66 protein-coding genes, 4 tRNA genes and 1 pseudogene (2 of these 71 cut by a window edge) are annotated in these 55,902 nt (G+C 42.6%); 47 read left to right on the top strand and 24 right to left on the bottom strand.

What is annotated here, in order from left to right:
• Positions 1-159, bottom strand: partial view of an ATP-dependent DNA helicase RecG gene (recG, locus tag LZP46_RS13250; protein WP_236094066.1) — the 5' end (the start) only. It extends 1,887 nt beyond the left edge of the window; 159 of the gene's 2,046 nt are visible here — the first part of the coding sequence; the start codon lies at positions 157-159; its stop codon lies beyond the left edge, outside the window.
• 36 nt (positions 160-195) lie between these two features.
• Between recG and LZP46_RS13245 the strand changes: the two genes are divergently transcribed.
• The 3 genes from LZP46_RS13245 to LZP46_RS13235 all read left to right on the top strand — a co-directional run bounded on the left by LZP46_RS13245 (position 196) and on the right by LZP46_RS13235 (position 2,624).
• Positions 196-975, top strand: a complete 780-nt coding sequence (locus LZP46_RS13245; protein ID WP_236094065.1) for an NAD-dependent epimerase/dehydratase family protein — start codon at positions 196-198, stop codon at positions 973-975.
• Positions 976-1,099: 124 nt separating this feature from the next.
• Positions 1,100-2,161 (top strand): RNA-guided endonuclease InsQ/TnpB family protein, encoded by a 1,062-nt coding sequence (locus LZP46_RS13240; protein WP_178318812.1) that lies wholly within the window; start codon positions 1,100-1,102, stop codon positions 2,159-2,161.
• 127 nt (positions 2,162-2,288) lie between these two features.
• A complete protein-coding gene (locus LZP46_RS13235) occupies positions 2,289-2,624 on the top strand; it encodes a type II toxin-antitoxin system HicB family antitoxin (protein ID WP_004974672.1) in 336 nt (111 codons plus the stop codon).
• A 90-nt stretch (positions 2,625-2,714) separates the two neighbouring features.
• Here LZP46_RS13235 and plsB read toward each other — a convergent pair whose 3' ends face one another.
• Positions 2,715-5,279: a glycerol-3-phosphate 1-O-acyltransferase PlsB gene (gene plsB, locus LZP46_RS13230; protein ID WP_236094064.1), complete on the bottom strand. Its 2,565-nt coding sequence runs from the start codon at positions 5,277-5,279 to the stop codon at positions 2,715-2,717.
• Between the two features lie 304 nt (positions 5,280-5,583).
• Here plsB and LZP46_RS13225 point away from each other — a divergent pair, with 304 nt between their 5' ends.
• Entirely contained in the window at positions 5,584-6,456 is an 873-nt protein-coding gene (locus LZP46_RS13225; RefSeq protein WP_236094063.1) for an acyl-CoA thioesterase, read from the top strand.
• 163 nt (positions 6,457-6,619) lie between these two features.
• Positions 6,620-7,861, top strand: coding sequence for a dicarboxylate/amino acid:cation symporter (locus tag LZP46_RS13220; RefSeq protein ID WP_236094062.1), 1,242 nt, complete (start codon positions 6,620-6,622; stop codon positions 7,859-7,861).
• Positions 7,862-7,914: 53 nt separating this feature from the next.
• On the opposite strand, the gene LZP46_RS13215 is transcribed toward LZP46_RS13220, so the two are convergent.
• From LZP46_RS13215 to LZP46_RS13190, 6 genes are all read right to left on the bottom strand, one after another.
• Positions 7,915-8,328, bottom strand: a complete 414-nt coding sequence (locus LZP46_RS13215; RefSeq protein WP_236094061.1) for a VOC family protein — start codon at positions 8,326-8,328, stop codon at positions 7,915-7,917.
• Positions 8,329-8,521: 193 nt separating this feature from the next.
• On the bottom strand, positions 8,522-9,484 hold the full coding sequence (gene yihA, locus LZP46_RS13210; RefSeq protein WP_236094060.1) for a ribosome biogenesis GTP-binding protein YihA/YsxC: 963 nt from the start codon (positions 9,482-9,484) through the stop codon (positions 8,522-8,524).
• 123 nt (positions 9,485-9,607) lie between these two features.
• Positions 9,608-10,051 (bottom strand): RrF2 family transcriptional regulator, encoded by a 444-nt coding sequence (locus LZP46_RS13205; protein WP_168459975.1) that lies wholly within the window; start codon positions 10,049-10,051, stop codon positions 9,608-9,610.
• Between the two features lie 93 nt (positions 10,052-10,144).
• On the bottom strand, positions 10,145-11,356 hold the full coding sequence (gene hmpA, locus LZP46_RS13200) for an NO-inducible flavohemoprotein (RefSeq protein ID WP_236094059.1): 1,212 nt from the start codon (positions 11,354-11,356) through the stop codon (positions 10,145-10,147).
• A gap of 239 nt (positions 11,357-11,595) precedes the next feature.
• Entirely contained in the window at positions 11,596-13,179 is a 1,584-nt protein-coding gene (locus tag LZP46_RS13195; protein ID WP_236094058.1) for a helicase HerA-like domain-containing protein, read from the bottom strand.
• 51 nt (positions 13,180-13,230) lie between these two features.
• On the bottom strand, positions 13,231-14,421 hold the full coding sequence (locus LZP46_RS13190) for a PLP-dependent transferase (protein WP_236094057.1): 1,191 nt from the start codon (positions 14,419-14,421) through the stop codon (positions 13,231-13,233).
• Between the two features lie 148 nt (positions 14,422-14,569).
• On the opposite strand from LZP46_RS13190, the gene LZP46_RS13185 reads away from it, so the two are divergent.
• From LZP46_RS13185 to LZP46_RS13040, 30 genes and pseudogenes are all read left to right on the top strand, one after another.
• A complete protein-coding gene (locus LZP46_RS13185) occupies positions 14,570-15,313 on the top strand; it encodes a type 1 glutamine amidotransferase (protein ID WP_236094056.1) in 744 nt (247 codons plus the stop codon).
• A 426-nt stretch (positions 15,314-15,739) separates the two neighbouring features.
• A complete protein-coding gene (rpsJ, locus tag LZP46_RS13180; RefSeq protein ID WP_000070912.1) occupies positions 15,740-16,051 on the top strand; it encodes a 30S ribosomal protein S10 in 312 nt (103 codons plus the stop codon).
• A 59-nt stretch (positions 16,052-16,110) separates the two neighbouring features.
• Positions 16,111-16,749, top strand: a complete 639-nt coding sequence (gene rplC / locus LZP46_RS13175) for a 50S ribosomal protein L3 (protein ID WP_236094055.1) — start codon at positions 16,111-16,113, stop codon at positions 16,747-16,749.
• Between the two features lie 11 nt (positions 16,750-16,760).
• Complete coding sequence (gene rplD, locus LZP46_RS13170) at positions 16,761-17,363, top strand: 50S ribosomal protein L4 (protein ID WP_070153323.1); 603 nt, start codon at positions 16,761-16,763, stop codon at positions 17,361-17,363.
• Entirely contained in the window at positions 17,360-17,680 is a 321-nt protein-coding gene (rplW, locus tag LZP46_RS13165; protein WP_004974703.1) for a 50S ribosomal protein L23, read from the top strand. Before rplD ends, rplW begins: the two co-directional genes overlap by 4 nt.
• Positions 17,681-17,691: 11 nt before the next feature.
• Complete coding sequence (gene rplB / locus LZP46_RS13160; protein WP_004974706.1) at positions 17,692-18,516, top strand: 50S ribosomal protein L2; 825 nt, start codon at positions 17,692-17,694, stop codon at positions 18,514-18,516.
• Between the two features lie 19 nt (positions 18,517-18,535).
• Complete coding sequence (rpsS, locus tag LZP46_RS13155) at positions 18,536-18,811, top strand: 30S ribosomal protein S19 (protein ID WP_004673001.1); 276 nt, start codon at positions 18,536-18,538, stop codon at positions 18,809-18,811.
• An 11-nt stretch (positions 18,812-18,822) separates the two neighbouring features.
• Positions 18,823-19,152: a 50S ribosomal protein L22 gene (gene rplV, locus LZP46_RS13150; protein ID WP_001982638.1), complete on the top strand. Its 330-nt coding sequence runs from the start codon at positions 18,823-18,825 to the stop codon at positions 19,150-19,152.
• A gap of 1 nt (position 19,153) precedes the next feature.
• Positions 19,154-19,970: pseudogene (gene rpsC / locus LZP46_RS13145) on the top strand (30S ribosomal protein S3).
• Complete coding sequence (gene rplP / locus LZP46_RS13140; RefSeq protein ID WP_004691317.1) at positions 19,910-20,323, top strand: 50S ribosomal protein L16; 414 nt, start codon at positions 19,910-19,912, stop codon at positions 20,321-20,323. Before rpsC ends, rplP begins: the two are co-directional and overlap by 61 nt.
• Positions 20,323-20,520: a 50S ribosomal protein L29 gene (gene rpmC / locus LZP46_RS13135; protein ID WP_004650482.1), complete on the top strand. Its 198-nt coding sequence runs from the start codon at positions 20,323-20,325 to the stop codon at positions 20,518-20,520. Before rplP ends, rpmC begins: the two co-directional genes overlap by 1 nt.
• A complete protein-coding gene (gene rpsQ / locus LZP46_RS13130) occupies positions 20,517-20,774 on the top strand; it encodes a 30S ribosomal protein S17 (RefSeq protein WP_019836860.1) in 258 nt (85 codons plus the stop codon). Before rpmC ends, rpsQ begins: the two co-directional genes overlap by 4 nt.
• Before the next feature lie 91 nt (positions 20,775-20,865).
• The gene (gene rplN, locus LZP46_RS13125) at positions 20,866-21,234 is read left to right on the top strand and encodes a 50S ribosomal protein L14 (protein ID WP_001982634.1); all 369 of its coding nucleotides are present in this window, start codon (positions 20,866-20,868) and stop codon (positions 21,232-21,234) included.
• Between the two features lie 9 nt (positions 21,235-21,243).
• Positions 21,244-21,561, top strand: a complete 318-nt coding sequence (gene rplX, locus LZP46_RS13120; protein WP_004974717.1) for a 50S ribosomal protein L24 — start codon at positions 21,244-21,246, stop codon at positions 21,559-21,561.
• 16 nt (positions 21,562-21,577) lie between these two features.
• On the top strand, positions 21,578-22,114 hold the full coding sequence (gene rplE, locus LZP46_RS13115; protein WP_004974719.1) for a 50S ribosomal protein L5: 537 nt from the start codon (positions 21,578-21,580) through the stop codon (positions 22,112-22,114).
• 9 nt (positions 22,115-22,123) lie between these two features.
• Positions 22,124-22,429, top strand: coding sequence for a 30S ribosomal protein S14 (rpsN, locus tag LZP46_RS13110; RefSeq protein WP_004825185.1), 306 nt, complete (start codon positions 22,124-22,126; stop codon positions 22,427-22,429).
• Positions 22,430-22,441: 12 nt separating this feature from the next.
• The gene (gene rpsH, locus LZP46_RS13105; protein ID WP_004974720.1) at positions 22,442-22,837 is read left to right on the top strand and encodes a 30S ribosomal protein S8; all 396 of its coding nucleotides are present in this window, start codon (positions 22,442-22,444) and stop codon (positions 22,835-22,837) included.
• Between the two features lie 16 nt (positions 22,838-22,853).
• Positions 22,854-23,387 carry a 50S ribosomal protein L6 gene (gene rplF, locus LZP46_RS13100; protein WP_004974722.1) on the top strand — a complete coding sequence of 178 codons (534 nt, stop codon included), beginning with the start codon at positions 22,854-22,856 and terminating at the stop codon, positions 23,385-23,387.
• 14 nt (positions 23,388-23,401) lie between these two features.
• Positions 23,402-23,752 (top strand): 50S ribosomal protein L18, encoded by a 351-nt coding sequence (gene rplR / locus LZP46_RS13095; RefSeq protein WP_004281497.1) that lies wholly within the window; start codon positions 23,402-23,404, stop codon positions 23,750-23,752.
• A gap of 2 nt (positions 23,753-23,754) precedes the next feature.
• A complete protein-coding gene (gene rpsE / locus LZP46_RS13090; protein WP_004974725.1) occupies positions 23,755-24,252 on the top strand; it encodes a 30S ribosomal protein S5 in 498 nt (165 codons plus the stop codon).
• 6 nt (positions 24,253-24,258) lie between these two features.
• On the top strand, positions 24,259-24,435 hold the full coding sequence (gene rpmD, locus LZP46_RS13085) for a 50S ribosomal protein L30 (protein ID WP_004786899.1): 177 nt from the start codon (positions 24,259-24,261) through the stop codon (positions 24,433-24,435).
• Positions 24,436-24,438: 3 nt separating this feature from the next.
• Positions 24,439-24,879, top strand: a complete 441-nt coding sequence (gene rplO, locus LZP46_RS13080) for a 50S ribosomal protein L15 (RefSeq protein ID WP_004974728.1) — start codon at positions 24,439-24,441, stop codon at positions 24,877-24,879.
• Positions 24,880-24,924: 45 nt separating this feature from the next.
• Positions 24,925-26,244, top strand: a complete 1,320-nt coding sequence (gene secY / locus LZP46_RS13075) for a preprotein translocase subunit SecY (RefSeq protein ID WP_171257418.1) — start codon at positions 24,925-24,927, stop codon at positions 26,242-26,244.
• 20 nt (positions 26,245-26,264) lie between these two features.
• Positions 26,265-26,381, top strand: a complete 117-nt coding sequence (rpmJ, locus tag LZP46_RS13070; RefSeq protein WP_000867907.1) for a 50S ribosomal protein L36 — start codon at positions 26,265-26,267, stop codon at positions 26,379-26,381.
• Positions 26,382-26,488: 107 nt separating this feature from the next.
• Positions 26,489-26,845, top strand: coding sequence for a 30S ribosomal protein S13 (gene rpsM, locus LZP46_RS13065; protein WP_004974734.1), 357 nt, complete (start codon positions 26,489-26,491; stop codon positions 26,843-26,845).
• A 19-nt stretch (positions 26,846-26,864) separates the two neighbouring features.
• Complete coding sequence (gene rpsK, locus LZP46_RS13060; RefSeq protein WP_001040166.1) at positions 26,865-27,251, top strand: 30S ribosomal protein S11; 387 nt, start codon at positions 26,865-26,867, stop codon at positions 27,249-27,251.
• Positions 27,252-27,263: 12 nt separating this feature from the next.
• Positions 27,264-27,890, top strand: a complete 627-nt coding sequence (gene rpsD, locus LZP46_RS13055; protein ID WP_004786890.1) for a 30S ribosomal protein S4 — start codon at positions 27,264-27,266, stop codon at positions 27,888-27,890.
• Between the two features lie 17 nt (positions 27,891-27,907).
• Complete coding sequence (locus LZP46_RS13050; protein ID WP_004974745.1) at positions 27,908-28,915, top strand: DNA-directed RNA polymerase subunit alpha; 1,008 nt, start codon at positions 27,908-27,910, stop codon at positions 28,913-28,915.
• A gap of 18 nt (positions 28,916-28,933) precedes the next feature.
• Positions 28,934-29,299, top strand: a complete 366-nt coding sequence (rplQ, locus tag LZP46_RS13045) for a 50S ribosomal protein L17 (RefSeq protein ID WP_004974746.1) — start codon at positions 28,934-28,936, stop codon at positions 29,297-29,299.
• A 200-nt stretch (positions 29,300-29,499) separates the two neighbouring features.
• The gene (locus LZP46_RS13040; protein ID WP_236094054.1) at positions 29,500-30,990 is read left to right on the top strand and encodes a flavin-containing monooxygenase; all 1,491 of its coding nucleotides are present in this window, start codon (positions 29,500-29,502) and stop codon (positions 30,988-30,990) included.
• Between the two features lie 75 nt (positions 30,991-31,065).
• Here LZP46_RS13040 and LZP46_RS13035 read toward each other — a convergent pair whose 3' ends face one another.
• Positions 31,066-32,238, bottom strand: coding sequence for an acyl-CoA dehydrogenase family protein (locus LZP46_RS13035; protein WP_236094053.1), 1,173 nt, complete (start codon positions 32,236-32,238; stop codon positions 31,066-31,068).
• A gap of 185 nt (positions 32,239-32,423) precedes the next feature.
• On the opposite strand from LZP46_RS13035, the gene LZP46_RS13030 reads away from it, so the two are divergent.
• The 5 genes from LZP46_RS13030 to LZP46_RS13010 all read left to right on the top strand — a co-directional run bounded on the left by LZP46_RS13030 (position 32,424) and on the right by LZP46_RS13010 (position 37,701).
• Positions 32,424-32,681, top strand: coding sequence for an FAD assembly factor SdhE (locus LZP46_RS13030; protein ID WP_004974752.1), 258 nt, complete (start codon positions 32,424-32,426; stop codon positions 32,679-32,681).
• On the top strand, positions 32,674-33,096 hold the full coding sequence (locus LZP46_RS13025) for a protein YgfX (protein WP_179997378.1): 423 nt from the start codon (positions 32,674-32,676) through the stop codon (positions 33,094-33,096). Before LZP46_RS13030 ends, LZP46_RS13025 begins: the two co-directional genes overlap by 8 nt.
• Positions 33,097-33,541: 445 nt before the next feature.
• Positions 33,542-34,588 carry a hypothetical protein gene (locus LZP46_RS13020; RefSeq protein ID WP_004974758.1) on the top strand — a complete coding sequence of 349 codons (1,047 nt, stop codon included), beginning with the start codon at positions 33,542-33,544 and terminating at the stop codon, positions 34,586-34,588.
• Between the two features lie 103 nt (positions 34,589-34,691).
• On the top strand, positions 34,692-35,273 hold the full coding sequence (gene rrtA, locus LZP46_RS13015) for a rhombosortase (RefSeq protein WP_104853260.1): 582 nt from the start codon (positions 34,692-34,694) through the stop codon (positions 35,271-35,273).
• A 220-nt stretch (positions 35,274-35,493) separates the two neighbouring features.
• Positions 35,494-37,701 carry a TRAP transporter large permease subunit gene (locus LZP46_RS13010; RefSeq protein ID WP_236094052.1) on the top strand — a complete coding sequence of 736 codons (2,208 nt, stop codon included), beginning with the start codon at positions 35,494-35,496 and terminating at the stop codon, positions 37,699-37,701.
• Positions 37,702-37,800: 99 nt separating this feature from the next.
• On the opposite strand, the gene LZP46_RS13005 is transcribed toward LZP46_RS13010, so the two are convergent.
• The 5 genes from LZP46_RS13005 to rnr form a co-directional block, all read right to left on the bottom strand.
• Positions 37,801-38,694, bottom strand: coding sequence for a DMT family transporter (locus LZP46_RS13005; protein ID WP_236094051.1), 894 nt, complete (start codon positions 38,692-38,694; stop codon positions 37,801-37,803).
• A gap of 101 nt (positions 38,695-38,795) precedes the next feature.
• Entirely contained in the window at positions 38,796-39,206 is a 411-nt protein-coding gene (locus tag LZP46_RS13000; RefSeq protein WP_236094050.1) for a hypothetical protein, read from the bottom strand.
• A gap of 21 nt (positions 39,207-39,227) precedes the next feature.
• A complete protein-coding gene (locus tag LZP46_RS12995; protein WP_394804451.1) occupies positions 39,228-39,437 on the bottom strand; it encodes a YheV family putative zinc ribbon protein in 210 nt (69 codons plus the stop codon).
• A gap of 40 nt (positions 39,438-39,477) precedes the next feature.
• Positions 39,478-41,517: a M3 family metallopeptidase gene (locus LZP46_RS12990; protein WP_236094048.1), complete on the bottom strand. Its 2,040-nt coding sequence runs from the start codon at positions 41,515-41,517 to the stop codon at positions 39,478-39,480.
• A 197-nt stretch (positions 41,518-41,714) separates the two neighbouring features.
• Complete coding sequence (gene rnr, locus LZP46_RS12985) at positions 41,715-44,138, bottom strand: ribonuclease R (protein WP_236094047.1); 2,424 nt, start codon at positions 44,136-44,138, stop codon at positions 41,715-41,717.
• 264 nt (positions 44,139-44,402) lie between these two features.
• Between rnr and LZP46_RS12980 the strand changes: the two genes are divergently transcribed.
• The 6 genes from LZP46_RS12980 to LZP46_RS12955 all read left to right on the top strand — a co-directional run bounded on the left by LZP46_RS12980 (position 44,403) and on the right by LZP46_RS12955 (position 46,368).
• A tRNA-Ser gene (locus LZP46_RS12980) sits at positions 44,403-44,492 on the top strand.
• A 14-nt stretch (positions 44,493-44,506) separates the two neighbouring features.
• A tRNA-Arg gene (locus LZP46_RS12975) sits at positions 44,507-44,583 on the top strand.
• Positions 44,584-44,632: 49 nt separating this feature from the next.
• A tRNA-Arg gene (locus LZP46_RS12970) sits at positions 44,633-44,709 on the top strand.
• A 212-nt stretch (positions 44,710-44,921) separates the two neighbouring features.
• Positions 44,922-44,998: transfer RNA gene (locus LZP46_RS12965), tRNA-Arg, on the top strand.
• Between the two features lie 193 nt (positions 44,999-45,191).
• Complete coding sequence (locus LZP46_RS12960; protein WP_236094046.1) at positions 45,192-45,689, top strand: YcxB family protein; 498 nt, start codon at positions 45,192-45,194, stop codon at positions 45,687-45,689.
• 40 nt (positions 45,690-45,729) lie between these two features.
• The gene (locus LZP46_RS12955; protein WP_236094045.1) at positions 45,730-46,368 is read left to right on the top strand and encodes a fumarylacetoacetate hydrolase family protein; all 639 of its coding nucleotides are present in this window, start codon (positions 45,730-45,732) and stop codon (positions 46,366-46,368) included.
• A gap of 70 nt (positions 46,369-46,438) precedes the next feature.
• Here the strand turns inward: LZP46_RS12955 and msrA are convergent, their stop codons facing one another.
• The 7 genes from msrA to lgt all read right to left on the bottom strand — a co-directional run bounded on the left by msrA (position 46,439) and on the right by lgt (position 51,615).
• Positions 46,439-46,960 (bottom strand): peptide-methionine (S)-S-oxide reductase MsrA, encoded by a 522-nt coding sequence (gene msrA / locus LZP46_RS12950; RefSeq protein ID WP_070153293.1) that lies wholly within the window; start codon positions 46,958-46,960, stop codon positions 46,439-46,441.
• A 62-nt stretch (positions 46,961-47,022) separates the two neighbouring features.
• On the bottom strand, positions 47,023-47,490 hold the full coding sequence (locus tag LZP46_RS12945; protein WP_236094044.1) for an META domain-containing protein: 468 nt from the start codon (positions 47,488-47,490) through the stop codon (positions 47,023-47,025).
• A gap of 152 nt (positions 47,491-47,642) precedes the next feature.
• Positions 47,643-48,698, bottom strand: coding sequence for an Lnb N-terminal periplasmic domain-containing protein (locus LZP46_RS12940; protein WP_236094043.1), 1,056 nt, complete (start codon positions 48,696-48,698; stop codon positions 47,643-47,645).
• Positions 48,699-48,767: 69 nt separating this feature from the next.
• Positions 48,768-49,280 carry a dihydrofolate reductase gene (locus tag LZP46_RS12935; protein ID WP_178318791.1) on the bottom strand — a complete coding sequence of 171 codons (513 nt, stop codon included), beginning with the start codon at positions 49,278-49,280 and terminating at the stop codon, positions 48,768-48,770.
• Between the two features lie 89 nt (positions 49,281-49,369).
• Positions 49,370-50,212 carry a thymidylate synthase gene (thyA, locus tag LZP46_RS12930; RefSeq protein WP_178318790.1) on the bottom strand — a complete coding sequence of 281 codons (843 nt, stop codon included), beginning with the start codon at positions 50,210-50,212 and terminating at the stop codon, positions 49,370-49,372.
• A gap of 98 nt (positions 50,213-50,310) precedes the next feature.
• Positions 50,311-50,694 carry an AzlD domain-containing protein gene (locus tag LZP46_RS12925; RefSeq protein ID WP_178318789.1) on the bottom strand — a complete coding sequence of 128 codons (384 nt, stop codon included), beginning with the start codon at positions 50,692-50,694 and terminating at the stop codon, positions 50,311-50,313.
• Between the two features lie 111 nt (positions 50,695-50,805).
• Positions 50,806-51,615, bottom strand: a complete 810-nt coding sequence (gene lgt / locus LZP46_RS12920; protein WP_236094042.1) for a prolipoprotein diacylglyceryl transferase — start codon at positions 51,613-51,615, stop codon at positions 50,806-50,808.
• 93 nt (positions 51,616-51,708) lie between these two features.
• Between lgt and LZP46_RS12915 the strand changes: the two genes are divergently transcribed.
• The gene (locus LZP46_RS12915) at positions 51,709-52,491 is read left to right on the top strand and encodes an NRDE family protein (protein WP_236094041.1); all 783 of its coding nucleotides are present in this window, start codon (positions 51,709-51,711) and stop codon (positions 52,489-52,491) included.
• Positions 52,492-52,531: 40 nt separating this feature from the next.
• Here the strand turns inward: LZP46_RS12915 and LZP46_RS12910 are convergent, their stop codons facing one another.
• The 3 genes from LZP46_RS12910 to tatB all read right to left on the bottom strand — a co-directional run.
• Positions 52,532-54,847 (bottom strand): PhoX family protein, encoded by a 2,316-nt coding sequence (locus LZP46_RS12910; RefSeq protein WP_178318788.1) that lies wholly within the window; start codon positions 54,845-54,847, stop codon positions 52,532-52,534.
• Between the two features lie 172 nt (positions 54,848-55,019).
• The gene (gene tatC, locus LZP46_RS12905) at positions 55,020-55,805 is read right to left on the bottom strand and encodes a twin-arginine translocase subunit TatC (RefSeq protein ID WP_004974811.1); all 786 of its coding nucleotides are present in this window, start codon (positions 55,803-55,805) and stop codon (positions 55,020-55,022) included.
• Positions 55,802-55,902, bottom strand: partial view of a Sec-independent protein translocase protein TatB gene (tatB, locus tag LZP46_RS12900; RefSeq protein WP_167846331.1) — the end only. The gene runs 370 nt beyond the window's last position; 101 of the gene's 471 nt are visible here — the last part of the coding sequence; the start codon falls outside the window, past its right edge; it ends in the stop codon at positions 55,802-55,804. Before tatB ends, tatC begins: the two co-directional genes overlap by 4 nt.

Below are 55,902 nucleotides of genomic sequence, written 5' to 3'. Positions count from 1 at the left end.
GCTTCCCACATTTAATTGGTTCATGGGGATGATCGTGCTACGATCTTCATAGTCACGCGGTAGATGAAACAACAAATCATCTGTAGTGAAAATATTTAATTTTTCGAGTAATGCAGCAGAGGCAGAGCCTACCCCTTGCAACTGATGGACTGCAGCCATGTCCCCTCAACTTTAAATGCTATGATTAGGTGCTGAATGCATATTCTATTTATTGGTTATGGTAAAACATCGCAGCGTGTTGCAAAACAACTATTTACGCTTGGTCATCAAATTACCACAATTAGCCGCAGTCCGAAAACAGATCCTGATATGACGCATCTGCTTCAGGATATTCAACAACTCGATTTATCACAGATTCAACCTGTAGATGCCGTTTATGTATTACTTGCACCGTCTCGGAATACCGCTTTAAGTTCTATAGAAGCCTATCAACAGACTTATGTAAATTCTGTGCCGCCAATCGTCGCTGCGTTAAAAGATCATCCTGTAAAACGAATTATTGTGGTGTCATCTACACGGGTGTATGGTGAAAATGCAGGTGAATGTATTGATGATGATACTGTGCCTAAGCCGAATGATGTGCAAGGGCAGTTGTTGTTGCAGATGGAACATTTGTGGCAACAGGCTTATCCTGAACAATGTGTGATTGTGCGTCCTTCGGGTATTTATGGTACTTCGACAGCACGCATGCTCAAACTTGCGGAAACCACACAAAGTTATCCGAATATACATTGGTCAAATCGAATTCATATTGATGATTTAGCGGGCTTTTTGGCACATTTGCTTCACGTGGAACATCCTGAACCATCATACATTTGTAGCAATAACCAAGCTCAGCCTTTGCACGAAATGATTTTAAAGATTCAGCGTGAATTCAATTTACCTGAGTTGGTGTTGGAAAGTGAGCGTGAAACAGGGAAAAGGATTTTTGCCCAGAGGATGGTGGCGAGTGGATTTGAATTATTCAATGTGTAATCATTTATCAAATGGAGCGTAAAACTCTGTCCTTCAGGTCAGAGATATAAGCGACACGACATGAAGTGTCGTTTGATTTAACTAAGGACTATTTTCCTTGAGTTTTGATTGTTAATATAAGTACATGAAAACCCTTAAATTACGTATAAAAGACAAACATTGCAAGGTGTTAGACCAACTAGCATCAGAAGTGAACTTCGTCTGGAATTATGTCAATGATTTAGGGTTTAGGCATTTGAAGCGGAAAGGTGAATTTCTCTCTGCTTTTGATATTGCCAAATATACGAAAGGCACATCCAAAGAATGTAATTTACATAGTCAAACCATTCAGGCTGTAACTGAAGAATTAGTCACCCGAAGAAAGCAATTTAAAAAGGCAAAGCTGAAATGGCGTATCAGCAATAAAAAATCAGCAAGGCGCTCTTTGGGATGGGTTCCCTTTAAAAAGGTGGCTATCAAATATGCCACTGGATATGTCCAGTATGGAAAACACCAATTTAAGCTTTGGGATAGCTACGGTTTAAGCAAATACACGTTAAAAACAGGTTCATTTGTAGAGGATAGCCGTGGGCGTTGGTATGTATGTCTTGTTGTTGAATCGCCTAAGCAAGATAAATCGACAGCAACCAAAGCGATTGGTATTGATCTAGGCTTAAAAGATATTGCCACCTGTTCTGATGGCACTGTAATTTCAAATCCAAAATTCTATCGAAAATATGAGCAGACATTAGGTATTGCTCAGAGAGCCAGGAATAAGAAGCGTGTTCGTGCATTACACGCCAAGATTGCAAATAGTCGAAAAGATCATTTGCATAAAGCAAGCACCAAGCTTGTGAATGAAAATGCATTGATTATTGTAGGTGACTTGAGTGCTAAAAAATTAGTAAAAACCAAAATGGCAAAATCTGTTTTGGATACAGGATTTTCGGCACTAAAAACAATGCTCAAGTATAAATGCGAGAACGCAGGCGTATTGTTTGAAGAAGTCCAAGAAGCCTATACCACCCAAATCTGTTCGTGCTGCGGTGAGATCACCTCAAGTAGTCCCAAAGGTAGTACAGATCTTGGAATAAGAGAATGGGAGTGCATGAGCTGTGGTACAGCTCATGATCGAGATATAAACTCAGCTCTAAACATTCTTGCGCTTGGGCATAAGCGTCTAGCTGTAGGAATCACCCTCTTTTAAGGGGGGGAGGATGTCAAAACCTCAAAACCGAGCACATGATTTTACTGCATCGACCTCACCCTGAAAATGAAATCAAAGGTGGGGCATTGAAAGCTGTAAAGCAGGCACTCAAGCAGGAGGGTTTTTTATGAGTTATTTTAAATACAAAGGTTATCTCGGGACGATTGAACCAGACCTTGAAACAGGTGAGTTGTTTGGAAAATTGGCGTTCATTCGAGATCTTATTACTTATGAGGCTGAAACCTTAAAAACACTTGAGCAAGCTTTTCAGGAATCGGTAGATGGATATTTAGATTCTTGTGCAGAATTAGGGAAGAAACCTGATCAGCCATTCAAGGGAACATTTAATGTTCGTATCAGTCCTGAATTACATCGCAAAGCTGTTTTAGCTTCGGAGGAGAGTTCTTTGAATGCATTTGTGAGTGATGCAATTCAAGAGAAATTAATGCGCTTAGGTGTATGATTTTATCAATGCTATAAACTTTATTCTATATTCAATTTAAAGCATAGCGACCTATTGCTATACAGATCGCTATGTTTTTTTGTGTGAAAATTACTTCTTCTTACGTTTCAAACGTTTCTTCGCCTGTTGTGCAGCAAGTGCTTCTAACGCCTCACTCAATTCTTCATCGCTAAAGGTGGTGATGTGTTGTAGCATCTGCAAAGTCACATCGTCCAACACTAAATTGGCATATTGTGCGACGTTTTTAAAGTTGTCATCAAACACGATCGCATTGTCACTGTTGGTGCTGATATAACCTTGCTGGGTCAAGACTTTAATAAAGCTCTGGAACAAGGCTTTGTCAAAGAATTCAGGTGAGTTGAATTCATACAGCACTGATAAACGCTGACCGACCAAATGGCTCAATTCTTCGACCTGACGTGCCGAAATATTGCCTGAGCCGCGTTGTGTAATCAGCGCCAGCGTCATGTAATAGCGCTCTAAACTTTGCATTACAGGTGCAGCCAAGACCACCAATTGGTTGTGATCTTCACTGTTTGGAGCAGGAGAAATCAAATTGCCTTCTGTATCTTCAGAAATCAATTTGGCCTGAATTAAAGCTTCTACATAAGCACAAATCCGTTCTTTGAGTTCCTGATCTTGCCATTTTAAGAATAGCTCAGCTTTCAGGAACGGATACAAGGTGCGAATGACATTGATGAGATCGCCACGACGAATAGAACCATTGTGTTTCACTAACGCAGCAATTAATGATGGCAAGACAAAGGCATGCAAAATATTGTTGCGGAAGTAGGTGAGTAACACTGCCTGATTGTCTTCAATCGCGATAATATCGCCCAGAACATGTTGCACGCGTTTAATCAGTTTGAGTTTTAAGCCGTAGGCAATAATTTCTTTGCCTGACAATGGCGTGACTTGAGTGCGCTCATCATAAGGCAGGGCAGTGAGCAGATTACGGTAAGTGTCTAACTGCTTCACACAAATTTCTTCATCCAAGGTATGTTTTGGTGTTGCCAGTAAAATCAGTGATAACAAGGATACCGGGTTAATCACTGCAGCACGGTTAATGTTTTCCAAAATCGCATGTGCAGATGTGTTTACTGCATCTGACACTTGTGGCGGAATTGGATCATCATTTTTTTCAATGCTGATATGTTCTGCATCGTGTTGTTTCAGAATATCATCTAAAAATACAGGTTCGCCAAAGTTGACATGCACCTTGCCAAAAATCCGTTCAATCTTGCGCATGGTTTTTAAAATGCCGATGAGCGATTCAGATTCTTTTGGCTTGCCTTGCATTTCACCCACATAGGTTGAGCCTTCCATCAGGCGCTCATAGCCAATATATGTTGGTACAAAAGCAATCGGTTTAGCACGACCACGTAAGTGACTGTGAATGGTCATGGCCAACATGCCCGTTTTAGGGGGTAACAAACGGCCTGTACGTGAACGTCCACCTTCAATAAAGTATTCAAGCGGTGTGTTACGCGACAAAATACTGAATAAATACTCTTTAAAGACGGTGGTGTATAAGCCATTGCCACGGAAAGTACGACGGATAAAAAACGCACCACCACCACGGAGCAATTGACCTACAAATGGCATGTTGAGGTTATCGCCCGCAGCAATGTACGGCACCATCATGCCGCGTTTGTAAATCACATAAGACAGCAACAAATAGTCGATATGACTGCGGTGACATGGGGTGTAGATAATTTCATAGTCTTTGGCCAGTTCGCGCACGGTACTGAAATTATGTACTTCCACGCCATCGTATAATTGTGTCCATAAGCGGGTCAGTGCCATATCGGCAAAGCGTACCGCTGCATGAGAATAGTCCGACACAATTTCATTTAAATAGCCAATCGCACGACGCTCGGCTTCAATCACGCTAATTTTACTGCGCAAACTTTCACGACGAATGGCATCTTGCACATCGGGAGATTTGATTAGACTGAGCATCACATTGCGGCGGTCAGACAAGTCTGGGCCAAGTACGACTTCACGCTGTCCATCTAAGTAATTATTTAGCGTGTTGACAATAAAGGTCGCAGGCGACAGGTTTGGATGCTCAGTTTTGGCATGTTCAATTAAAGCACGTAATGATTGCGGTTCGTGAAATTCCAAATAAGACTGACGACCATGCACCCCAATATTCATTAACTGCTTGACTGTACCAGGCGTTGCCCAAGTATCGGTAAACAGCAGTTTAAACCACGAATCTTCTTTGTCTGGAGAACGTCCCCACAATACGGTCACAGGGACCAGTTCAATATCAATTTCTGGGTGTTGTTCTAATTGTTCAATTAAACGTAACAAGCGTGGCGGAAAAGCATAAGGTGGTGGATTGAGTAGGTTGTTCTCATCGTGATGTTGTAAAAACAGAATCGAGGCTTTTTCCTTATGTGAGCCGATCACTAAAGGGTCAAGCGCAGGCGTGAGTTTTAAGCGACGTGTTTCGCCATCGACCACCAAAGCATTGCTGCGTGAGTGATTTTGCAAGACATAGCAGGTTATCTTGGTGCGAGTAGCGTCTGAGTCTGCATTTTGCGCATCCTTGACAGGGACTTCACCCAAAACATGCGGTGTCACCACAAGGTCAAGCAGCTTACCAGAAAGCTGACGATACATTTGACCAAAACCACGCTTGGACATACTCACTCCTATTTCATCACCTAAGTCCCTAGCCAGTAGGGAATTTATTTTGCGTCATTGTATCTAATAATGGCGCTGCATTTTTAGATAATTTGCATAAATATTGTTAGATTTTATCGTTAAAAATCGTATTTTTAGCAAAATTAATCGGCTAAGTTGTGACACAGTGGTCAGTCTTGGATGGATAAAAGACGCAGAATGTATGGCAAAATAGCAGGCTTGAAAGCGTCAGTTTATTTTGACGATTTATTTTTTCATCGACGTCGATCCTGCATCCCAAATTTCCGCCATACATAGGTTAGTTATGAACGCACTCACACAAGAGCTTGTTGAACTTCTTTGTTTAGAAAAGTTAGAAGAAAATATCTACCGAGGTATCAGTCGTAACTTGGTGGGTAAACGTGTTTTTGGTGGACAGGTTTTGGGACAGGCTTTACGTGCTGCATCCTATACCACTGACCGTCCTGCGCACTCATTGCATGCCTATTTCTTGTTTGGTGGCGATGTCAACGCACCTATTATTTATGAAGTTGACCGTTTGCGTGATGGTAAAAGTTTTTCTAGCCGTCAAGTGCGTGCGATTCAGCATGGACGTACCATTTTTACTGGGATGGTGTCCTTTGCACCGCTAGAAGAAGGTCTGAATTATCAAATTTCAGAGCCTAACTATCCTGCGGCAGAATCCTTAAAAAACGAAGCGGAACTCAAACAGCATATTGTCGAGTTTGTGCCTGAAAACGTGCGTGCCAGTTTTATGCGTGATCGCTTGGTGGAGATTCGTCCGATTAATCCGAGCAATCCGTTTATCCCACAGCCTGAAGCCCCTGCTTACGCACACTACATCCGCACTCATGACAGCATTTCGCCAGAGGTTGATGAAGTGTCTTTGCATCAGGCGATTGCTGCATTCTATTCAGACTTCACGTTAATGACCACAGCGCTGCGCCCGCATGGTTTGAGCTATTTATCGCCAAGTTTACAATGTGCCAGTATTGATCATGCCATGTATTTCCATAAACCGTTCCGTGTGGATGACTGGATGCTGTACGACATGGAAGCCACCATTAGCTCCAGTTCGCGAGGTTTGAACTTTGGTCGAATGTGGCAAAATGGTGAATTGGTGTGTAGCACCAGTCAGGAAGGCTTGATTCGTTTACGTGAAATCGAAACGCAATAAATATAGCCTTTAAAATCTAGAATCATCAGCCGACATTCATGTCGGCTTTTTTACATCCTGAAGCACGATCTGAACCTAATCAAAGTGCGCTAGAAAAAAATACTCGATTCAATTTCAGCCACATGGCATAGTCCATACATCACATTAAAAAATTCAATTGCGTATGAGCCTCAATACACAAATTCTAATTGCCGCAATTTTGGGCGTGGTGTTTGGTTTTGTTCTGAATCTATTTCCAGATAGCACTTTTTTTAGCGCCAGTTTGTATGGCGTTGGTTTGATGAGCAGTATTTTTATTGGTTTATTAAAAATGTTACTCATACCGCTGATTTTCAGCTCAATTGTGGTCGGCGTGTCGAACTTACAGGCTGTAGGGCAATTGAGTCGGGTCTGGAAAATTACGTTGGCATGCTGTGTCACCACCACGACGTTGGCTTTAATTTTAGGTTTGGCATGTGCCCATTTATTTGCAGTCGGTAAAGGCGTAGATATTTTGATGTTTCAAGATGCTATGGCACAACATCAAACCCCAGACACCCTAACCCCGTCATCGTTTTTTACCAATTTTATTCAAAACACCTTAATTAATCCGTTTAAAGCTTTTGCCGAGGGTAATGTTTTGGCGGTGGTGATTTTTGCTTTATTGGTGGGTGTGGCATTGGTCAAAGGCGGGGAGCACTTTAAAACGGTGCGTAAACTCAGTCAGCAATTTTTTGAAATCATGATGTTGATGATTGGCTGGGTAATGAAACTGGCGCCTTTGGGGATTTTTGCCTTATTGGCGAAGTTGGTTGCAACCGAAGATATTTCAGTCCTGAGTCGTTTGGCAGAATTTGCTGCGGTGGTCACAGGCACCACAATTTTTCATGGTGCGGTAGTCTTACCTTTGCTACTGTGGATATTTGGCAAAATGGATCCGATCACTTTTTTTAAAGGTACACGTGCTGCCTTAATTACGGCTTTTGCCACCAGTTCTAGTTCTGTCACTATGCCACTTTCGATGAAATGTGCACAGGAAAATTTAGGTGTGCGTCCGCAAACCGCAGGCTTTGTGATTCCGCTGGGTACGCAACTGAATATGGATGGTACGGCACTGTATGAAGCCGCAGCGGCGTTGTTTGTTGCCAATTTAATGGGGTTGGATTTAAGTTTAGGGCAGCAGTTAATTGTCTGTGCCACAGCCATGATCGCTTCTTTGGGTGCACCTGGTATTCCAAGCGCAGGTATGGTGACGATGATTATGGTATTGCAATCTGTGGGCTTGCCTGCAGAAGCGATTGCGATTTTATTGCCAATCGACCGTTTACTGGATACCGTGCGTACTGTGGTCAATGTACAGGGCGATATGATGATTAGTGTGGTGGTCGATCGGCATACTCGTGATGACCCTGCATTAAATTCTTAAATACTGTGCTTTACGCAATATTTCACTAAAGGAACGTATTTTTAGTAAAAGGTTTATTCCCAGCAAGGGCTATAAACGACTTCCCAAACATGACCATCTAAGTCCTGAAAATAACCTGCATAACCACCGTAAAAGGTGCTCTGTGCAGGTTTTAAAATTTTTGCACCTGCATTTTGTGCTTGCTTTAATACCTGATCGACCTCAAGTGGGCTATGCACATTATGGCCCAAAGTGATTTGTGCTGTGCCTTGTTCGGCAGGGGCGAAGCCAATATCCTGTTGTAAGCTGTGTTTAGACCATAACGCTAGTTTTAGACCCGCTTGCAGTTCAAAAAAGACCACCGCACCTTGTTCAAATTCTTGCCCAATAATGCCTTCAGTCGCAAGTCCTAGACCGTCACGGTAAAAATCGAGTGCACGTTGTAAATCTTCTACCGCAAGGGTAATCACTGAAAGATGTGCCTGCATGTTTGATCTCCTTATCTGCTGTAATTGTTATTACTTTGACAGTAGGGTATTTCTTTATGCGTTGTAAAGTGCAACTTTGGTGGTGTAAGAAATCGCACTGACAGGTGTGAGGAAAAGCACAAACAAAAAGTCCTATTCGAGATTGAACGAATAGGACTTTATTTGATAAAGCAATAGTCAGAGATTTAATGGATTATTTGGTTTCTGCATCAGATGTGGTTGGATCGTTAGTTTCTACAGCTACACACTGATCAACATCAACATCAACATCAACATCAACATCAACATCAACATCAACATCAACATCAACATCAACATCAACATCAACATCAACATCAACATCAACATCAACATCAACATCAACATCAACATCAACATCAACATCAACATCATGGCCAGTTGCTTCTGGAATGTTGTCTAAATCAAATTGATGCGCTTGTTCTAAGGTAAAGTTCAAACGTCCACCCATCACACTTGCCAGCTCTTCCAAGCCTTGCTTGTTGAGTGATGAAAATAATTGAATCGAGAAATCCAGTTTCATCTTTTTCAACTGCTGTTTGACTTCAAGCAATACTTTATTGGCAGGACCGCGGTTGAGTTTGTCCGATTTGGTGAGCAATACATGCACGAATAATTTACGCGAATACGCCCATTCCAGCATCATCACATCAAAATGTTGTAGAGGATGGCGAATATCCATTAGTAACACCAAGCCTTGTAAGCTTTTACGATGAATCAGATAATTTTCGAGTTCTTTTTGCCACACAATTTTCATGGCTTCAGGTACGGCTGCATAACCATAACCAGGTAAATCGACCAAACGCTGTTCAGGGTTGCCCAAACTAAAGAAGTTGATCATTTGGGTGCGACCTGGTTTTTTAGAAGCCCGCGCCAATTGTTTTTGATTGGTTAAGGCATTAATTGCACTGGATTTACCTGCATTAGAACGTCCTGCAAAGGCAACTTCGTAGCCAGTATCTTCCACGCAGAGGTTGAGTTTAGGCGCACTCATCAAAAACTCGGCTTTACGCAGCCAGTTTAAGGCGCGAACAGAGTATTCAGTAATGGCAGGGTCTACTTTTTTCTCGTAGCTAATTTTCTGCCGTGGCTGTGCTGCCGCCTTACTGTTTTTCGATTTTCCTCTGCTGTGGTGCATAACTTAACTTCAATTCATGGTCTACAAACAGGCATTATAAAGCAAGTCATACAGGCAAGCGACCTTTGCGAATTGAAAGCTCTAAAAAAGCGAGTAGGTTTGCTTAATATCAGTGATTACCTTTTAGAGGTGAATCAGCGGAATAGGGGATTGGGTGCTGAGTTGTATATTTTGAGTGGGTTGTAGTACTTCGCCTAGGCTGTATTGGTCTAGGCTTTGGTAAAACTGTTCCATTGCCCGATTCAATATGCCTTTGAGTCCACACTGTGAGCGGAGTACGCACGGTGGGGTGTTACATTCTACAATCTGATTTTCCCCTTGTAGAACTCTGACCACATAACCTAAACGTAACGGGATTGCATCGGGATGCAGGCGAATTCCACCGCCTTTGCCACGTGTGGTAATGAGCCATCCTTGCTTACCCATAAAGTGCACAATTTTAACCAGATGGTTCTGGGAAACATGCAAATCCTGTGCAATTTCCGCAATGGTATAGGGTACATCTCGTGGACGCGAGATATACATTAAAATACGCAGCGCATAGTCGGTGAATTTATTTAATTGCATGATCGCACAGATATTTTTTTAAAAAATGAAGAAATTAAGGCTAGTCTAGCATAACTAGATTAGCCTTACCTATCTGCTTTTTAACGCTTTGGATTAGTGGCGAACACCACCTGTACCAAACGCTTCGCTATGGATTTGTTCATCTTTGATGCCACGCGCAAGTAAAGCTTTGCGCTGTTCTGCCATGAATGGCATAGGACCACATAAGTAGTAATCTGCATCGGCTGGTAATAATGCTGCATCTACAGTGCTGAGGTCTAAACGGCCTGCAACATCGTAATCTTGACCCAGTACATCACCTTCGTTCGGGAACTCATACGCAGTCAACGTATGAATACGTGGACATTTCGCAGTTAAGTCTTGTAGATGCTGTTTCATGGCATGTACTTGTTTGCTACGACATGCGTGAATGAACGTCACAGGTTGTGGTACATCTAAAGTCACCAATTGGTTCAACATCGCAATCATTGGGGTTAAGCCAACGCCTCCACTAATGAAGACATTACGTTTGTTACTGTCGATGAGGAAGAAGTTACCTGTTGGTGCAGACACTTCAACTTCAGAACCTTCTGGTAAGCCATGAAGTGTGTTCGATACCCAACCTGCCACTTTATCTGCACCATTGCCTGGCTCACGTTTTACAGAAATACGTAAGTAATCTTGTTGTGGGCTAGTCGATAGTGTGTATTGACGTGGTTGCTTCAAGCCAAGTTCTTCTACAAATACGCGTACTGAAATATATTGACCTGCTTCATATTTTGGTAAATCGCCACCATCTACTGGCTCGAAGTAAATAGAGGTGATTTCGTCACTTTCTACCACTTTCTTGGCAATTTTAAAGTTGCGCCAGCCTAACCAGCTACCTTTAGTTTGTTGATGCTGTTCGTAGATTGCACGTTCCGCATTAATAAATACCTCAGCCAATTGACCGTAGGCTGCTGCCCAAGCATCAATCAGTGGATCTTCCATCGAAATATTCAACACTTCACTAATAGAATGCAGCAGGTTTTCGCCCACAATATTATAGTCAGGTGCTTGAATGTTTAAGCTCACGTGTTTGTGGGCAATCAGCTCAATGACAGGTGCAAGTACAGATGGATCTTCAATATTTTCAGCATAAGCCAATACAGCACCTGCAAGCGCTTGAGCCTGCGCACCACTACGTTGGTGACCCATGTTAAAGGTTTCTTTTAGATCAGGATTATTCCCCAACATGCGATTATAGAAATAACCTGTGAGTGCGACACCATTTTCACGCAGTACAGGAACAGTTGCTTTTACAAGGTCAATTTGCTGTGGAGTCATGTTCGATCTCTCATGGCTGTTATTTATAAGATGTATTTAAAATATATCTTATAAATAAGGATTGCAACCAATTTTTGGAAAAACCTTAAAAAAATTATGTATTATAAGAATATCCCATAATTTTTAAAGTTTTTATGGAGTTTGTAGATGTGACAGCGAGAGGTTTTTAAGTGTTCATTCAGGTTTTGGGTGGTGCATCCATGAATGAAATTTATACAAACCTCATCGTTTATAACATGCTATTTCTTACCAAATAATGACCCTAACAAACCTCGTACAATTTTCTGCCCAGTAGAACCGCCTAAGCTACGTGCTGCACTTTTGGCAAAGGTTCCCACAATATCCTGAGTCAGTTTTTCACGCTGTTTGGCAGCGCGTTCTACTTCTTTTTGCTGTTCACGGGCTAGACGCTCTTGCTCGCGCGCTTGTTGTTTGGCGAGTGCTTCGGCTTCTTTAGTCTCTTGCTTGGCGCGAGCTTCAGCTTCCTTGGCTTCAATTTTTGCTTGTTCTGCTGCTGCCGCTTGTTGCTGACGTTGCTCAACTTTTTGTTGCAGCATTTCATAAGCACTTTCACGATCTAGCTGCTGCTCATACACGCCTGCAATGACACTTTGGCTGATACAGGCTTGTCGTTCTTCTGTGCTGATTGGGCTAAACGATGAGTAGGGCGGCATTACCCAAGCACGTTCTACAATTTGCGGTGTGCCTTGTTCATCTAAGCAGCTAATTAAGGCTTCACCTACCGCAAGTTCGGTAATGGCTTGTTCAACTTTAAAATCTGGGTTAGCGCGGAATGTATCTGCGGCAGTTTTTACTGCTTTTTGGTCTTTGGGTGTAAAAGCACGTAAGGCATGCTGAACGCGGTTACCCAATTGTCCCAATACGCTTTCAGGCAAGTCCAGCGGGTTTTGGGTCACAAAATAAATCCCCACGCCTTTAGAGCGAATCAGGCGTACCACTTGCTCAATTTTTTCTTGCAGGGCTTTGCTGGCATTGTCAAATAACAAGTGTGCTTCATCAAAAAAGAACACCAGCTTTGGCTTGTCCATATCGCCCACTTCAGGCAATTGTTCAAACAGTTCCGATAACATCCATAATAAAAAGGTGGCGTACAGTTTTGGTGTGTTCATGAGTTTGTCTGCAGCCAAGACATTAATATTGCCGCGTCCCTGACTATCGGTCTGAATAAAATCCAAAATATCCAAACTCGGCTCACCAAAGAATTTGTCACCGCCCTGATCGGCTAAAGCCAGTAAATTACGCTGAATTGCACCTAAACTGGCTGGAGAAAGATTGCCATACTCGGCTTTAAATTCACTGGCATGTTCACTGACATAGGTCAGCATGGCTTTTAAATCTTTAAAATCGATCAGCAATAAACCCTGATCATCGGCAATACGGAATACCGCAGACAACACACCCTCTTGGGTGTCATTCAAGTTCAGCATTTGCGCCAATAATAATGGGCCAATTTCAGAAATGGTGGTGCGAATCGGGTGGCCTTGTTCGGCAAATAAGTCCCAAAACACTACAGGTGATGCAGCAAATGGAATACTTTCAATGCCTAAGCTCTTAATACGTGCTTCAAACTTAGGACTGCTGCTACCTGCTTTGGCAAGACTAGATACATCACCTTTAGCATCGGCCAAAAATACAGGTACACCAATGCGGGAAAAGTTTTCTGCTAAGACTTTTAAGGTGACAGTTTTACCTGTACCTGTTGCCCCTGCAATTAACCCATGGCGGTTGGCAAATTGAGAATGTAAAACCACATCTTGTTGAACATCGGCAGTTTTTTTAGCAATGACGATGGCTGTACTCATATTTTTATCCTGATTTATATAGCTATTGTTAAAATGATGATCTGTGCTGCATTAGTCGCTGAAGCGTTGTAAGGCATTTTGAATATCTTGAATTAAATCTGCAGGATGTTCTAGCCCAATACAAAAACGCACTAATAATCCCTCAGCCAAGTGAGAGTGCGCTAGGGTACGCATGGAATTGAGACCGTAAAGCATCACCAAGCTTACAGGGCCGCCCCAGCTAAAGCCGAGCTTAAATAAAGATAAAGCATCGCAGAATTGACGTACAGCGGCTAAATCATATTCAGGCTTAAAAATTACGCTAACCAAACCTGCACTGTGCCCATCGCGACAAATTTCTTTCCAATACACATGCCCTGCAGATGTGGCATCGGCAGGATGCAACACCTGAGCAAATTGCGGTTGTACTTTTAGCCAGTTGAGTAAATCAATCGTACTTTTTGCTTGGTGCTCATAACGTAGTTGCATAGATGCCAGACTGCGCTGAACTTGTGCAACATCATCGCCCGACACACAAATGCCTTGAATTGCATGCATACGGAATAATTGATGATGCAAATGCTGATCGCGTGTCACGACAGACCCCATTAAAATATCGCCACCACCACTTGGGTATTTGGTCAAGGCATGCACGCTGATATCGATACTTAAATGTTCATCACCAAAGTCGAAAGCATTAAACGCAAGTCCTGCACCCCAAGTATTATCTAATGCTGTGAGCATGTGATGTGATTTGGCTTTTTTGACTAATGCAGTTAGGTTTGGAAACTCTAGTGTGACCGAACCTGCCGCTTCTAGCCAAATCAGTTTGGCTTGGGCAGAAGGTTGAAAGCTATCGACATCAATTGGATTGTAGACTTGAACGGTGATGCCGTAACGCTGCTCTAAATTGCGTAAATGCTCCATGTTAGGGCCGTAAATATTGTCGGCCACCCAAACTTCATCGCCATAACTTAAAAAACAGGAATTGACCAAATTGATTGCTGATAGTCCGCTTGGTGCGAGTAAGCAGTATTCACCACCTTCTAATTGCGCAATCTGATCAGCGAGTGTGAATGTAGTCGGTGTGCCATGTGTGCCATAGCTATAATCATAAGCATCAGTCCAGTGTCGATTAAACAGTGCATCGGTGTTTTCAAAAATAATGGTCGATGCACGAAATAGGGGAGGTTGTACCGTTTGAATATATTGTGGGGCACGTCTTGGTGCATGAATTAAAGCAGTTTGAGCATTTTTTTTCACAGGTTCACTCAGAAAATAAGCAAATATTGAGTTTAGCTTAAGAGAAATACTGGCTTTAGGCTATAAAAAGCTGCACTACAAGACATGCCTTGAACTTGGCGCTATTTTTGCAGAAGCTGAAGTATAGAAAATACAAAGGATGATTAAGATGCAAGCGCCATTAAGAGTGCATTATTTTCAACATATTGCTGGAGAAGGTTTTGGGAGTTGCTATAGCTACCTGAAACAGATGCAGGCACAAATCAGTGCCACCGAATTTTTTGCCTTGCCGCCAGAACAAAATATCGAAATTGAAGCCTTGCCACGGGTAGAAGATGTCGATTTGTTGATAGTGATGGGTGGTGCCATGAGTGTCAATGATGAGGCGAACTATCCCTGGCTAAAAATTGAAAAGCGCTGGATTCGACGTTATTTGGCTTCAGGCAAGCCTGCTATTGGCTTGTGTTTGGGTGGGCAGTTAATTGCCAATGCGTTGGGTGCAGCGGTCAGTCGTAATCCAGAACAAGAGCGTGGTTGGCATCCAGTCTATAAAGTCGAAAATACACCAGAAACCTGCTTTCAAATACCTGATCAAATCACAGTGATGCAGTGGCATGGTGAAACTTTTGAATTACCAAAGGGCGCGGTAAGACTTGCCAGTAATGCCGCCTGCGCTAATCAACTCTATCAAATTGGGAAAAATGTACTAGGATTCCAATTCCATCCAGAAATTACCCCACAAGCTTTGCAGCTGTTTTTAGGCAATGCAGAAATGAAACCAGCATTTTCGGGCATGTATGCACAACCCGCGCATGAATTAAAACAGATGTCTGCGGCACAATTTCAGGCAGGCAACCAATTAATGAATCGTGCAATAGATTATGTTTTAGCACAAAGCAAACTTCGAGAATAAAGTCATGGATTGTGGCGCAAACACAGAAAAGAAAGTTAGGTCAGGGCGATTACGATTTCTGCTGTCAGGGATGGTTGGAATGGTCAAAATGCAGATTGTCTAAATTTACACTCAATAAATGGATAGGAATGCTGCCTAACTCATATATAAAGTGCTAATCGTATATTTTAAAAAGAGAAATCGGCAGAGCGTGAAAAATAAAGCAATAAAGGCTAAAAGGGATTTGCTTATGCATTAAACAATCGTTATAATGGGCGACCCTTTATGCAAGGGGGTTAACTGCGAAGAAAGTAGTTAACATCGTGACAGTCGTGGCATCGATCATGACCTTAGTGATAATTCACTGCCTTTGACACTTGCCTTAAATTAGTGGGGTGAGATGCGTCAAGGGTGATTCTTTATATATTTGGCTTGGAGTTAACTGGTATGTCTAACCAGAGAATTCGTATCCGTTTGAAGTCTTTTGATCATCGTCTGATCGATCAATCTGCTCAAGAAATCGTAGAAACCGCTAAGCGTACTGGCGCACAAGTTTGTGGTCCAATCCCGATGCCAACTCGCATCGAACGCTTCAACGTTTTAACATCACCACACGTAAACAAAGATGCGCGCGACCAGTATGAAATCCGTACTTACAAGCGTTTGATCGACATCGTTCAACCTACAGATAAAACTGTTGATGCGTTGATGAAATTAGATCTAGCAGCTGGTGTTGATGTTCAGATTGCATTGGGTTAAGGCTTTCGGTTAATTAACACTCTAAGTTAATTAGGCCGCTTTTTTAGAGGTTTATGCACATGGCTATTGGTTTAGTCGGTCGCAAGTGCGGTATGACCCGTATCTTTACAGATGCTGGTGTTTCTGTACCTGTTACAGTGATTGAGGTTGATCCTAACCGCATCACTCAAATCAAAACGCTTGAAACAGATGGTTATCAAGCAATTCAGGTTACTACTGGTGAACGTCGCGAATCTCGCGTAACTAACGCTCAGAAAGGTCACTTCGCTAAAGCGGGTGTTGCTGCTGGTCGTTTAGTTCAAGAATTTCGTGCTACAGAAGCTGACCTTGAAGGTCGTGAAGTTGGCGGAACTATCGGTGTAGATTTGTTCACAGTAGGTCAGATCGTTGACGTTACTGGTCAGTCTAAAGGTAAGGGTTTCCAAGGTGGTGTTAAGCGTTGGAACTTCCGTACTCAAGACGCTACTCACGGTAACTCTGTTTCTCACCGTGTTCTAGGTTCTACAGGTCAAAACCAGACTCCTGGTCGCGTATTCAAAGGCAAAAAAATGGCTGGCCATTTAGGTGCTGAACGCGTAACTGTACAGGGTCTTGAAATTGTTGCTATCGACACAGAGCGTTCAGTTCTTGTTGTTAAAGGTGCGATTCCTGGTGCGACTGGTGGTGACGTAACTGTACGTCCTACGATCAAGGCTTGAGGGGAAATAACGTGAATTTAAATACTGTTTCCGGCTCTGCTGTTGAGTTATCTGAAGTTGCGTTCGGTCGTGAATTCAATGAAGCACTTGTACACCAAGTTGTTACAGCTTACTTAGCTGGTGGTCGTCAAGGCTCTAAAGCTCAGAAATCACGTGCAGACGTTTCTGGCGGTGGTAAAAAACCATTCCGTCAAAAAGGTACTGGCCGCGCTCGTGCTGGTTCTATTCGTAGCCCAATCTGGGTTGGTGGTGGTAAAACTTTTGCTGCTCGTCCACAAGATTGGTCTCAAAAAGTTAACCGCAAAATGTACCGCGGTGCAATGCAATGTATCTTAGCTGAACTTGTTCGCCAAGATCGTCTTGTATTGGTTGAAGAGTTTGCTGTTGAAGCTCCTAAAACTAAAGAGTTGCTTGCAAAACTTAACGACTTGAATGCAACTCGCGCATTGATCGTAACTGAAGCTGTAGATGAGAATCTATATCTTGCAGCGCGTAACCTTCCACACGTTGATGTGGTTGATGCTACTGCAATCGATCCTGTTAGCTTGATCGCGTTCGACAAAGTTGTCATGTCTGTTGCTGCTGCTAAGAAAATTGAGGTAGAACTCGGATGAACAACGAACGTTTATATCAAGTCCTACAAGGACCTGTATTTTCAGAAAAAGCACAAGTTTTAGGTGAAACTGCTGGTGTTCAAGTATTCAAAGTTGCATTAAATGCAAACAAACTTGAAATCAAAAAAGCAGTTGAGCAATTATTTGGTGTGGAAGTTGTTAAAGTTAACACGACTATCACTAAAGGTAAGACTAAGCGCTTTGGTCGTACATTGGGACGCCGTTCTGATGTTAAAAAAGCATACGTCACCCTGAAAGCTGGCCAAGATGTTGAAATGGCTGACTTGGGCGATACCGCTGAAAGCGCAGCGGAATAAGGACGAAATTTATGCCGATTCAAAAATGTAAGCCAACGTCTCCAGGACGTCGCTTTGTAGAGAAAGTCGTTCACGACCATCTTCACAAAGGTGCGCCTTATGCGCCGTTGGTAGAAGCTAAAAAACGTACTGGTGGTCGTAACAACAACGGTCACATTACTACACGTCACGTTGGTGGTGGTCATAAGCAACACTACCGTATCGTAGACTTCAAACGTAACAAAGATGGCATTCCTGCTGTAGTTGAGCGTATTGAATACGATCCAAACCGTACTGCACACATCGCATTGTTGAAGTATGCTGACGGTGAGCGTCGTTATATCATTGCGCCTAAAGGTTTACGTGCTGGTGATCAAGTTCAATCTGGTAACGATGCTCCAATTCGTCCAGGTAACTGCTTACCACTTCGTAATATGCCAATCGGTGCTACTCTTCACAACATCGAACTTAAAATCGGTAAAGGTGCTCAATTAGCGCGTTCTGCTGGTACTTCGGTTCAATTGTTGGGTCGTGACGGTTCATACGCTATCGTTCGTCTACGTTCAGGCGAAATGCGTAAAGTGCACGTTGAGTGTCGCGCTGTGTTAGGTGAAGTATCTAACTCAGAAAGCAACCTTCGTTCACTTGGTAAAGCAGGTGCTTCGCGCTGGCGTGGTGTTCGTCCTACCGTTCGTGGTATGGCAATGAACCCGGTTGATCACCCGCACGGTGGTGGTGAAGGGCGTACTAAAGGTATCCAACCTGTAAGCCCATGGGGTCAAAAAGCTAAAGGGTACAAGACACGTACCAACAAGCGTACGACTAAGATGATTATTCGCGACCGTCGCGTTAAGTAACAAGTAAAGGAATCTGACAATGCCTCGTTCTCTGAAAAAAGGCCCATTCGTCGATGCGCACTTGTTCGCTAAGGTTGAAGCGGCAATCGCGGCTAATAACCGTAAGCCGATCAAAACTTGGTCGCGTCGTTCGATGATCCTCCCAGATTTTGTTGGTTTAACAATTTCTGTTCACAATGGTCGTAACCATGTTCCAGTGATTATCTCTGAACATATGGTTGGTCATAAACTCGGTGAATTCGCGCCAACTCGTACCTATCGTGGTCACGGTGTTGACAAGAAGTCTAAACGTTAATAGGTGCTATGATGGAAGTAACTGCTAAATTACGCGGTGCCGCTATCTCGGCACAAAAAGCACGTTTGGTTGCAGATCTTATCCGCGGCAAATCTGTTGCGCATGCACTTAACATTTTAAACTTCAGCAACAAAAAAGCTGCTGTTTTAGTTAAGAAAGCATTGGAATCTGCAATTGCAAATGCTGAACACAATAACAGTTTAGATGTAGACGACCTTAAAGTATCTACGATTTACGTTGATGAAGGCATGAGCCTGAAACGTATTATGCCACGTGCGAAAGGCCGTGCAGATCGTATTACTAAGCGTACTTGTCACATCACCGTTAAGGTAGGGGTTTGATATGGGTCAGAAGGTTCATCCAATCGGTATCCGCCTAGGTGTTGTGAAACGTCATAACGCTAACTGGTATGCGAATCCGAAACAATACGCTGAATATTTGCTTAAAGACCTTCAAGTTCGTGAGTTTTTAACTAAAAAACTTAAGAACGCAATGGTAAGCAATATTCTTATCGAACGTCCAACGGGTGCTGCTAAAGTAACAATTAGCACTGCACGTCCTGGTATCGTAATCGGTAAAAAAGGCGAAGACATTGAGAAATTACAACGCGAATTAACATCTATTATGGGTGTTCCTGCGCAAGTAAGCATCAACGAAATTGACCGTCCAGACTTAGATGCTCGTTTAGTTGCTGAAGCAATCGCTTCTCAATTAGAAAAGCGTGTAATGTTCCGTCGTGCTATGAAGCGTGCGGTACAGAACTCTATGCGTGCTGGTGCTAAAGGTATCAAAGTTGAAGTTTCTGGTCGTTTAGGTGGTGCAGAGATTGCACGTACTGAATGGTATCGTGAAGGTCGTGTACCTTTGCATACACTTCGTGCGGACATCGACTATGCAACTATGCGTGCTGAAACAACTTACGGTACGATTGGTGTTAAAGTTTGGGTATTCCGTGGTGAAATCTTGGGTGGTATGAAGCAAGTCATGAACCCAGCACCTGCTGAAGAACGTCCAGCTAAACGCGGTCGCGGTCGTGGTGAAGGTCAAGAGCGTCGTGGTCGTCGCAATGATCGTTCTGCTGAAAAAGGAGAATAATCCATGTTGCAACCTAAACGTACTAAATTCCGTAAGGTGCAAAAAGGCCGTAACACTGGCTTAGCGCACCGTGGTAGCTCAGTATCTTTCGGTACTATCGCTCTTAAATCAGTTGAACGTGGTCAAATGACTGCGCGTCAAATTGAAGCGGCACGTCGTACAATCAGCCGTCGTATTAAGCGTGGTGGTAAGATCTTTATCCGTGTATTCCCAGACAAACCAATTACTTCTAAGCCTCTTGAAGTGCGTATGGGTAAAGGTAAAGGTTCTGTGGAATATTGGGTTTGTCAAATCAAACCAGGTAAAGTCTTGTACGAAATTGATGGTGTGAACGAAGAATTGGCGCGTGAAGCATTTACGCTTGCTGCTGCTAAACTTCCGTTTAAAACCACTATCGTGACTCGGACGGTAATGTAATGAAAACTAAAGATCTACGTGAAAAGTCGGTAGAAGAGTTGACAGCTTTGCTTGATGAGCAACAGCTTAACCAATTCCGTCTTCGTATGGCGAAAGCAACTGGTCAATTGGGTAAATCGCATGAAGTTGCGCTTACTCGTAAAACTATTGCACGCATCAAGACCCTCCTTACCGAAAAACAGGGGAACGGGCAATGAGTCAAAATACAGTCCGCACGTTAACTGGCAAAGTTGTAAGCGACAAAATGGAAAAATCTATTGTTGTCCTTATTGAACGCCAAGTTCAACACCCGTTGTATGGCAAATTGATTCGCCGTTCAACTAAATTACACGCTCATGATGAGAACAATACTGCCAAGATTGGTGATGTTGTAACCATCAAAGAAAGCCGCCCAATTTCTAAAACTAAGTCATGGACTTTAGTTGAAGTTGTTGAAGCTGCTGCTGAGTAATTAACGTTCTTGTTGCATCATCGGTCAATTTCGAGTACTCTTTGAGCCTTTCGAAATTGTGACCGGTGATGCTCGGTTTTGGAGTAGGGCAATGATTCAAACCGAAACGATGCTTGACGTAGCTGACAACAGTGGTGCTCGCCGCGTACAATGTATTAAAGTACTAGGTGGTTCACATCGTCGTTATGCTTCTGTTGGCGACATTATTAAAGTTACTGTAAAAGAAGCTATTCCACGCGCACGTGTTAAAAAAGGTGACGTGATGAATGCTGTTGTTGTACGTACAAAGTTCGGTATTCGTCGTCCAGACGGTTCTGTGATCCGTTTTGATGATAACGCTGCTGTTATTTTGAATAACAACAAAGCACCGATTGCAACTCGTATTTTCGGACCAGTGACTCGTGAACTTCGTACTGAACAGTTCATGAAAATCATTTCATTGGCTCCTGAAGTTCTATAAGAGGCAATCATGGCTAAGATTAAAAAAGGCGATCAAGTAATTGTGATCGCAGGTAAAGAAAAAGGCAAACAGGGTACTGTTCTGTCAGTTTCTAATGACCGTGTTAAGGTCGAAGGTCTTAACTTGGTTAAGAAGCACCAGAAGCCAAACCGTGCTACGGGCGCTGAAGGCGGTATCGTAACGCAGGAAGCTTCGCTTCATATCTCAAACGTGGCAATTTTTAATGCTACAACCCAAAAGGCTGACCGTGTTGGTTACCAAACGATTGATGGCGTGAAAACTCGCGTTTATAAATCGAATGGTGAATCAGTGGCGGTGGCGAAGTAATAGGTTGAAATAGGCAATGGCCAGACTTAAAACACGTTACAACGACGAACTTAAGGCTCAATTACAAGAACAATTGGGCGTTAAGAATGTGATGGAGATCCCTCGCATCACTAAAATTACCATCAACATGGGTGTTGGTGCTGCAGCTGCTGACAAGAAATTGTTAGATGGCGCTCTTTCTGATATGCAAGCTATTGCTGGTCAAAAACCAGTTTTAACATTAGCTCGTAAATCAATCGCTGGTTTTAAAATCCGTGATGGTTGGCCGATTGGTTGTAAAGTTACTTTACGCGGCGAACGTATGTACGAATTCTTAGACCGTTTGATCTCTATCGCGATCCCTCGTATCCGTGACTTCCGTGGTTTCTCTTCGAAATCATTCGATGGTCGTGGTAACTATTCTATGGGTCTCAAGGAACAAATCATGTTCCCTGAAATCGATTTCGATAAGATTGATCAAATTCGTGGTATGGACATCACCATTACTACGACTGCTCGCACCGATGACGAAGGCCGTGCGCTTATGCGTGCATTCGGCTTCCCGTTCAAATAAGAGGTCGATATGGCTAAGAAAGGTATGATTAATCGCGAATTGAAACGCGAAGCTACTGTTGCGAAATACGCTGCAAAACGTGCTGAATTAAAAGCTACGATTGCAAACGTAAATGCAAGCGACGAAGAGCGTTTCGAAGCGATGATGAAGTTACAAGCATTACCACGTAATGCGTCTCCAGTACGTCTTCGTAACCGTTGTGGTTTAACTGGTCGTCCTCATGGTTACTTCCGTAAGTTCGGTTTAAGCCGTAACAAATTACGTGACACAGTAATGCAAGGTGATGTACCGGGCGTTGTTAAGGCAAGCTGGTAAGGAGCACTATAAATGAGTATGCAAGATACCGTTGCCGACATGCTAACGCGTGTTCGTAACGCTCAAATGGCAAAGAAACAAACTGTTTCTATGCCTAATTCTAAGTTGAAGGTTGCTATTGCAAACGTACTTCAACAAGAAGGTTATATCGCAAATGTAGAAGTGGCTGACAATGAAGGCAAACCTACATTAACGATTACTTTAAAATACTATGAAGGCAAACCAGTGATTGAAACTGTGAAACGCGTAAGCCGTCCAGGTCTACGTCAGTATCGCGGTAAAGATGCACTTCCAAGCGTTAAGCAAGGTTTAGGTATTGCAATCGTTTCTACAAGCAAAGGCATCATGACTGATCGCGCTGCACGTGCTGCAGGTATCGGTGGTGAAGTTATTGCTTTTGTTTCTTAATAATAGGTGATTCCTCATGTCTCGTGTGGCTAAAGCCCCAGTAACTGTACCTAACGGTGTTACAGTTACTCAGAACGGCCGGCAGGTCGAAGTGAAAGGCAGCAAAGGTACATTGTCTTTCAACCTGCATGCGCTGGTCGAGCTAAAACAGGAAGACGGTATTTTAGCTATTGCTCCTAAAGCTGAGTCGAAAGACGCTTGGATGCAAGCTGGTACTGCTCGCGCTGTGCTTAACAACCTTGTAAAAGGTGTGAGCGAAGGCTTCGAACGTAAGTTGCAATTGATTGGTGTTGGTTATAAAGCTGCGGTAAAAGGTAACGTTGTTAACCTTAACCTTGGTTTTTCACACCCAATCGATTACACCCTTCCTGAAGGTGTAACTGCAGAAACTCCAACTGCAACTGAAATTATCCTTAAATCTGCTGATAAAGCAGCTTTAGGTCAAGTTGCTGCGGATATCCGTGGATACCGTCCACCAGAGCCATATAAAGGTAAAGGTGTTCGTTATTCGGATGAAGTTGTTCTTCGTAAAGAAGCTAAGAAGAAATAAGGCGCGAGGTTCTTATGAACGAAAAGAAACAATCCCGTTTGCGTCGTGCGAAAAGCACACGCTTGCACATCCGTGCATTGGGTGCGACTCGTTTGTGTGTAAACCGCACGCCGCGTCACATCTATGCTCAAGTTATTTCAGCAGATGGTGGCAAAGTTTTAGCGCAAGCTTCAACTTTAGATGCTACTTTACGTGCTGGTACAACTGGTAACGTTGAAGCAGCTCAGAAAGTAGGTGCTTTAATCGCAGAACGCGCGAAAGCAGCTGGCGTAACTAAAGTTGCGTTTGACCGTTCTGGTTTTAAATATCATGGTCGTATCAAAGCCTTGGCTGATGCTGCTCGTGAAAACGGCTTGGAGTTCTAATCATGGCTAAAGTTGAACAAAACGAAGGTCTTGTTGAAAAGCTGGTTGCCGTTGATCGCGTAGCCAAAGTTGTTAAAGGTGGTCGTATCTTCTCTTTCACAGCATTAACTGTTGTGGGTGATGGTAATGGTCGCGTAGGTTTTGGTCGTGGTAAAGCACGTGAAGTTCCAGCTGCTATTTCTAAAGCACTTGAAGCTGCACGTCGTAACATGATCACTATCGAATTGGCAGATGGTACTTTACAACACCCGATTCATGCACGTCATGGCGCAAGCCGTGTTTACATGCAACCAGCATCTGAAGGTACTGGTGTAATTGCGGGTGGTTCTATGCGTGCAGTTTTAGAAGCTGCAGGTGTACGTAACGTATTGACTAAATGCCGTGGTTCTACTAACGCTGCAAACGTAGTCAACGCAACTTTCAATGGTTTGCGTGACATGACAACTCCTGAAAAGGTTGCTGCGAAACGTGGTCTTTCAGTAGAACAAATTCAAGGGTAATCAATCATGAAAACGATTAAAGTTACCCAGACTAAATCTGCATCGCACCGCTTGAAAAATCACAAGCTTAGCCTTAAAGGTTTAGGTCTGCGTCGTATTGGTCATACTGTAGAAGTGCAAGATACGCCTTCTAACCGTGGTATGATCAACCAAGTCTACTATATGGTTAGTGTAGAGGAATAAGCCATGACTCTGCGTTTAAATGAACTTGCACCTGCAGAAGGTGCTAAGCGTGAAGCCCGTCGTCTAGGCCGTGGTATCGGTTCTGGCGTTGGTAAGACTGGTGGTCGTGGTATCAAAGGTCAAAACTCACGTAAGAGCGGTGGTACACGTCCTGGATTCGAAGGTGGTCAAACTGCGTTATATCGTCGTTTACCTAAATTCGGTTTCACTAGCCAAATCGCTTTGAAAACTGCTGAAGTACGTTTATCTGAGCTTGCTAAAGTGGAAGGCGACATTGTTAGCCTTGAAACTTTAAAAGCAGCGAATGTTGTACGTAAAGATATGGCTCGTGCTCGTATCGTACTTTCTGGTGAAATTACTCGTGCATTCACTATTCAAGGTGTTGCTGTGACTAAAGGCGCTAAAGCTGCTGTTGAAGCGGCTGGCGGTAAAGTCGAGGAGTAATCCCCAGTGTCTATGTCTCCTAGTTCTTCAGGTCATGTTCACATGATGAAAGGCCAACCATTTCACGTGAAATACCGTGAAATTATACGCCGAATGATGTTTCTCATTGGCGCGTTATTGGTATTTCGACTAGGAGCGCATATTCCAGTACCAGGTATTAATAATGCCGCACTTGAACAATTGTTTAATGCAAACCAAGGTACAATCCTTGGTTTGTTTAACATGTTTTCGGGTGGTGCATTAGAGCGGATGTCGATTCTTGCTTTAGGGATCATGCCATACATTTCTGCTTCGATTATCGTACAGTTAATGTCTACAGTGGTTCCTTCGCTTGAAGCCTTGAAAAAAGAAGGCGAGCAAGGCAAACGCAAAATTAATCAATATACGCGCCAAGGTACGTTGTTCCTTGCACTTGTGCAAGCGATCGGGATGTGTGCAGGTTTGATTGGTCAAGGTATTACCTTAACGTCAGGTCTGGCTTTTTACGTTCCGGCTGTTACCTCTTTGGTTGCAGGCACAATGTTCCTAATGTGGTTGGGTGAACAAATTACCGAACGCGGAGTGGGTAATGGTATTTCCATGATCATTTTCGCAGGTATTGTTGCGGGCTTGCCTAATTTAATTATGCAATCCTTCACATCTATTGACAGTGGTCAGTCAAGCCTGATTGGTTTGGCAATTTTTGGTTTATTGTCTTTAGGTGTACTTGCAGCAATTGTGTTTATTGAGAAGGCGCAGCGTCGTATTCCAGTAAACTATGCTCAAAAACAACAAGGTCGTCGTGTATTTACTGCTCAGCAAACGCATTTGCCATTAAAAATTAATATGGCAGGTGTGATTCCAGCAATTTTTGCCAGTTCATTGCTTTTATTCCCAGCGAGCTTAGGTCAATGGGTCGGCAGTGCTGATCCAAATGCTGGGTTAATCAAGCGTAGTCTACAAGACTTGGCATTGGTATTGTCGCCTGGACAACCGTTGTATTTGGTGCTCTTTGGTGCGTTAATTATCTTTTTCTGTTACTTCTATACTGCGCTAGTTTTTAGCCCTAAAGAAGTTTCGGAAAACTTGAAACGCAGCGGAGCTTATGTGCCTGGTATTCGCCCAGGTGAGCAAACTGCTCGTTACTTAGATCATATTCTCAGTCGTTTGACCTTTATTGGCGCGATTTACATCACTGTAGTCTGCTTAATGCCGATGATTCTACAAAGCTCATTTGGAATTCCATTTAGCTTAGGTGGTACATCATTATTAATCGTTGTAGTGGTTGTGATGGACTTTATGGCTCAGCTTCAAGCACATCTCACCTCGCACCAGTACGATAATCAAACGTTAATGAGAAAAACGACTGCTCATCCTAAGGGATAAGCGCACTTAGAGGTTTCATCATGAAAGTACAAGCTTCTGTAAAGAAAATTTGTGGTAGCTGCAAAGTTATCCGTCGTAATGGGGTTATTCGCGTAATTTGCAGCGCAGAACCTCGTCATAAGCAGCGTCAAGGTTAATTTGATTAAGACCTGTTGATTTCAGTAGGCTAATTAGGTTATTATCCGCCCCTCAAGATTTTTGTGGGGCGGTTGATTATCTTAACTGCCTTTTTGGAGAAAATTGAATGGCTCGTATTGCCGGTGTAAACATTCCGGATAACAAGCACGCTGTTATCTCTCTCACTTATATCTTTGGTATTGGTCGTCACACTGCTAAGACTATCTTAGCTGCTGCTGGTATCGCGCCAACGACAAAGATCCGTGAATTAGATGACGCTCAGCTTGATGCGATTCGTGCAGAAGTTGCTAAGGTTCCGACCGAAGGTGACTTACGTCGCGAAATTTCCATGAACATTAAACGTTTAATGGATTTAGGCTGCTACCGCGGTCTTCGTCATCGTCGCAGCTTGCCTGTCCGTGGTCAACGCACCAAAACTAACGCACGTACCCGTAAAGGTCCGCGCAAACCGATTAAGAAATAAGATTTCTGGAAGCTAAAAGATGGCTAAAGATACTCGCACACGCAAGAAGGTCACTCGTACCGTCTCTGAAGGTGTTGCACACATTCACGCTTCTTTTAATAACACCATTGTGACCATTACCGATCGTCAAGGTAATGCACTGGCTTGGGCTACCTCAGGTGGACAAGGCTTCCGTGGATCACGTAAATCAACTCCGTTCGCTGCTCAGGTAGCTGCTGAAGTTGCTGGTAAAGCAGCTTTAGATTACGGTTTGAAAAACTTGGACGTCCTTGTTAAAGGTCCTGGTCCAGGTCGTGAGTCTGCGGTTCGTGCATTAGGTGCAGTGGGTTATAAAATTAACAGCATTACCGATGTGACTCCAATCCCTCACAACGGTTGCCGTCCACCTAAAAAACGTCGCGTGTAAGGAGAAACATTCATGGCTCGTTATATTGGTCCAAAATGCAAACTCTCTCGCCGCGAAGGGACAGACCTGCAACTTAAATCTGGCGTTAAACCTTTTGACGTCAAAACTAAAAAACACGCTAAAGCACCTGGCCAACATGGCGGGGCTCGTGGTGGTAAGCAATCTGAGTACTCACTACAATTACGTGAAAAACAAAAAGTACGTCGTATGTACGGTGTTTTAGAGCGTCAATTTAGTAACTACTATAAAGAAGCTGCTCGTGTGAAAGGCGCAACAGGTGAAAACTTGTTGAAATTGCTCGAAAGCCGTCTTGATAACGTTGTTTATCGCATGGGTTTTGGTTCTACACGTGCAGAAGCTCGTCAGCTTGTATCTCACCGTAGCATTACTTTAAATGGTCGTCGTGTTAACATTGCGTCTATTCAAGTTAAAGCTGGTGATGTAATTGCAGTTCACGAAGGTGCAAAACAACAATTACGTATTAAAAACGCAATTGAATTGGCTGCTCAACGTGGTATCCCTTCATGGATGGAAGTTGACCATTCTAAGCTTGAAGGTACGTTCAAAGCTGCACCAGATCGTTCTGATTTACCTGCTGAAATCAACGAAAGCTTGATTGTAGAATTGTATTCTAAATAATCCTTGAGGTAGCAATAATGACGCGTACTGCAAATGAGTTTCTAACTCCGCAAGCGATCAAGGTCGAAGCGGCAAGCGGGACCTCGGCAAAAGTTATTCTAGAACCATTAGAGCGTGGCTTTGGTCATACTCTTGGTAATGCTTTACGTCGCATCCTTCTTTCTTCTTTACCTGGCGCAGCTGTGGTAGAAGTTGAAATTGAAGGTGTCGAGCACGAGTACAGTACTTTGGAAGGCTTGCAGCAGGACATCGTCGAGCTCTTGCTGAACCTGAAAGGATTGTCTATTAAGCTGTTCGATCAAAATGAAGCTTATTTGACATTGGAAAAACAAGGTCCAGGCGATGTTACTGCTGCAGACCTTCGTTTACCTCATAATGTTGAAGTGGTTAACCCTGAACACTTGATCGGCACTTTAAGTGCTACAGGCAATTTAAAAATGCGCCTGAAAGTTGCTCAAGGTCGTGGTTATGAAACATCTGACTCACGTTTCCCAGAAGGCGAAACTCGCCCTGTAGGTCGTTTGCAGTTAGATGCTTCTTATAGCCCAATCAAACGTGTGTCTTACATCGTAGAAAATGCGCGTGTAGAACAACGTACTGACCTTGACAAGTTGATCATTGATCTTGAAACCAATGGTACAGTTGATCCAGAAGAAGCGATCCGCAAAGCGGCAACAATCTTGCAACAACAAATTGCAATTTTTGTTGATCTTCAGAAAGATCAAGCTCCTGTTGCTCAAGAGCCTCGTGAAGAAGTTGACCCTATCTTGCTTCGTCCAGTAGATGATCTAGAGCTTACTGTTCGTTCTGCTAACTGTTTGAAAGCAGAAAATATTTACTACATTGGTGATCTTGTACAGCGTACCGAAGTTGAGCTACTTAAAACGCCTAACTTGGGTAAAAAATCGCTTACAGAGATCAAAGATGTTCTGGCTTCTAAAGGCTTACAGCTCGGCATGCGTTTAGAGAACTGGCCACCGGCTAGTCTCCGTATGGACGATCGTTTCGCCTATCGTAGCCGTTAATTAAGTAGGACTATCACCATGCGTCATCGTAATAGTGGTGTGAAATTAGGCCGTACAAGCAGCCATCGCAAAGCGATGTTCCAAAACTTGGCTAATTCTTTGTTCGAACACGAGTTAATCAAAACAACTGTTCCTAAAGCAAAAGAATTACGTCGTGTTGCTGAGCCTTTAATCACTTTAGCTAAAAACGATACAGTAGCAAACCGTCGTTTAGCGTTTGCTCGTACTCGTTCAGCAGCAACTGTTGGTAAATTATTTACCGTTCTTGGCCCTCGTTACAAAGAGCGTAACGGCGGTTATCTACGTGTTCTTAAAGCGGGCTTCCGTGCGGGTGATGCTGCACCGATGGCTTACGTTGAGCTTGTAGATCGCGAAGTTAAATAATTTCGTCAAGAATAACGCACGTTGTTCAGAAAAAGGCCGGTTTTACCGGTCTTTTTTTATGAAAAAAATATATTGAATATCAATAAATGATGAAATTGTCCCGAATTGATATAAATTTTAGTAACTTTTGTTGAACTTGACATTGTGTATTGTCAAATCTGTGCTTTAATAAAAAACATCATTCAAGCTGGACAATAAACATGGATAAGCAGGTTGATGTATTAATTATTGGGGCTGGGATTTCGGGCATTGGTGTAGCTGCACATTTGAGTCAAAAGTGCCCACAGCGTTCTTTTGAAATTATTGAGCGTCGTCAAAGTTTTGGAGGTACCTGGGATTTATTTCAATATCCGGGCATTCGTTCCGATTCGGATATGTCGACCTTTGGTTATAATTTTAAACCTTGGAAAAAAACCAATGTACTTGCCGATGGTGCATCTATTAAAGACTATTTAGCGGAAGTCATTCAAGAAAAAGCCTTGCATTCAAAAATTCATTTTCAGCATCGTGTGCTATCAGCTAATTATGATTCTCAAAAACGTAAGTGGACGTTACGCATAGAAAATGCAGTGCAACAGATTGAAAATTGGGTGGCTAATTTTGTTATAGGCTGTACAGGATATTACAATTACGATCATGGTTTTCAGCCAGACTTTCCGAATCAACATGCGTTTAAAGGCACATTTATCCACCCACAGCACTGGCCTGAGAATTTAGACTATCGTGGTAAAAAGGTGTTAATTATAGGCAGTGGTGCAACAGCCATTACCTTGGTACCTGCTATGTCGAAAGGTGGTGCAGCGCATGTCACCATGCTACAACGCTCACCGACTTATATAGCTTCTGTGCCTGCAATGGACTTCGTTTATCAGCAAATGCGTAAAGTTTTTCCTGAAGATGTTGCATACAAAATCACCCGTGCACGTAACATTGGCATGCAACGCGCCATTTATGCTTTGGCGCAAAAGCAGCCGAAATTACTGCGTACTTTGTTGTTGAAATCCATCCAAATGCAGCTCAAAGGCAAGGTGGATATGAAACATTTCACACCACATTATAATCCGTGGGATCAACGTTTATGTGTCGTGCCTGATGGTGATTTATTTAAGATTTTGCGCGAAGGCCATGCCTCGATTGAAACCAATCAAATTGCAAGATTTACCGAAACTGGTGTGCAATTAAAATCAGGTAAGCATTTGGATGCTGATATTATTGTGTCTGCTACTGGTTTGAATATTCAAATTCTAGGCGGTATTCAGGCCACAATTGATGGTGTGCCTTTGGACACATCGAAGCACATGCTGTATCAAGGTGTGATGATCAGTGATGTGCCAAATATGGCAATGATTATTGGCTATATTAATGCGTCTTGGACACTGAAAGTGGATGTGGCTGCTGATTATATTTGTCGTTTGCTCAATTATATGGATCGACAAGGTTATGACGAGGTAATTCCTCAAGGTGATCAAACTGAGTTATTGGAAGATACGGTAATGGGCAGTTTGAGTTCGGGCTATATCGCACGTGCTGCTGATGTGATGCCGAAGCAAGGCAAACATGCACCATGGCGAGTGACAAATAATTACTTAGAAGATCGCAAAACCTTAAAACAGGCAAGTTTTGAAGATGGTATTTTAAAGTTCAAACAAGCTGTGCCTGTACAGCTGCGTAAACCTAAATTAGTATCTTAAATTGTCGGGTGCAAAAATAATATGGCACAAGAAATTTAAAATTGCTTGCGCCATTTTCATGTTGAGGTGGATATTTTATAAAGAACGTGAAATCAGCTCTTTCATAATTTCATTGGTACCTGCATAAATACGATTGGCCCGATTGTCTAAGTAAGCACGTGCAATTGGATACTCAAGCATATAACCATAGCCACCATGCAGTTGTAGACATTCATCTACCACTTTGGAATACATCTCTGAAATTTTATATTTGGCAGCTGCAGCAGCTTCGACACTGAGTTGATCTCGAAGTTGTGACAGCATACATTGATCTAAAAAAGCACGACAAAAATCAATTTCGGTGCGTAATTCTGCCAGTTTAAAGCGTGTATTTTGAAAGCTTTGGATACTTTTACCAAAGGCTTGTCGTTGCTGAGTATATTGCAGTGTATGCGCAAAAGCAGCTTCCGCACCTGCTTGACAAATTATCGCGACAATCAAGCGTTCCCAAGCCAGTTCTTTCATCAACATGATAAAGCCCATGCCTTCTGTGCCCAATAAATTGCTGCGAGGCACGCGGACATTATCAAAAAATAATTCGCAAGTGTCCTGACCTTTCATGCCAATTTTATTCAGTGGTTTGCCTTTGCTAAATCCCGCACGGTCCGCTTCTACCAGTATTAAAGACAGGTTGGCTGAACCTTTTTCTGTGTTCGCGGTTTTGCACACCACAATCGCCATATCGCACAAATAGCCGTTGGTAATAAAAATTTTAGAACCATTAATCACGTATTCATCACCTTCCAATACCGCAGAGGTGCGTACAGCTTGTAGGTCTGAACCTGTACCGGGTTCAGTCATCGCAATCGCGGTGATCACTTCGCCAGTTGCCATACGAGGTAACCAGTGTTGTTTTTGTTCAGTCGTGCCAAAGTTATTTATGTAATTGGCGACAATATCTGAATGCAGTGAAAAAGCTGTGGCACTGTCGCCTGCATAAGCTTGTTCTTCAATCAAAATCATGCTGTATAAGCGGTCTACCCCTGAACCTGCATATTCTTCAGGCATGGTGCTACACAGCAAACCCAAAGCACCTGCTTTACGCCAAAGCTCACGATCTACATGCTGCTGCGTTTCAAATTTTTCAGTATGGGGGGTGACTTCTTGCAAATAGAATTTTCGTACCAAATCACGAAAACTGTCGTGTTCAGCACTGAATAAGGTGCGCGGTAACATATTGGCAATGGGGCGAATTGCGGCAGATTGCATGGTTTTATCTTCCTGATGTTGTTATTTTGAATTCACCTTAGAAGAATTTATAGGGGGCAACAAGGTGCAAAAGTTTCAATTGCAAATGAAAGATGATGCTTTTGGTCAATGCTGCATAAAAGTCATCGAAACTTTAAAAGGGGTCGGTTAAACTAGCCTGAGTTTAATTTTAATGGGGAAACCGCATGAGTGATGACATCAGCTTAGAAGAACGCAAAGTGATTTACCGTGCCCGTCGTGGTTTAAAGGAAATTGATGTCTATTTTGACCCGTATGTGAAAAATCATTATTTGACTGCCAGTGCGGAAGAAAAACAAATGTTTGCCGATTTGGTTGAGCAGGAAGACCCAGATTTATTGGATTGGTTTATGGAAGTGTCTGAGCCACCACGTCCTGAGTTGAAAGATTTTATCCGTAAACTAAAGCATTATGTGCATGGCTAAGCAGCAGTTTCAGCTGAAACCTAGTGTCATCGCAATAGTGTTTCAGCTGATGATCGCTCTACTCATCGTTTGGCTTTTACTACAAGTGTTAAAGCCATGGCTTAGCGTTGTATGTATTGTCATTATGGGCTGGACATATTTTAAATTTGTTCGTGCAAACCGAATTGTTGGTTTAGATCAATTAGATGACCGTGAATGGTCAATTTCCTATCTCGCGCCTCGTGTAGTATCACAACAGATTAAAAGCACAGCTCGCCAAATTGAAATTCAGCGTGTGCAACTGCGTCAAGTGATAGATCATCAAATTTATATCGTCATGGAATTTCAGCAAGCCTTTAAACCTCTGGTGATTTGGTGTGATCAGGTTTCCAAGGCGGAATGGAAGGCTCTAAAAATATTGGCGAAAATGCTCTAATTTACAGACAGCTGTATATTTTTATAATAATAAAAAACTATAAGTATCATAAAGATAAAATTATCATCTATTTTTCGTGTCCTGATCAGTCATTTTATATTGGCATAAAAGATTACACATATCCCTATTTTTAGTTATATTCATTCCAGACAAGTGTAGATCAATACAAATCAGATTCCTGAAATGTGCAGATTTAAATTTAGTCGAAAGATTTTTTAAGATAAGCCCGAATTGGGCATCAGTTAATAAGTAGCATGTGCTGAACCGTCGCAATGCTACTTTTTTTTGCCTAAATTTTGTCGGATGACAGATTTCAGTCAATTTTAGTCACTTTAAAACATGGCAAAGTTATCCATCTGAAGCAGCAAGTAGACGCTTTTATTCAGATATTGCTTCTGCTATGTTTGTTGCAATGGACATAAACACAATTATAGAGGACAGGAAAATGTCGCAAGTCCAAAAAATAGGCCAGGGTGTGGCCGTATTTGCAATCACAAGTTTATTATTATCAGGTTGTTCACAAGTGATCAAAACAGGTGCCAATGTCGCACTTGGATTTACTGAAAAACATATTGTGCCGCCAATTTTAGCGATGGAAGATGCTGAAATGGTGTGTAATTCTGGTAATTCCTTAACCCCTGCCATTATGGCGACTAAAGATATGGGCGCAGACCCAACCCGTGTTGCGGTACTAATGTATTCGGCTGCGGGTATTTGTGCCGAAGAAAAAGCTTTGGATGCTGAATTGCGTTATTTACGTGCAGCAAAAGCAGGGCAAGTGGGCGAAGCGCAAGATGCGCGGATTCAGCAAAAACGTTGGGCGGCTTTGGCGGCACAGCGCCAATACACAGGCTATCAATTGTTTCAGCATCGTTGGGAAAAGAAATATCGGAAACCTTTGGGCGAAGGTTGTCCAAAAATGAACAGTGATATTGATCAAACTGTGTATATGTTGGGGATGTTGAGTGGCTTGCAAGCCATGACCAATGATATTAATTCAGGCGGGGCAGTGCATGTGCCTAAAGATATTGCCGCGATTGTTGAACGTGGTATGACCTGTTTAAACAATGAAAAATTCTGGGGCGCACCAGAGGCTACACGTGCCGTAATTTGGACTTTGCTTCCAGGTGCGGGAGATGGCAAACCTGATCCGTATCAAACCTTAAAGCAGTCGATGCAAATTGGTGAAAATAAAGGGGTGCGTTTATCACACGCTTTATATGCGGTTGCTGCCCAAGCCAGTGGTGAAGATGCCAAAATCCGCGATGCACTCAAAGCCTTTTCTAATGCACGCAGTGACGAAAAACCTGTAAATCCACAATTTAAATTGATTGATGCCATGGCAGGAAGCATGGTACAAGGAATTTCAGACCGTTACTGGACTGAACATACAGGTGTGCGTACTGGTGATCAGCAACGTTTCTGGGATGAACAAGATGATTCATCTGAATTAGATGATTTATTTAATGAGGATACGGCAGCTCAATTGTAAAAATATCAAGATTGCCCAATTCAATATAGACAAGAAGTTTTAGGATTGGGCAATCCGTTTGCCGAAGCACATAACAAGAATAATTTGGAGGATGCAAGCGCCTATGCAATATTCATCTCAATTTCTCAGTCGAAAAATTGTGTTTATTGCGGCATGTATGTCGGTTTCGGCATGTTTGCAGATTTTTGCAGAGCATTTTATTTATTGGTCTACACATTTATTGGATGAATTTTGGCGCTTATGGACAGGGCATTGGGTGCATGTGGGCTGGATTCATTATTTACTCAATATGATCGCGTTTGCCTGTTTACCTTTTATTTTTCCGCATGCCAAAGTATGGCACTTTGTGGCGCTTTTGTTGGTACTACCGCCAGCGATTAGTCTGAGTTTCTATTACTTCCTTGCCGATATTGATGCCTATGCAGGACTTTCTGGGGTGTTGCATGGTGCTTATGTGGCGGTGGCATGTGTGCATTTGCTTTATAAAAAAGAACGTGGCTTTGCCACATTGGTCTTGCTGCTTATTTTATCTAAACTGATTTGGGAAAATACCGTGGGCAGTTTGGGTACAGCAGAATTAATCGGGAGTCCTGTATTAGTTGAGGCACATTTATTGGGGGTGATTTGGGGAGTAATTTTTGCACTGGCTTATATTATTTGGGCCTATTGCATTGATCCGCATTAAAATTACATCAAAATGATGGCAAAAAGGGCTCACATAAAATCTCACAATTGACCATTTTTACTTAAAAGAAAATCTATATTGTCATTTTAAAAATAACGACGCTCATGCACATTTAAACTGAATACAAAAATGCTCAATGGAAGATGGACATTCCGTTGAATAAGGATAGACAGAAATTCGAGAGTCTCGGTTTCTGCGCAGAATAAAAACAGGAAAATATATGCACAATAACGGACAACGCAGGTCTGGCTTGGCTTTGCTCAGACATATATGGACAGAATGGATTTCTACATTCGTTATTTTGATCTTGTTGCTACTGACACTTATTATTGGTACAGGTGAAATGGTACATGGTCAGTTGTTGCGCATGGGTGAACGCCTATACGGTGACCCTGCAACGGGTATGCAGTATTCATTTTTGCGTGCCGAACCCACTGCACCTGACTGCGAACGCAACCCCGATATCGATGCACAAGTACATGCCCAAATGCAAGCCAATGCTGCTGATGAGTTTGCCGATATTTTTGGTACTGCCTCTGAATCAGATGTCCGCGCTTCCATTTTAGCAGCCAAACAAATTTGTGAAGAAAAATTTCAATTTCATGATCAGGCGATTCAGCATATTCAAGCCCATCCAAGCTTGAAAATGTATCGAACCATTGAAACCTCTTTTTTTGGTATTTTTAAATTTGGTACTGAAAACCGTGCCATTTTATTGGTATTGATGGTGGTCTTTGCTGCAATTAGTGCCACTTTAAAGACCCATCACATTGGTTTACGTGGCCCTGCGACCAAAATTGACTTCAAGGTGTATTCGACCTTAATGGTGGTGGCGAATGGTTTCTTAACCTCGTCAAGTATCAGTCAATATCGTTCAGTACTCAATTCAGGCGTACCGATGAGTGGTGAAACGCAAATCATTTACTGGATGTGGATGATTCTGTTTGCAACTCTGACTTTGATTAGTTTATTCCAGCTCATTAAGCCACCCGCGCCAACCCGTGAAGGCGGCAGTTTAGGTCTTGCGTTCCTGAGCGTGCCTTTGTATGCCTATATGGCAATTAGTACAGGTTTCTCCTTTACTTTCCTAATGGATTATCCGATGGGGCAAGGGATTTACTTGGGGCAACTTGTCGAATTCTCCAGTATTTTCCTGAACTTGGCTTTGTTTGTTTGGGCGGGGATGTTGCTCAAACAAACCCGAATTGTGGATTTGTTCCTGAATATTCTACGTCCGTGGAATTTGGCACCTGAAACCTTAACCTGGCTGATTCTGATTGCCGCTGCATTGCCGACAGCTTATACCGGTGCATCGGGGATTTTTGTTATTGCTGCAGGTGCGATCATTTATAAAGAAGTTTGGAATGCGGGTGGACGACGTCAGTTTGCACTGGCGGCAACAGCTATGTCGGGTTCAATGGGGGTCGTGCTTCGTCCATGCCTATTGATTGTTGTGGTGGCATCGCTGAACAAAGAAGTTACAACAGACATGCTGTATCACTATGGTTTGTATGTGTTCCTCTTGACTTCAACCCTGTTTTTAGTGATTTCGTTGTTCTTTGCTGAAAATAAATTCCGCATTGCTGCACCAAGAATAGCTGCGCCATTGTCCCTACGTGCTATTGGCCCTGTAATGCCCTATATCCTTATTTTTGTGTTGATTTGGCTGTTCTATAAATATGCTTTAGACACCAATATGAATGAATTTACTGCTCCTGTCATGATGCCGGTTATTTTATTGATGATGGTGCTATTTGATAAATTGCGCCATGAACCTGCACCTATTCCAGCCATGGGGCAGTGGGATCAGAGTTTTGATCATAAGCCTACAGCACAACAGACAACAGCTTCATCTGAGCATTCATTATTGACCGCACCTGATTCACCATTGCGTCAATATGGTTTTTTTAAAGCACTGCATTTATCTACCAGTGAAACGGTGGGACATATTGGGGCATTGGTGATTTTGATGGCGCTTTCAGTCAGTGTGGGCGGCTATTTAGAACGCATTGAAATTATGGAAGCGTTTCCAACAGACATTAGCAGCATCTTTATTGTGATTAGCCTGATTGTTGCCCTGATGATTTTTGTGGGCATGATTATGGATCCATTTGGTGCGGTGATTCTAATTTCTGCAACGGTTGCACCTGTGGCTTATCAATATGGGATTCATCCTGTGCATTTCTGGATGATTACCCTAGTTGGTTTTGAATTAGGCTATGTGACGCCACCTGTAGCGCTGAATCACTTATTGGCAAGGCAGTCGATTGGAGATGAAGAAGTCGCTGCAGCCGATGCAGAAGTTCGTCATAAATCGTTCTATTATCGCTTTGAGCGTTGGATTTTGCCTATGATTGTGATGCTTCCTGCGATGTTGATTATTGCCTATGCACCGTATGCATTTAACCTATTCGGCTGGTATGAATAAGCATACTTAATCACTGTCATCTTATTATTTAACAGCACCCTGTAGTTCGCTATGCGGTGTTTTTTTAATAGGTTGATATGCAGGGAATACAAAACAGCATTATGAATGCGGGGAGTGATGATTCAGGTGTTTTTGTAACAGTGGACTGCACAAAATAATGGCAAGCAAAATCAGGGCAAAGCCAATCAAACTAAATAAGTCTGGCGTTTCATGCCAAAAGCTAAAGCCCCAAATCCCTGCAAAAATAATCGCAATGTAATTTACAGGGCCAATTTGCCCTGCAGGGGCAAGACGGTAGGCATTGGACATAAAGATCTGACTGATATTGGCCAGTAATCCTGCGCCAATTAAAAAACTCAACTCTTTTAAGTTGTAGGGACGCCATGACCAAAACATCGGTACAACAGAAATGAGTGTCCCAATCATGCAAAAATAAAACACAATGCGTTCAGGCGGTTCGGTTTGAGTCAGGGCGCGTACCGTGACAAAAGCCATCGCTGCTAAAAAACTGGCACTGAGTCCAATTGCGGACATGCTATTAAACATACCTGCATCGGGTTTGGCGACAAATAACACGCCAAATAAACCAATGAACGCAGCCAATAGCATCGGTTTGGTGATTTTTTCTTTAAGGAATAGCCATGCAATTAAGGGAATAAAAATAGGCGATGAATAGGTAAAGACCATCGCATTGGACAGTTTTAGATTGGCAATCGCGTAGAAAAAACCATACATGGCGGTTAAGCCGACCACCGAACGCCAAGTGTGCATCCATAACTTTTCGGTTTTAAAAAAGCCTAAGCCTTTATTGAAAATGAGCGGGATAAAAATAAACAAACCAATAAAATTACGGAAAAATACTACAGTGGCATTATCTACCGTTTCTGAGGCGTAACGAACGCAGACCCCCATGAGCGAAAACAGAAAGGCAGAGCAGGTCAACAGCATAATTGCTTTGAGCAAATTTTGTTGGGCAGAACCAGAAGATGTCATACAAATAAAGCCAGAATAACCTCAGGCTATTCTAGCTTAAATCGGCTACAACACTGACCTTTTATCGTATTTTAAAACGACTGATGTGAAGCAGAGAAGGTTTACTGTGCCAGTTGGGCTTCCAGTATTTTGATTTGCTCCTCTTTTAGTTTAATCAACTCATCGGCATCACTATGTTGCTGTTTTAATAAGGCACGTTGATCATTCAGCTGATTTTGAATGTCATCTAATTTAGCCGCTTCTTCTTTTGCAAGGGCTGCATTTTCAGAGACAGGTGCTTTGAGTAAATCTTCTGTGACCAACTGTTTTGGTGCTGCTTCATCTTCTTGCAATGGCGTTGCTTCAGCAGGTGCAGTTTTCGCTACAGGCGCCGTAGTTGGGGCAGTTTCTATAGACGCAGTATTGTCGCTATCGCCCATCCATTGAAAGATAAATACGGCAATAATGACAATAATTAACCCGCCCGTAATCGCCCATAAAAGCTTAGGGTTATGTCGTTGATCTTCAGTCATGCGTTGTTGAACCTTATTGTTTTACTTTGACTGACGCGGCTTAAACTGGATCACCCCAATTTCATCTGAAACCTCTGGGATTTCAGGTTCATCAATATGTGTCGGACGGTTTTCCGTATAATCACACTCGATGCATTCGATCCATTCAGCTTCGCCAGCGGTGAGCATGACAACCCGATCTATCGCCTGACATTTTGGACATTTTGCGCCTGCAATGAAACGACGTTTAATGGTCATCACGACTCCCCTAACTTCATCTAAAGGTCTTAGTTTAAGCGCTTTTGACTATGTTCGTCCAACCTTGATGACGTAATAGTGCGTCAATTTTTGGCTCGCGTCCGCGGAAATTGATAAATGCGTCAAGCGCTGAATCTTTTCCGCCAACTGCTAGAATAAACTGTCTAAACTGCTTGCCAGTTTCGGTGTTAAATAGCCCTTCATTTTCGAAGCGATCAAAGGCATCGCTGGCCAAAACCTCTGCCCATTTGTATGAATAATATCCTGCAGCATAACCGCCTGCGAAAATATGGCTGAAGCTGTGTTGGAAGCGGTTGTAAGCTGTAGTGGGTGCAACGGCATAGTTTTGACGAATGTCATCTAGCATGGCTTGAATCTGTTCCGCATTTAAAGCAGGGTTGCTGCGATGAATACTTAAATCGAACAGCGCAAATTCAATTTGGCGTAGGCTTTGCATTCCCGATTGGAAGAAGCGTGCATCTAACAGCGCTTTAAGCAGGTGTTCAGGCAGGGTGTCTTGGGTTTCAATATGCGCACTAAGCATATCTAAACTGTCTTGATCCCAAGCCCAGAATTCCATGAATTGGCTTGGTAACTCCACCGCATCCCAAGCGACACCGTGTGTACCTGCCACAGCAATATTATCCACTTCGGTCAGCATGTGATGTAAGCCATGTCCAAACTCATGGAATAGGGTAATGACTTCATCATGGGTTAAAAGCGCGGGTTGATCTGCCACAGGTGGGGTAAAGTTACACACCATATAGCAAATTGGTTTTTGTAAACCCTGTGCCAATTGCAAGCGGGAGCGGAAACCACTCATCCATGCGCCGCCGCGTTTGCCGGTACGGGCATATAGATCAAAGTAAAAACCACCAATCACTTGACCTTGCTCTTCAAGTTCAAAATAACGTGCATCAGGATGCCAAACAGGGGCAGCGCGCTCAATAATATCGACATCGTATAAACGCTTAACGATGCTAAACAGACCTTCAACTACTTTTGGTGCAGGGAAATATGGCTTTAACATTTCTTGTGAAAGGTTAAATTTCTGTAATTTTAATTTTTCAGAATAGTAGCCTGTATCCCACGGTTGTAAGGTATCAATCCCATCTTGGGCAGCAATGGCTTTGAGTTCGGCAATTTCTTGTTCTGCAGGTGCACGAGCATGTTCTGCCAGTTCACGCAGGAATTGATCGACTGCTTCGACACTTGGTGCCATTTTGCTGGCAAGGGATAATTCTGCATAGTTGTTAAAACCGAGCAATTGCGCCATTTCTTGACGTAAACGCAAGATTTCTTCCATGATCGGGGTATTGTCAAATTCAGACTGGGCTGATTGATCGGACGCGCGAGTAGTGTATGCCTGATACAAGGTTTCGCGCAAAGCACGATCATCGGCATAGGTCATAATGGCTAAATAGGCAGGAATATCCAGTGTTGCCACAGCTTGTTCCAATTCGCGTTGCTGACCATATTGTTTCAGCAATTCAATGCTGCTTGGCGGTAAACCTTTGAGCTGATCTTCTGATAATACTTTGTAATAGGCTTGAGTAGCATCCAAAACATGATTGGAAAAGTCTGATGACAGTTGCGATAAACGTGCTGAAATTTCAGCATAGCGTTTTTTGGCTTCGCCTTCTAAGGCCACGCCTGATAGTTTAAAGTCACGCAAGGCCAGTTGAATTGCGCTTTGTTGTGCAGCGGGCAAATCTTTAAAGGTGTTGGCATCGTGAATATGTTGATAGCTTTGATATAACACCGTGTGCTGACCCAATTGAGTATAGTAGTCACTTAAACTGGGTAATAACGCCTGATACATTTCACGGGTTTCAGTATTATTCATGACCGCATTTAAATGTGACAGCACGCCCCATGCTTCGCTCATATTATTTTCGAGCTGATCAATCTGTTCTAAAACATTTAATTGCGCCGTAATACTTTCAGGTACTGCAGTCAGCTTATTTAAAAAGCTTTGTCCCTGCTGAATAGCATGCTCAATTTTTTCTTTTAAATCTGCCAGTGTAATTTGATCAAACTGTGGAACAGGTAAAGTTGCTTGCTGTAATTTCATTTTTTGAGTGCCATCTAAATTTCTTTCATGATTAATAGATGTAGGGCTTTTGAGGGCTGAAATCAAGGCAAAAGGGCAGATTTAGCTAATCAAGGTGATAACTTCAGCACAATATGGCTGTTTGAGGCGATCCCAAAAAACAAAAAGAGCCGTAGCTCTTTTTGAAGTGGTTGGAAAGAAGTTGAAAATAGCCGATGCTAGTCAAATTTAGACTTGGCATTGGCTTTTTTCTTTTTCTCTTTGGTCTTTTTCTTGGTTTTTTCTTTCGGTTTAGCTTCCGACTTCGCTGAGGTTTTTTTACCATAAGAACTCGGTTTGTTTTTTTGCTTTTTCTTTGGTACAGGTTGCTCACCGTTTTCACTTAAAGTCGCCTTGCTTGGACGCTCAGAAAAAACTTCTTCGGTGGCTTCACGGTTGAATGGTTTTGCCACGCGCGGTGCGCGCATACGAATAGCACGACCTGCATGGGTGAGTTGTTGCATAAGTTCAAAATCAATTTTGCGGTCTTCTAAATTCACGGCCGCCACTTTAATTTTGACTTCATCGCCTAAGCTAAAGGTTTGACCACGTGCTTGTCCAATTAGACTTTGACTAGCTTGATCAAATACAAAGAAATCATCGCCTAACTGGCTGACATGAATCATACCATCGACATAAAGGTCTTTGAGCGTAACAAATAGACCGAATTCTGCCACTGCAGAAATTATGCCCACAAATTCTTCACCTAAATGCTGCTGCATATAGTGGCATTTTAGCCATGTCGTGACAGAGCGCGAAGCTTCATCTGCACGACGTTCAGTTGCAGAATAATGTTCGCCTGCATCATCTAAAGCTGCGCCCGAAAGTGGGGATGGCTTGTGTTGTAAATGTGCTTTAATGGCACGGTGTAATAACAGGTCAGGGTAGCGGCGAATTGGTGAAGTGAAATGCGTGTAGGCATCATAAGCTAAACCAAAGTGTCCTGCATTGTTGGCACCATAATAGGCCTGCATCATGGAACGTAATAACACCGCGTGAATACTTGGCGCATCAATACGATCTTTGGTGGCTTCAATCACCGCTTGATAGTCGGCCTGAGTTGGTTGTTCTGGGAAATGTAGCCCGAGTAATTTGACAAAATCACGCACTTTTTGAATACGTGAAAACTCAGGCGGTTCATGTACACGGTACAGCATCGGCACATCATGTTTGAGTGCATATTCTGCTGCTGCGACGTTGGCGAGTAACATACATTCTTCAATCAGTTTATGCGCATCGTTACGGGTGCGCGGCAAAATTTCCTTGATTCCACCTAACTCATCAAAGGTCATGTAGGTTTCAACGGTTTCAAACTCCATGGCATGACGTTCAGCACGTAAGCCTTTCAGCACTTGATACAGTTGGAACAGAGTATTTAATGATTTCCGCACCTCCCGATCTTCTGGAATTGCCGCACTATCACCCTCAAAATATTGTGCCACTTGGGTATAGGTTAGACGTGCTTTGGAATGCATAACCGATGGATAGAATTCAAAACCTGTGACTCGACCTGCACGTGACAGTTTTAAATCACAGACCATACATAAACGGTCTACCTGCGGATTGAGTGAACATAAGCCATTCGATAAAGCTTCAGGCAACATTGGCAATACAAAATGTGGGAAATACACCGAAGTCCCACGTTGCTGAGCTTCATTATCTAATGGTTTGCCTGAGCGGACATAATGGCTGACATCGGCAATGGCGACAACGACTCGGTAGCCACCGCCTGGACGTTTTTCGGCGTACACCGCATCGTCAAAGTCGCGGGCATCTTCACCATCAATGGTGACTAAGGGTAAATCGCGTAAATCAATACGTCCTTCACGATCTTGGGCAGTCGGTTCCTGAAAACTTTCAGCTTCTTGAATGACATCTTCAGGAAATTCATATGGCAGACCAAATTCTAAAATGGTTTGAGGGATAATAATTTCAGTATCAGCTTTGTCTGCCATCGACTGAATAATATGTCCTGTGGCGAATTCTTCACGGGTTGGATAGTCGTCAATGGCAATGCGAACAGAATCGCCCAGTTTAACTTGGGCATGTTCAATTAGTTCTTTTTCAAGGGTAATGGGTTGATGGCTATTTGGTTGGGCGGGCTGAATAAAATATTCACCATCGTATTCTGACAATTTACCAATGATTTGTTTGACACGACGCTGGGTGACTTCGGTAATAAAGCCCCATGCCTTGCCCTTACGGTCTACCGAAGTCTGGCGGACTTTGACTTGATCGCCATTAAACACCAAACGTAGTTCACGTTCAGGCAATAAAATATCTTCATGACCTGCAATATTGGCTGTGCCTAAACCTTTACTGTTGATGTACACCGTGGCGTCATGAGTCGGTTGTTCTGCAGCCAGCTGGAACTTGAATCCATCTTTCATAAGCTGACCATCACGCACCATGGCAATTAAACGATGGCTTAACGCATCAATACTTTTTTGATCGGCAATGGCGAAATGCTCAACCAAGTCTGCATGTGACTGTGCCGCTTGCAGTGTTTCAATGGTTTCTAAGATTAAGGTACGGCTTGGAATAGGATTTTCGTAACGTTCGGCTTCAGCTTTCGCTTCAGGATCGACCCAATTTTTCATCATGGAATAAGCTTCATGTCAGAAGGTAGGTTTAGCATAAGTCATGTACGTGAAGACTGCACGTAAATGATTGCAATAATGTGTTTTCTGTCGTTATTTTACGATGTTTCTGGTTTTTGTGTAGTGATTGCCAAAAGTTCAGGCGCAATTGTGGTGATGAATCCTGAAAATTGTTTAAAAAATATTTAATTGAGCAAAAATATGCAAAAATTGTGGTGTCTAAGCTTGCAGTGCTAGCACTTAATTTGTATTATGGCGGCACGTTACGGTGAGATGGGTGAGTGGCTGAAACCACGTCCCTGCTAAGGACGCATACGGGTAACTGTATCGAGGGTTCGAATCCCTCTCTCACCGCCACGCTTACTTATGTCGCGCTCATAGCTCAGCTGGATAGAGCACTTGGCTACGAACTAAGGGGTCGGGAGTTCGAATCTCTCTGAGCGCACCAATAAGTAAACTGAACAGTAACGTATCGCCTAAATTGGCAAACAAGTAATGCGCTCATAGCTCAGCTGGATAGAGCACTTGGCTACGAACTAAGGGGTCGGGAGTTCGAATCTCTCTGAGCGCACCAACTTGAACAATCAACCGCTTAAATGCGGTTTTTTTGTGCCTGAAATTTAGTAAACTCAAACAATAATCAGTTTATTAAAAAGAATAGCGTACTCATGGTTTTACGTTAAAATTCTTTTGAATCGTCGAATATCTGTGCACTTGATTGCAAAATGATGAATTAATACTTAACAGCCAGACAAAAACACGTATAATGCACCCCATCAAGTCGTCGCGCTCATAGCTCAGCTGGATAGAGCACTTGGCTACGAACTAAGGGGTCGGGAGTTCGAATCTCTCTGAGCGCACCAACTTGAAATAAAAAACCGCACTTTTGATGCGGTTTTTTTGCATCTACACTATCTAAAAATGATGAAATTTCTGTGTCAAAAGTATGACTATTGTTTTACATCTGGCTTTGAGCGAATAAACACTAAAAAAATAAGGAATGTGCTCAATCTAGTGTAAGATTTAGCTCAATTTGAATGACTTGATGATGAGCCTATGTCTGACACGCAGCCAGCATTGTCTTTGCGCTATATTTTAAATTTAGAAGAATCTCAAGACGGCTTTGCCCTTGCGACTTTTGGTAAAAAACAATTCACCCGTTTTATTACACCACTGATGAGTGTGGCGATTATCGCTTGGGGCTTTTATTTGGGCTTCGATGGGGTAGGTCGCTATTATGTTGCACTCGGTGCGTTCTTTTTAATCTTGCAAACCTTAATGCGATATTGGTTCTTGCCAATGATGTTTAAACGCCAGTTTGTCAAATACCAATTTGGAAAAAGCGAGCAAGGTATTGATTTATTTCAAGACTATGCAGAATTGTATGCCAATGGTCGTAAACAGGTATTTCATTATAACGAGGTGCAAAATTTCGCTGTGGGTAAACTCACCTATATGCTGGAATTGAAAAACCGTACAGTGGTGATTGTACCGAAACGTGCATTTAATCAGCCTGCAGAACAAACGGTTTTTGAAAATACCTTTAAAAAGTAAGTTCTAATTTTCCCAATTTACGAATTATTTGAGAATGATCATGAGTACACGTCCATCTAAAATTGTCTGTGTCGGTCGCAGTTATGCAGACCATGCCAAAGAATTAGGTAATGCTGTACCTGATCGTCCTGTGTTATTTATTAAACCGCCAAGCAGTTTACGCAGTTTAAATGATGGGATTACGTGGAATAAAGTCTGGGGCAATTGTCACTATGAATGTGAATTGAGTTTACGCATTGACCAGCCTTTAAATGCAGACACAGATCCTGCCAAAGTATTGGATGCTGTAGGTGCAGTGACTTTGGGCTTGGATTTAACTTTGCGTGAGTTACAGGATGAACTGAAGAAAAAAGGACAGCCTTGGGAACGAGCCAAAGCGTTTGATGGTTCTTGTGTGTTGGCAGATTGGGTGGATGTATCGGAAATTCAGGACTGGAAAAACGTGCAATATCGTTTGGTCATTAATGATGAATTACGTCAGCAAGGCGATACCAGTTTATTGATTTTTGATATTGCGGCATTGTTGGCAGATATTAGCCAAGTATTTAGTTTAGAACCTGGTGATGTGGTCATGACTGGTACGCCTGCAGGAGTGGCAGCATTACAGTCGGGCGATCAGTTGAAGATGACCTTACAAGGACGTACTCAGGCATTTGTCTGGACGACTTTTGTAAAATAAATAGTGGTGTAAACGGTGATGCCCCAAAAGATGAGTATCACCGTTTTGTACTTGCTTTTAAATCCGAAGGTTATACTTTCAGTAAATGCTGAAATTTACTGCGTAATTTATTCAGTTTCGGTGGAATGGAAAAATTGCAGTAGCCCTGATTTGGATTTTTGGCAAAAAAATTCTGATGATAGTCTTCTGCAGGGTAAAATTCAGGTGCTGCACTGAGTTCAGTCACAACATTCACACCTTCAGCTTGTAATGCTGCAATCATCTCGGTGGCAGCTTGTTGCTGTGTAGCATCTAAATAATAAATCACAGAGCGGTATTGTGTGCCGACATCATTGCCCTGACGGTTTAATGTGGTTGGGTCGTGTGTGGCAAAAAATACCTCAAGTAATTGTGAATAGCTGATCTGCTGCTCATCAAAATCAATCAAAATGACTTCTGCATGTCCGCTGTCGCCGCGGCAAATATCTTCATAGCTTGGGTTTAAGGTGTGTCCACCTGCATAACCGCTGGTGACTTTTTCTACGCCCTGCAGTTGTAAAAATACAGCTTCGACACACCAGAAACATCCGCCACCAAACAATGCTTGTTGCATGATTTTGTCCTTATATTTTATGAATCAACCATTTTAAGCCTATTTATGGTTAGACTTAGCCATTAACGTACAGCCGTTGGTGTTTCAAATTGAATGAGTAAATTTCCATGACGATCTAGCAATTTCAGGGTTTTACCATAGACCTGATAATGTGTCACCTTATTCATGGCCTCATGAAATTTCTGATCTAAGTTGTTGTTATTTAAGCAAGCCATTCGCGTGGTCGCCAATTGACCCAATTGTAGGGTGTCACGTCCTGCGGTATAGCTAGCGTTGATTCGGTTACAACTATCTGAACCTGAGACTGTTTGTGTGGTGGCATCAAAGTTTAAATATGGCAAGTTTTGGCGGTTTGCTGCAGTATTTAACATACTGTTGCCCAATTGCGTAGCCGTCCATGTACGTTGTACCAAGTTAGCTTGATTGATTGCGGTAATTTGGCTTGCACTCGTTTGAGTTGGCATATTTTCACATCCTGATAAAGCAATCATTGCACCCAATAAGGTGATCCCGAAGTATTTTTTTAGCATGGAATGATCTCTAATTTTTGAAATTGTTGCTATCTAAACAAATTATGCGCCGTGGCTCTAGTTGAATTTGTATGTTTGCTGCAACTTTTTCCAAGATATGGTGGGGTTTTTTCTCTGAATTGATTGTATCTGGGTAAAATGACCAAAATAGGTCAAGGCAGCACTTTGTTTTGATAGGTTGGGTACGAGTAAGGCGTGCTGATTTTTGGTGAGGAATCGAGCTGTACCCCTTGTCGAATAAGCGCGGAAAAGTCCTGACTGTGGATATCTGTTAAGTTTTCCACACGTGGGTTAATGTGGGCGCGTTGATACCAAGTTTGCATATCCCAACGATGATCCAGCGCATGCAGATCATATAAATAATTGGGTAAATAACCCGAAGCCAACAGGCGATAGTCTGCAGGGAAGCGTTTTTGTGTTACTGACTGAATCATATCAAACAACAATGTGGTGCAATTACTGGTCAAAGTGTTGTACCAACGCGCTTTGGCGGCCAAAGCATCGGCTTTATGCAGATATTCCTGAAACAGTGCTTGTGCTTCTTGAGGATTCAGTTGAATTGGGAAAAAATAAACTTGTTCACCCCGAATATTACTGCGAGTGTAAATGATATCTTTTTCATCGGCAGCAACAAGGCTCAACTCATATTTCCGAAAGAAGCCACCAATCGCAGAAAACTCTTCATGTCTTTCTTTGCGTATTTCAATGGAAAAAGTCAGAGGCGCTTGATCGGCAAAGTCAAAACTAACCAAGGTATGCGCAATTTTAGGCCCCATCCAGTATGAGGTGATGATATTCACCCCAGTAATTTGTTTCAGATTAAATTGGCGGGTTTCCCAGTGTTCGGTATAGCGACCATCGGCATGCCAGTCAAAATTGCGGACATTTTGCAGTGTGACCTGATCTTGTACTTGTTCATAATGCAGGATGCGAGCCACTTCAGGGTTCCAGTCTCGGTCTTGCTTGGCATCCATCCCAAAATACCAGAACAGCCCCAAAGCAAAACCCAATATATAAACCAGAATATCTTGATTGCGGCTCAGCAAATGTTGAGTGATATAAATGCCCAAAATGCTGAGCGTAAAGGCCAGCCAAGTTCCAATCAGCACACGGCTCATCAGCCAACCCAAAGGCTGATGAATCCATAAGGCCATACTCAGCCAAATAGAAGAAAGAATGACACCTAAACTGAAGATGAAATGCAGCATCCGCCATTCCTGAGACAAGTTAAATTCCGTTTAAGTCATCATAATCAAAGATTGCCAAGGCTGTCAGCATTATTTTTGGTAGCGGGCAAACTCAAAGGCAATGCCTGATTTTTCATCGACATGCTGTTCAGAGGCTACTTTTTTAAATTCGGCAGGAATGGCAGGGTAATGCGCATCTCCCTGCACATCCAGCTCAATATGCGTCAGTTCCAGACGGTCAGCAAGCGGCATGGTTTGGCTAAAAATTTCACCGCCGCCAATAATAAATAAAGTGTTTGGTTTTTCTGAGGCGTGTACATCTGCAACAGCTTGTTGCAACGCATCTTCAATACTGTGTGCGACTTTTGTGCCTTCAAATGACCAGTTTGAATCGCGGGTAATCACCCAATTCACACGCTTAGGGAGAGTGCGTCCCATCGACTCCAAGGTTTTGCGTCCCATAATCACCACGCCACCTTGGGTGATTTCTTTGAAGTGTTTTAAGTCTGCCGAAATATGCCACGGCAATTGGTTACCTTGACCAATGCAGCGTTGTTGATCCATAGCGACCACGTGTACAACTTCTAAATTTTGAAATGACATAATTCGGCTCGTATTTTCTTAGTCTGCAAAGTGTTTTAGGGATGTTCAGATCCTTTAAATGTTGAGATGCTAAATCTAGCAACAGGTAATTAAACTGCGACAGGCGCTTTAATTGCAGGATGTGACTCATAGCCTACAATTTCAATATCTTCAAATTTAAAGTCGAAAATATCCTTGATTTCAGGATTGAGTTTTAACTGACATAAAGCCAATGGTTCACGGCATAGCTGTAACTGTGCCTGTTCAAAGTGGTTGGCATATAAATGCGTATCGCCACCTGTCCATACAAAATCTCCGACTTCTAAATCACAGACTTGTGCGATCATGTGGGTCAGTAAAGCATAGCTGGCAATATTAAAAGGTACACCTAAAAACACATCGGCACTGCGTTGATATAACTGGCATGAGAGTTTGCCGTTGTGCACAAAAAACTGGAATAAAGTATGGCAAGGCGGTAAAGCCACTTGTCCTGCTTCATTCGGGTTCCAGCCTGACACGATTAAACGACGTGAATTTGGATTGGTTTTAATTTCATTGATTAGCCATGCAATTTGATCAAAACCATCTTGCTCATATAACCCATCGGCTTTTTGTGTTGCGCCAAAATTACGCCATTGATGTCCATACACTGGACCAAGTTCACCTTCAGGACGACCAAAGCGTGCGGTTTGTTCTGCGGTAGACCATTCATCCCAAATACTGACTTTATGTTCTTGTAGATATTTGACGTTGGTATCGCCTTTTAAAAACCATAACAGCTCAATCACGATAGAGCGGAAATGCACTTTTTTGGTGGTCAGCAGTGGAAAACCTTGCGCAAGGTTAAAACGCATTTGATGCCCAAATACAGAACGCGTACCTGTTCCGGTACGGTCACCTTTGTCGCCACCATGGTCAAGAATATGTTGGAGTAGGTCTAAATACTGGCGCATAGCGTTCTCTGGTCAAGCAAAAGTGAATATTTTTGGTTGGGCGATTCGATGCCCAGTAAATCAGAAAGAATAATAGCAGAGTTTTTAAAGTTATGACTTTATTGTGAGTCGGAAGTGTGATGTTGATGCAGCAATGACAGTGGTGAAAACAGGCAAATTGCCAAAGCGGTAAAGCCAATGCCTTGTGCACCCGACAGTAAAATTTCACCGTGTTGAATCTGCATAAAAATCAGTGCGAGTAACAACGCTAGCGGAATCCAAGTCAATAATCGTGCTAACCAACCTGTTGGATGTTGGGCAGTAAAATGAATTTTGCAGTAACGACAAATTAAAAAAACAAGACCTGCCGCTAGAAACATTAAAATCGCATCGAGCTTTAAGGGTTCTAAGAAATATAACGCTGCAGTGACCAGCGCGATCAGCATTAGCAGGGCAATTTTCTTTTTGACGGTAATCTGTGGGTTAAACCAAAATTCAAGCATGTGAGATATTGATATCTGAAAAGTATAAGTACTAGATGGCACTGTAGCATAAAAAAGGCGAAGATTGACTTCGCCTGAATAGATGAAACCTGCATGTAAATGGGTAGTAGCTTAGCTGTTTTTCTGCGGACCCCAATCATAAATTTTCTTTTGATAGGCATACCACATCATCCAGATACCGACCAAAATCATTGGCAAGCTCAGGAATTGTCCCTTACTCATCCATGCAATAAAGAGCTGACCATGATCGGGTTCGCGGAAAAATTCGACAACAAAGCGTGCCAAACCATAACCAATAAGGAACAGGGCAGACACTGCCATGCGTGGACGTGGCTTGGAGCTAAACCACCACAGTACAATAAATAGAATTAAACCTTCGCATAAGGCTTGATACAACTGAGATGGATGCCGTACCAATTGCAAAGGATCGGTCGGGAAAATCATCCCCAAGGCAAAGTTAGGATCGGTCACAGGGCGACCATATAATTCACCACCAATAAAATTACCAATACGACCAAACATCAGACCTGTAGGTACGCATGGGGCAATAAAATCCAGCGTTTGGAACCAAGTCATTTTGTATTTTTTACACCAGAACAGCATGGCTAAAATCACGCCCAAAAAGCCACCATGAAAACTCATGCCGCCTGTCCAAACTTGGAATAACCATAGCGGATTTGCCAAAAATTGTTCAAAGCCATAGAAAAATACATAACCGACACGTCCACCAATGACTACGCCCAAAGCGCCGTAAAAGATCAGGTCGGAAACCATGTCTGGTGTCCATCCACGCTGTTTGGCACGGTAAGTTGCCAAACCCCATGCAAATAAAAATGCCAGTAAATACATCAAGCCATACCAATGGACTTGCAAAGGCCCGAGCGAAATCGCAACGGGGTCAATATTTGGATAGGTGAGCATTCCTGTTCCTTGTGATTCTGTTTTGCACAGATTTTAGCTGAATGTGATGAAAAATGTTGTACATTCAATGTGTAAAGATTAAGAGTTTGAATTATGTGTATTGTTGCATTGGCTTGGCAGGTCTTGGCAGACACACCCCTGTGTTTGATTTCAAATCGGGATGAGTTCTATCGGCGTTCGACAGCAGCACTGGCAGCATGGTCTGATAGTCCAATTGTTGCAGGGCAAGATTTAGAATCGGGCGGTACGTGGATGGGGATTACCCCATCGGGACGCTGGGCAGTAATTACCAATTATCGTGATGCGAATGATGTTCGTGAATATCCAACCTCACGTGGGCATATTATTCAGGCCTTTTTAGAATCTGAGCAAACGCCTATCCGTTTTGCCCAAGCCTTGGAAAAACAGCAATGTGAATATGCAGGTTTTAATTTATTTGTGGGCGATACCACTCAAGCGGTGTATATGAGTAACCGCGGTGAAGCACCACAGGTTCTAGCTAAAGGCGTTTATGTGGTGTCGAATGGGTTGATGAGTGACCCTTGGGAAAAAACTGCACGTTTACGCAAACGCTTTACGCAGGAGTTTTTACCGATGCTGCAATTGCCTGATCTTGCAACGGCAGAGCTAAATGCTGCTGCGTGGGATATTTTGCAAGATGAACGCAAGGTTGCATCTGAGTTGTTACCGCAAACAGGGATTTCATTGGAGATGGAAGCGTTGTTGTCATCAACTTTTATTCAAAGTCCACTGTATGGGACACGCTGTTCCAATTTTTTACGGATGCAGGCGCAGCAATTTACATGGTTGGAAAAAACACAATATGGTGAACAAAAGGGAAATATTGTGCAACAACAGTTGAATATTGAGGCATAAAAAATGCCGACGTGATGTCGGCATTTTTAATTTATGGATGTTATCCAGCAATTGCTTTGCCGTCTTTACGGGTGATGACAACCGTTGCTGAACGAGGACGTGCAGTTTTATTGTTCATGTCAGTTTGTGTTGCAGGCCAATGGCTGCTTGGCGCATCAAAACTCTTTGAATCTTCACCTGGGTGCTGAACGTTAATAAAGATTGCTTTGTAGTCAGGTGTCATGGTTACACCTGTAATTTCACATTCTTTTGGCCCAACAAGGAAGCGACGTAAGTTTTTATCGGTGACTTGAGCACCAGCAATTGTACTTTGATCACCAACAGTTTTTACAACACCGCCATCACCAACTTGACCAGGTAGTGCTGCTAACATCATACAGTTTGTAACATCTGTATATGCGCCATCATCTGTTTGAATCCAAAGAACACCACGTGGGTCAAACCACATACCATCTGGACTTGAGAAGTCGTTTGCATCGCTTAAATTAGAAAGGTTAATTGTCGGATCCATACTTGCTTCAGCACCAAATAGATAGATATCCCATTCAAATGATGTTGCTGCAGTATTCTCTTCTTTAAAGCGGATAATATGACCATTGACGTTACCTTTACCACCTTCAGGATCGGTGTAGTTACGTGGGTTTGCAGGATCTGTTGCATAGCTTGAACCACGGTTCGAGTTATTGGTTAAAGTCACGTACACTTCACCATTTTCAGGGTTTACAGCAACCCATTCTGGACGATCCATTTTTGTAGCTCCTACAGCATCTGCTGCAAGACGAGCAAAAGTAAGGACATCCGCTTGTGAGCTAAATGGGTAAATAGCGTTTGTTTCGGTTAAGCCATTTTTACCATAAGCCAGTTCAATCCACTCTCCTGTGCCTGATGCATTAAATTTAGCGACATAGAATTTCCCTGAATTCATATATTTGTCGCCAGCTCGATAACCACCATTCACATCTTTAGGATCCCATGTTGCATCTGATACAAATTTGTAGATGTACTCACCGCGCGAGTCATCGCCCATATAGAATGCAAATTTTTGCCCTTCAATTGCGCGGCTGGCGCGACAGTCTTCGTGAGCAAAACGACCTAATGCAGTACGTTTTACTGGGTTTGAGCGGCTATCGAATGGATCAATTTCTACAATCCAGCCAAATGTATTTGGCGCATTACGATAGTCTTGAGTTGCAGACTCTTTGGTTACGTTAGCAGCCCAACGATCATACATGTCTTGAGATTCAAAACCAGCTTCTGCTGTTTCCCAACCATAGCGTGAAGATTTATTCAAATACACGATGCGATCTTGCTCATCGCGTTCTGGAATTTTTTTACCATCAGCATCTAAAATATAAATGATGTTGTTTTTCGCATCACGTTTAACACTACCGTCTGCATTTTTTTCAGTTTGATAAGAGATCTCTAAGCCTAAGCCATAGCGTTTAAGTGCTATTTTTTCAGCTTCACTACGGGCTGAGTATTGGTCTGTACCTGAGCGTTGGAAATAACCAATAAAATTTTCTTCAGCAGTTAAATAAGTGCCCCATGGTGTATAACCATTACCACAGTTATTTTGTGTGCCTCGAGTTTGACGACCAGCGGGAGAGAATGCTGTGTGCAGTAATGGAGAACCAGCTACAGGCCCTGCAAAATCCATGACAGTCGAAGCTGTAATACGACGGTTAAATGGTGATGACTTCACAATCTCTACAGCTTGAGTTTCAGCATTTTTCTTAATATGAACGACTGAAACACCGTGTGCATTTACTTCACGAATCACTTCATCTTCTGGGCGACGTCCATCCTTTTTAGTTGCGCCTTTTGGATGTAAGAAGGTTTGGTTGATATATTCGTGGTTCAAAACCAATAAGCCATGATCTGATGCATTTTCATCATAACGACCAGTTTTAGTACTTAAGCCAAAATAGCTCATGCCATCGTGACAGTCACCAGAGCGGAATTGGAAACTTGGGCCAGATGGAACATCTGCATCTGCATTCCAATTGCTATAAGAAGGATTGATTGAGTCACCTAAAGCATATAATACAGTTGCTTGGTAACCTTCAGGAACAGTAACAATATCATTCAAATTTTTATCTACAGCTTTAAATGTTAATGTTTCAGGCTTGGTATAGGGTTCTTCTTTACTTGTTGGTGGTGTTACATTTGTATCTTCATCATCATCACTACATGCAGATAAAGAAGAAGCTAAAGCTAAAGCTGCTGCACCGCTTGCAGTTTTTTTAATTAAACTGCGACGGCTCATGCGTTGTTCTAGAATGTCACGAAAGTGCGTATTGTCTGAAGTGTTATTATCTAACTCTTGATCTTCATTGTAAGGCATAAAATCAGTCATTTTTTTTCCTAGCAAATTGCTTAGTCGTTTGAAAGTTATATGTAAATTAGTGGCTAAACATGACATGCGGGTTAAGCTTATGTGTCAAACTGATTAAATCCGTTCAGTTGTGATCTACACGCACAAAAAAAGAAGCAACCATGTGCTTCTTTTTAAAATTCAATATTTTAGATTAGCTGTGACTGACTCGGCGCTTCTCAATTAATTTGCCAAAAAACAAACCAATTTCAAACAGCATCCACATCGGAATGGCAAGCATGATCATCGATAAAGCGTCTGGCGGTGTGACAAACATGGCCACAAAAAAACAGCCAACAATAATAAAGCGACGTTTTTCAACCAAAGTTTGCGTAGACACGACACCAATCATAATCAGCAAAAGTGTGACAATTGGAATCTCAAAGGTAAAACCAAAAACCAAAAACAGCTTCAAACAAAACGTAAGATAGCTATTAATGTCGGTCATCGGGGCGACTGTTTCAGGGGAAACGCTAATGAAAAAGTGCAGAATGGATGGCAAGGCGACAAAGTAAGCAAAGCTAATTCCGATATAGAACAAGCAAATACTGCCGATCAGCAAAGGCAGCGCCAAACTTTTTTCTTTTTCATATAACGCTGGTTTTACGAATGCCCAAATCTGATACAAAATAAATGGCATCGCAATGAACAGCGCGACAAAAAAGTTTAGTTTAAACGGCGCCATAAAGGTTGCGGTAACATCAGTCGCAATCATGGTTGATGTATGTGGCAACTGTGCACGTAATGGTTCCGACAATACTTGATAAGTTTTATTGGCAAAGGGCAATAAACAGAAGAATAAGGCAAGAATAAGCCCTACAATTTTAAAAAGATGATTACGCAGCACCATCAAGTGCTTGGTAATTGGCATTTCTTCTAATGCGGCTTGCTCTGCCTTCACAGGCAAATGCGAAAGCTCAGAAGCGTTTGATTGGCTCATACTGCAACCTTCATTTCAGTATAGGGCGCTGTAGTATGTTGTAGCGCAGATAAATTTGAATGTGATGTCATTTTAGTTTTAGGGAGTAACACAGCAG

The sequence above is a fragment of the Acinetobacter sp. SCLZS86 genome (genome assembly GCF_021560715.1).
In the GTDB taxonomy this organism is placed as follows: Bacteria; Pseudomonadota; Gammaproteobacteria; order Pseudomonadales; family Moraxellaceae; genus Acinetobacter; species Acinetobacter towneri_A.
The sequence above is the reverse complement of the archived record's forward strand: the minus strand, read 5'-3'. Positions and strand labels throughout refer to the sequence as shown.

Bases quoted from the DNA above. Each gene is read 5' to 3' on its own strand.
- LZP46_RS13245 (WP_236094065.1), top strand. From the start codon at position 196: ATGCATATTCTATTTATTGGTTATGGTAAAACATCGCAGCGTGTTGCA.
- LZP46_RS13240 (WP_178318812.1), top strand. From the start codon at position 1,100: ATGAAAACCCTTAAATTACGTATAAAAGACAAACATTGCAAGGTGTTA.
- LZP46_RS13235 (WP_004974672.1), top strand. From the start codon at position 2,289: ATGAGTTATTTTAAATACAAAGGTTATCTCGGGACGATTGAACCAGAC.
- plsB (WP_236094064.1), bottom strand. From the start codon at position 5,279: ATGTCCAAGCGTGGTTTTGGTCAAATGTATCGTCAGCTTTCTGGTAAG.
- LZP46_RS13225 (WP_236094063.1), top strand. From the start codon at position 5,584: ATGAACGCACTCACACAAGAGCTTGTTGAACTTCTTTGTTTAGAAAAG.
- LZP46_RS13220 (WP_236094062.1), top strand. From the start codon at position 6,620: ATGAGCCTCAATACACAAATTCTAATTGCCGCAATTTTGGGCGTGGTG.
- LZP46_RS13215 (WP_236094061.1), bottom strand. From the start codon at position 8,328: ATGCAGGCACATCTTTCAGTGATTACCCTTGCGGTAGAAGATTTACAA.
- yihA (WP_236094060.1), bottom strand. From the start codon at position 9,484: ATGCACCACAGCAGAGGAAAATCGAAAAACAGTAAGGCGGCAGCACAG.
- LZP46_RS13205 (WP_168459975.1), bottom strand. From the start codon at position 10,051: ATGCAATTAAATAAATTCACCGACTATGCGCTGCGTATTTTAATGTAT.
- hmpA (WP_236094059.1), bottom strand. From the start codon at position 11,356: ATGACTCCACAGCAAATTGACCTTGTAAAAGCAACTGTTCCTGTACTG.
- LZP46_RS13195 (WP_236094058.1), bottom strand. From the start codon at position 13,179: ATGAGTACAGCCATCGTCATTGCTAAAAAAACTGCCGATGTTCAACAA.
- LZP46_RS13185 (WP_236094056.1), top strand. From the start codon at position 14,570: ATGCAAGCGCCATTAAGAGTGCATTATTTTCAACATATTGCTGGAGAA.
- rpsJ (WP_000070912.1), top strand. From the start codon at position 15,740: ATGTCTAACCAGAGAATTCGTATCCGTTTGAAGTCTTTTGATCATCGT.
- rplC (WP_236094055.1), top strand. From the start codon at position 16,111: ATGGCTATTGGTTTAGTCGGTCGCAAGTGCGGTATGACCCGTATCTTT.
- rplW (WP_004974703.1), top strand. From the start codon at position 17,360: ATGAACAACGAACGTTTATATCAAGTCCTACAAGGACCTGTATTTTCA.
- rplB (WP_004974706.1), top strand. From the start codon at position 17,692: ATGCCGATTCAAAAATGTAAGCCAACGTCTCCAGGACGTCGCTTTGTA.
- rpsS (WP_004673001.1), top strand. From the start codon at position 18,536: ATGCCTCGTTCTCTGAAAAAAGGCCCATTCGTCGATGCGCACTTGTTC.
- rplV (WP_001982638.1), top strand. From the start codon at position 18,823: ATGGAAGTAACTGCTAAATTACGCGGTGCCGCTATCTCGGCACAAAAA.
- rplP (WP_004691317.1), top strand. From the start codon at position 19,910: ATGTTGCAACCTAAACGTACTAAATTCCGTAAGGTGCAAAAAGGCCGT.
- rpmC (WP_004650482.1), top strand. From the start codon at position 20,323: ATGAAAACTAAAGATCTACGTGAAAAGTCGGTAGAAGAGTTGACAGCT.
- rpsQ (WP_019836860.1), top strand. From the start codon at position 20,517: ATGAGTCAAAATACAGTCCGCACGTTAACTGGCAAAGTTGTAAGCGAC.
- rplN (WP_001982634.1), top strand. From the start codon at position 20,866: ATGATTCAAACCGAAACGATGCTTGACGTAGCTGACAACAGTGGTGCT.
- rplX (WP_004974717.1), top strand. From the start codon at position 21,244: ATGGCTAAGATTAAAAAAGGCGATCAAGTAATTGTGATCGCAGGTAAA.
- rplE (WP_004974719.1), top strand. From the start codon at position 21,578: ATGGCCAGACTTAAAACACGTTACAACGACGAACTTAAGGCTCAATTA.
- rpsN (WP_004825185.1), top strand. From the start codon at position 22,124: ATGGCTAAGAAAGGTATGATTAATCGCGAATTGAAACGCGAAGCTACT.
- rpsH (WP_004974720.1), top strand. From the start codon at position 22,442: ATGAGTATGCAAGATACCGTTGCCGACATGCTAACGCGTGTTCGTAAC.
- rplF (WP_004974722.1), top strand. From the start codon at position 22,854: ATGTCTCGTGTGGCTAAAGCCCCAGTAACTGTACCTAACGGTGTTACA.
- rplR (WP_004281497.1), top strand. From the start codon at position 23,402: ATGAACGAAAAGAAACAATCCCGTTTGCGTCGTGCGAAAAGCACACGC.
- rpsE (WP_004974725.1), top strand. From the start codon at position 23,755: ATGGCTAAAGTTGAACAAAACGAAGGTCTTGTTGAAAAGCTGGTTGCC.
- rpmD (WP_004786899.1), top strand. From the start codon at position 24,259: ATGAAAACGATTAAAGTTACCCAGACTAAATCTGCATCGCACCGCTTG.
- rplO (WP_004974728.1), top strand. From the start codon at position 24,439: ATGACTCTGCGTTTAAATGAACTTGCACCTGCAGAAGGTGCTAAGCGT.
- secY (WP_171257418.1), top strand. From the start codon at position 24,925: ATGAAAGGCCAACCATTTCACGTGAAATACCGTGAAATTATACGCCGA.
- rpmJ (WP_000867907.1), top strand. From the start codon at position 26,265: ATGAAAGTACAAGCTTCTGTAAAGAAAATTTGTGGTAGCTGCAAAGTT.
- rpsM (WP_004974734.1), top strand. From the start codon at position 26,489: ATGGCTCGTATTGCCGGTGTAAACATTCCGGATAACAAGCACGCTGTT.
- rpsK (WP_001040166.1), top strand. From the start codon at position 26,865: ATGGCTAAAGATACTCGCACACGCAAGAAGGTCACTCGTACCGTCTCT.
- rpsD (WP_004786890.1), top strand. From the start codon at position 27,264: ATGGCTCGTTATATTGGTCCAAAATGCAAACTCTCTCGCCGCGAAGGG.
- LZP46_RS13050 (WP_004974745.1), top strand. From the start codon at position 27,908: ATGACGCGTACTGCAAATGAGTTTCTAACTCCGCAAGCGATCAAGGTC.
- rplQ (WP_004974746.1), top strand. From the start codon at position 28,934: ATGCGTCATCGTAATAGTGGTGTGAAATTAGGCCGTACAAGCAGCCAT.
- LZP46_RS13040 (WP_236094054.1), top strand. From the start codon at position 29,500: ATGGATAAGCAGGTTGATGTATTAATTATTGGGGCTGGGATTTCGGGC.
- LZP46_RS13035 (WP_236094053.1), bottom strand. From the start codon at position 32,238: ATGCAATCTGCCGCAATTCGCCCCATTGCCAATATGTTACCGCGCACC.
- LZP46_RS13030 (WP_004974752.1), top strand. From the start codon at position 32,424: ATGAGTGATGACATCAGCTTAGAAGAACGCAAAGTGATTTACCGTGCC.
- LZP46_RS13025 (WP_179997378.1), top strand. From the start codon at position 32,674: ATGGCTAAGCAGCAGTTTCAGCTGAAACCTAGTGTCATCGCAATAGTG.
- LZP46_RS13020 (WP_004974758.1), top strand. From the start codon at position 33,542: ATGTCGCAAGTCCAAAAAATAGGCCAGGGTGTGGCCGTATTTGCAATC.
- rrtA (WP_104853260.1), top strand. From the start codon at position 34,692: ATGCAATATTCATCTCAATTTCTCAGTCGAAAAATTGTGTTTATTGCG.
- LZP46_RS13010 (WP_236094052.1), top strand. From the start codon at position 35,494: ATGCACAATAACGGACAACGCAGGTCTGGCTTGGCTTTGCTCAGACAT.
- LZP46_RS13005 (WP_236094051.1), bottom strand. From the start codon at position 38,694: ATGACATCTTCTGGTTCTGCCCAACAAAATTTGCTCAAAGCAATTATG.
- LZP46_RS13000 (WP_236094050.1), bottom strand. From the start codon at position 39,206: ATGACTGAAGATCAACGACATAACCCTAAGCTTTTATGGGCGATTACG.
- LZP46_RS12990 (WP_236094048.1), bottom strand. From the start codon at position 41,517: ATGAAATTACAGCAAGCAACTTTACCTGTTCCACAGTTTGATCAAATT.
- rnr (WP_236094047.1), bottom strand. From the start codon at position 44,138: ATGATGAAAAATTGGGTCGATCCTGAAGCGAAAGCTGAAGCCGAACGT.
- LZP46_RS12960 (WP_236094046.1), top strand. From the start codon at position 45,192: ATGTCTGACACGCAGCCAGCATTGTCTTTGCGCTATATTTTAAATTTA.
- LZP46_RS12955 (WP_236094045.1), top strand. From the start codon at position 45,730: ATGAGTACACGTCCATCTAAAATTGTCTGTGTCGGTCGCAGTTATGCA.
- msrA (WP_070153293.1), bottom strand. From the start codon at position 46,960: ATGCAACAAGCATTGTTTGGTGGCGGATGTTTCTGGTGTGTCGAAGCT.
- LZP46_RS12945 (WP_236094044.1), bottom strand. From the start codon at position 47,490: ATGCTAAAAAAATACTTCGGGATCACCTTATTGGGTGCAATGATTGCT.
- LZP46_RS12940 (WP_236094043.1), bottom strand. From the start codon at position 48,698: ATGCTGCATTTCATCTTCAGTTTAGGTGTCATTCTTTCTTCTATTTGG.
- LZP46_RS12935 (WP_178318791.1), bottom strand. From the start codon at position 49,280: ATGTCATTTCAAAATTTAGAAGTTGTACACGTGGTCGCTATGGATCAA.
- thyA (WP_178318790.1), bottom strand. From the start codon at position 50,212: ATGCGCCAGTATTTAGACCTACTCCAACATATTCTTGACCATGGTGGC.
- LZP46_RS12925 (WP_178318789.1), bottom strand. From the start codon at position 50,694: ATGCTTGAATTTTGGTTTAACCCACAGATTACCGTCAAAAAGAAAATT.
- lgt (WP_236094042.1), bottom strand. From the start codon at position 51,615: ATGCTCACCTATCCAAATATTGACCCCGTTGCGATTTCGCTCGGGCCT.
- LZP46_RS12915 (WP_236094041.1), top strand. From the start codon at position 51,709: ATGTGTATTGTTGCATTGGCTTGGCAGGTCTTGGCAGACACACCCCTG.
- LZP46_RS12910 (WP_178318788.1), bottom strand. From the start codon at position 54,847: ATGACTGATTTTATGCCTTACAATGAAGATCAAGAGTTAGATAATAAC.
- tatC (WP_004974811.1), bottom strand. From the start codon at position 55,805: ATGAGCCAATCAAACGCTTCTGAGCTTTCGCATTTGCCTGTGAAGGCA.